General features: G+C 64.6%; 58 protein-coding genes (2 of these 58 cut by a window edge). 31 read left to right on the forward strand and 27 right to left on the reverse strand.

Annotation, left to right across the window (positions count from 1 at the left end):
* The 6 genes from B2W55_RS01980 to B2W55_RS02005 form a co-directional block, all read left to right on the forward strand.
* Nucleotides 1–1,825: the 3' portion of an AMP-binding protein gene (locus B2W55_RS01980; protein ID WP_024581677.1), read on the forward strand. It extends 41 nt beyond the left edge of the window; 1,825 of the gene's 1,866 nt are visible here — the last part of the coding sequence; its start codon lies beyond the left edge, outside the window; its stop codon occupies nt 1,823–1,825.
* Nucleotides 1,826–1,985: 160 nt separating this feature from the next.
* Nucleotides 1,986–3,113 (forward strand): acyl-CoA dehydrogenase family protein, encoded by a 1,128-nt coding sequence (locus B2W55_RS01985; RefSeq protein ID WP_024581678.1) that lies wholly within the window; start codon nt 1,986–1,988, stop codon nt 3,111–3,113.
* Nucleotides 3,114–3,125: 12 nt separating this feature from the next.
* Entirely contained in the window at nt 3,126–4,373 is a 1,248-nt protein-coding gene (locus B2W55_RS01990; protein ID WP_024581679.1) for an acyl-CoA dehydrogenase, read from the forward strand.
* A 29-nt stretch (nt 4,374–4,402) separates the two neighbouring features.
* Nucleotides 4,403–5,647 carry an acyl-CoA dehydrogenase gene (locus B2W55_RS01995; protein WP_024581680.1) on the forward strand — a complete coding sequence of 415 codons (1,245 nt, stop codon included), beginning with the start codon at nt 4,403–4,405 and terminating at the stop codon, nt 5,645–5,647.
* A 102-nt stretch (nt 5,648–5,749) separates the two neighbouring features.
* The gene (locus B2W55_RS02000) at nt 5,750–6,448 is read left to right on the forward strand and encodes a nitroreductase (protein ID WP_024581681.1); all 699 of its coding nucleotides are present in this window, start codon (nt 5,750–5,752) and stop codon (nt 6,446–6,448) included.
* Between the two features lie 71 nt (nt 6,449–6,519).
* Nucleotides 6,520–6,930: a hypothetical protein gene (locus B2W55_RS02005; protein WP_024581682.1), complete on the forward strand. Its 411-nt coding sequence runs from the start codon at nt 6,520–6,522 to the stop codon at nt 6,928–6,930.
* Here the strand turns inward: B2W55_RS02005 and B2W55_RS02010 are convergent.
* Nucleotides 6,927–7,928 (reverse strand): helix-turn-helix transcriptional regulator, encoded by a 1,002-nt coding sequence (locus B2W55_RS02010; RefSeq protein ID WP_024581683.1) that lies wholly within the window; start codon nt 7,926–7,928, stop codon nt 6,927–6,929. The genes B2W55_RS02005 and B2W55_RS02010 overlap by 4 nt on opposite strands.
* A gap of 84 nt (nt 7,929–8,012) precedes the next feature.
* On the opposite strand from B2W55_RS02010, the gene B2W55_RS02015 reads away from it, so the two are divergent.
* Both B2W55_RS02015 and B2W55_RS02020 read left to right on the forward strand, forming a co-directional pair.
* Nucleotides 8,013–8,657: a glutathione S-transferase family protein gene (locus B2W55_RS02015; protein ID WP_024581684.1), complete on the forward strand. Its 645-nt coding sequence runs from the start codon at nt 8,013–8,015 to the stop codon at nt 8,655–8,657.
* Between the two features lie 14 nt (nt 8,658–8,671).
* Complete coding sequence (locus tag B2W55_RS02020; protein ID WP_024581685.1) at nt 8,672–9,106, forward strand: DUF6157 family protein; 435 nt, start codon at nt 8,672–8,674, stop codon at nt 9,104–9,106.
* 133 nt (nt 9,107–9,239) lie between these two features.
* On the opposite strand, the gene B2W55_RS02025 is transcribed toward B2W55_RS02020, so the two are convergent.
* Together B2W55_RS02025 and B2W55_RS02030 are read right to left on the reverse strand one after the other, a co-directional pair.
* A complete protein-coding gene (locus tag B2W55_RS02025) occupies nt 9,240–10,025 on the reverse strand; it encodes an enoyl-CoA hydratase/isomerase family protein (RefSeq protein WP_024581686.1) in 786 nt (261 codons plus the stop codon).
* Nucleotides 10,026–10,036: 11 nt separating this feature from the next.
* Nucleotides 10,037–11,149 (reverse strand): cyclic nucleotide-gated ion channel, encoded by a 1,113-nt coding sequence (locus B2W55_RS02030; protein ID WP_024581687.1) that lies wholly within the window; start codon nt 11,147–11,149, stop codon nt 10,037–10,039.
* A gap of 312 nt (nt 11,150–11,461) precedes the next feature.
* Between B2W55_RS02030 and B2W55_RS02035 the strand changes: the two genes are divergently transcribed.
* On the forward strand, nt 11,462–12,130 hold the full coding sequence (locus B2W55_RS02035) for a Crp/Fnr family transcriptional regulator (protein ID WP_024581688.1): 669 nt from the start codon (nt 11,462–11,464) through the stop codon (nt 12,128–12,130).
* A gap of 7 nt (nt 12,131–12,137) precedes the next feature.
* The gene (locus tag B2W55_RS02040) at nt 12,138–13,037 is read left to right on the forward strand and encodes a DUF6537 domain-containing protein (protein WP_371412467.1); all 900 of its coding nucleotides are present in this window, start codon (nt 12,138–12,140) and stop codon (nt 13,035–13,037) included.
* Between the two features lie 45 nt (nt 13,038–13,082).
* Here the strand turns inward: B2W55_RS02040 and B2W55_RS02045 are convergent, their stop codons facing one another.
* The 3 genes from B2W55_RS02045 to B2W55_RS02055 form a co-directional block, all read right to left on the reverse strand.
* Entirely contained in the window at nt 13,083–13,301 is a 219-nt protein-coding gene (locus tag B2W55_RS02045) for a hypothetical protein (RefSeq protein ID WP_024581690.1), read from the reverse strand.
* Nucleotides 13,302–13,373: 72 nt separating this feature from the next.
* The gene (locus B2W55_RS02050) at nt 13,374–13,589 is read right to left on the reverse strand and encodes a hypothetical protein (protein WP_024581691.1); all 216 of its coding nucleotides are present in this window, start codon (nt 13,587–13,589) and stop codon (nt 13,374–13,376) included.
* Between the two features lie 24 nt (nt 13,590–13,613).
* Nucleotides 13,614–13,805, reverse strand: a complete 192-nt coding sequence (locus tag B2W55_RS02055; protein WP_029879187.1) for a hypothetical protein — start codon at nt 13,803–13,805, stop codon at nt 13,614–13,616.
* A 249-nt stretch (nt 13,806–14,054) separates the two neighbouring features.
* Between B2W55_RS02055 and B2W55_RS02060 the strand changes: the two genes are divergently transcribed.
* The 4 genes from B2W55_RS02060 (at nt 14,055) to B2W55_RS02075 (ending at nt 16,088) form a co-directional block, all read left to right on the forward strand.
* Nucleotides 14,055–14,261 (forward strand): hypothetical protein, encoded by a 207-nt coding sequence (locus tag B2W55_RS02060; protein ID WP_024581693.1) that lies wholly within the window; start codon nt 14,055–14,057, stop codon nt 14,259–14,261.
* Between the two features lie 91 nt (nt 14,262–14,352).
* Nucleotides 14,353–14,715: a PRC-barrel domain-containing protein gene (locus tag B2W55_RS02065; protein ID WP_024581694.1), complete on the forward strand. Its 363-nt coding sequence runs from the start codon at nt 14,353–14,355 to the stop codon at nt 14,713–14,715.
* A 194-nt stretch (nt 14,716–14,909) separates the two neighbouring features.
* Nucleotides 14,910–15,671: a Crp/Fnr family transcriptional regulator gene (locus B2W55_RS02070; protein ID WP_024581695.1), complete on the forward strand. Its 762-nt coding sequence runs from the start codon at nt 14,910–14,912 to the stop codon at nt 15,669–15,671.
* Between the two features lie 165 nt (nt 15,672–15,836).
* A complete protein-coding gene (locus B2W55_RS02075; RefSeq protein WP_024581696.1) occupies nt 15,837–16,088 on the forward strand; it encodes a DUF6894 family protein in 252 nt (83 codons plus the stop codon).
* A gap of 323 nt (nt 16,089–16,411) precedes the next feature.
* On the opposite strand, the gene B2W55_RS02080 is transcribed toward B2W55_RS02075, so the two are convergent.
* Both B2W55_RS02080 and B2W55_RS02085 read right to left on the reverse strand, forming a co-directional pair.
* Nucleotides 16,412–16,801: a PRC-barrel domain-containing protein gene (locus B2W55_RS02080; protein WP_024581697.1), complete on the reverse strand. Its 390-nt coding sequence runs from the start codon at nt 16,799–16,801 to the stop codon at nt 16,412–16,414.
* 168 nt (nt 16,802–16,969) lie between these two features.
* The gene (locus B2W55_RS02085) at nt 16,970–18,370 is read right to left on the reverse strand and encodes a TAXI family TRAP transporter solute-binding subunit (RefSeq protein WP_024581698.1); all 1,401 of its coding nucleotides are present in this window, start codon (nt 18,368–18,370) and stop codon (nt 16,970–16,972) included.
* Between the two features lie 404 nt (nt 18,371–18,774).
* On the opposite strand from B2W55_RS02085, the gene B2W55_RS02090 reads away from it, so the two are divergent.
* Both B2W55_RS02090 and B2W55_RS02095 read left to right on the forward strand, forming a co-directional pair.
* Nucleotides 18,775–19,128 (forward strand): DUF3307 domain-containing protein, encoded by a 354-nt coding sequence (locus tag B2W55_RS02090; RefSeq protein WP_080891015.1) that lies wholly within the window; start codon nt 18,775–18,777, stop codon nt 19,126–19,128.
* A 169-nt stretch (nt 19,129–19,297) separates the two neighbouring features.
* Complete coding sequence (locus tag B2W55_RS02095) at nt 19,298–19,699, forward strand: hypothetical protein (RefSeq protein ID WP_024581700.1); 402 nt, start codon at nt 19,298–19,300, stop codon at nt 19,697–19,699.
* A gap of 7 nt (nt 19,700–19,706) precedes the next feature.
* Here B2W55_RS02095 and B2W55_RS02100 read toward each other — a convergent pair whose 3' ends face one another.
* Nucleotides 19,707–20,042, reverse strand: a complete 336-nt coding sequence (locus B2W55_RS02100) for a YkgJ family cysteine cluster protein (protein WP_024581701.1) — start codon at nt 20,040–20,042, stop codon at nt 19,707–19,709.
* Nucleotides 20,042–20,740, reverse strand: a complete 699-nt coding sequence (locus B2W55_RS02105; protein ID WP_024581702.1) for a helix-turn-helix transcriptional regulator — start codon at nt 20,738–20,740, stop codon at nt 20,042–20,044. Before B2W55_RS02105 ends, B2W55_RS02100 begins: the two co-directional genes overlap by 1 nt.
* A gap of 169 nt (nt 20,741–20,909) precedes the next feature.
* On the opposite strand from B2W55_RS02105, the gene B2W55_RS02110 reads away from it, so the two are divergent.
* On the forward strand, nt 20,910–21,143 hold the full coding sequence (locus B2W55_RS02110) for a hypothetical protein (RefSeq protein WP_024581703.1): 234 nt from the start codon (nt 20,910–20,912) through the stop codon (nt 21,141–21,143).
* Between the two features lie 64 nt (nt 21,144–21,207).
* Complete coding sequence (locus B2W55_RS02115) at nt 21,208–21,939, forward strand: glutathione S-transferase family protein (RefSeq protein ID WP_024581704.1); 732 nt, start codon at nt 21,208–21,210, stop codon at nt 21,937–21,939.
* Here the strand turns inward: B2W55_RS02115 and B2W55_RS02120 are convergent.
* A complete protein-coding gene (locus B2W55_RS02120) occupies nt 21,936–22,571 on the reverse strand; it encodes a pyridoxamine 5'-phosphate oxidase family protein (RefSeq protein WP_024581705.1) in 636 nt (211 codons plus the stop codon). The genes B2W55_RS02115 and B2W55_RS02120 overlap by 4 nt on opposite strands.
* Before the next feature lie 118 nt (nt 22,572–22,689).
* Here B2W55_RS02120 and B2W55_RS02125 point away from each other — a divergent pair, with 118 nt between their 5' ends.
* A complete protein-coding gene (locus tag B2W55_RS02125; RefSeq protein ID WP_024581706.1) occupies nt 22,690–23,583 on the forward strand; it encodes a LysR family transcriptional regulator in 894 nt (297 codons plus the stop codon).
* A gap of 1 nt (nt 23,584) precedes the next feature.
* Here the strand turns inward: B2W55_RS02125 and B2W55_RS02130 are convergent, their stop codons facing one another.
* The gene (locus B2W55_RS02130) at nt 23,585–24,055 is read right to left on the reverse strand and encodes a PaaI family thioesterase (RefSeq protein ID WP_029879192.1); all 471 of its coding nucleotides are present in this window, start codon (nt 24,053–24,055) and stop codon (nt 23,585–23,587) included.
* 205 nt (nt 24,056–24,260) lie between these two features.
* Nucleotides 24,261–25,430 carry a 4-hydroxybenzoate 3-monooxygenase gene (gene pobA, locus B2W55_RS02135; RefSeq protein ID WP_024581708.1) on the reverse strand — a complete coding sequence of 390 codons (1,170 nt, stop codon included), beginning with the start codon at nt 25,428–25,430 and terminating at the stop codon, nt 24,261–24,263.
* Between the two features lie 271 nt (nt 25,431–25,701).
* Between pobA and B2W55_RS02140 the strand changes: the two genes are divergently transcribed.
* From B2W55_RS02140 to B2W55_RS02180, 9 genes are all read left to right on the forward strand, one after another.
* Complete coding sequence (locus B2W55_RS02140) at nt 25,702–26,736, forward strand: TRAP transporter substrate-binding protein (protein WP_024581709.1); 1,035 nt, start codon at nt 25,702–25,704, stop codon at nt 26,734–26,736.
* A 189-nt stretch (nt 26,737–26,925) separates the two neighbouring features.
* On the forward strand, nt 26,926–27,435 hold the full coding sequence (locus B2W55_RS02145) for a TRAP transporter small permease (RefSeq protein WP_024581710.1): 510 nt from the start codon (nt 26,926–26,928) through the stop codon (nt 27,433–27,435).
* A gap of 32 nt (nt 27,436–27,467) precedes the next feature.
* Complete coding sequence (locus B2W55_RS02150) at nt 27,468–28,772, forward strand: TRAP transporter large permease (protein ID WP_024581711.1); 1,305 nt, start codon at nt 27,468–27,470, stop codon at nt 28,770–28,772.
* Between the two features lie 66 nt (nt 28,773–28,838).
* On the forward strand, nt 28,839–29,300 hold the full coding sequence (locus B2W55_RS02155; RefSeq protein ID WP_024581712.1) for a DUF3237 domain-containing protein: 462 nt from the start codon (nt 28,839–28,841) through the stop codon (nt 29,298–29,300).
* A 235-nt stretch (nt 29,301–29,535) separates the two neighbouring features.
* Nucleotides 29,536–30,330 (forward strand): crotonase/enoyl-CoA hydratase family protein, encoded by a 795-nt coding sequence (locus B2W55_RS02160; protein WP_024581713.1) that lies wholly within the window; start codon nt 29,536–29,538, stop codon nt 30,328–30,330.
* Nucleotides 30,327–32,210, forward strand: a complete 1,884-nt coding sequence (locus B2W55_RS02165) for a feruloyl-CoA synthase (protein ID WP_024581714.1) — start codon at nt 30,327–30,329, stop codon at nt 32,208–32,210. Before B2W55_RS02160 ends, B2W55_RS02165 begins: the two co-directional genes overlap by 4 nt.
* A gap of 19 nt (nt 32,211–32,229) precedes the next feature.
* The gene (locus tag B2W55_RS02170) at nt 32,230–32,991 is read left to right on the forward strand and encodes an SDR family NAD(P)-dependent oxidoreductase (protein ID WP_024581715.1); all 762 of its coding nucleotides are present in this window, start codon (nt 32,230–32,232) and stop codon (nt 32,989–32,991) included.
* 64 nt (nt 32,992–33,055) lie between these two features.
* Nucleotides 33,056–33,475: an acyl-CoA thioesterase gene (locus tag B2W55_RS02175; RefSeq protein ID WP_024581716.1), complete on the forward strand. Its 420-nt coding sequence runs from the start codon at nt 33,056–33,058 to the stop codon at nt 33,473–33,475.
* Nucleotides 33,476–33,641: 166 nt separating this feature from the next.
* Nucleotides 33,642–34,793: an ABC transporter substrate-binding protein gene (locus B2W55_RS02180; protein ID WP_024581717.1), complete on the forward strand. Its 1,152-nt coding sequence runs from the start codon at nt 33,642–33,644 to the stop codon at nt 34,791–34,793.
* 340 nt (nt 34,794–35,133) lie between these two features.
* Here the strand turns inward: B2W55_RS02180 and B2W55_RS02185 are convergent, their stop codons facing one another.
* From B2W55_RS02185 to B2W55_RS02195, 3 genes are read right to left on the reverse strand one after another with little or no spacing between them, the layout of a single operon-like run.
* Nucleotides 35,134–35,865: an ABC transporter ATP-binding protein gene (locus tag B2W55_RS02185; RefSeq protein WP_024581718.1), complete on the reverse strand. Its 732-nt coding sequence runs from the start codon at nt 35,863–35,865 to the stop codon at nt 35,134–35,136.
* Nucleotides 35,862–37,631, reverse strand: a complete 1,770-nt coding sequence (locus tag B2W55_RS02190) for an ABC transporter permease subunit (protein WP_024581719.1) — start codon at nt 37,629–37,631, stop codon at nt 35,862–35,864. The genes B2W55_RS02185 and B2W55_RS02190 overlap by 4 nt, the downstream gene beginning before the upstream one ends.
* Nucleotides 37,632–37,636: 5 nt before the next feature.
* Nucleotides 37,637–38,677, reverse strand: coding sequence for a branched-chain amino acid ABC transporter permease (locus B2W55_RS02195; protein WP_024581720.1), 1,041 nt, complete (start codon nt 38,675–38,677; stop codon nt 37,637–37,639).
* 179 nt (nt 38,678–38,856) lie between these two features.
* Between B2W55_RS02195 and B2W55_RS02200 the strand changes: the two genes are divergently transcribed.
* A complete protein-coding gene (locus tag B2W55_RS02200) occupies nt 38,857–39,375 on the forward strand; it encodes a MarR family winged helix-turn-helix transcriptional regulator (protein ID WP_024581721.1) in 519 nt (172 codons plus the stop codon).
* A 117-nt stretch (nt 39,376–39,492) separates the two neighbouring features.
* Here B2W55_RS02200 and B2W55_RS02205 read toward each other — a convergent pair whose 3' ends face one another.
* From B2W55_RS02205 to B2W55_RS02255, 11 genes are all read right to left on the reverse strand, one after another.
* The gene (locus tag B2W55_RS02205) at nt 39,493–40,776 is read right to left on the reverse strand and encodes a glycerate kinase type-2 family protein (protein ID WP_024581722.1); all 1,284 of its coding nucleotides are present in this window, start codon (nt 40,774–40,776) and stop codon (nt 39,493–39,495) included.
* A 22-nt stretch (nt 40,777–40,798) separates the two neighbouring features.
* Nucleotides 40,799–42,031: an ABC transporter substrate-binding protein gene (locus B2W55_RS02210; RefSeq protein ID WP_029879197.1), complete on the reverse strand. Its 1,233-nt coding sequence runs from the start codon at nt 42,029–42,031 to the stop codon at nt 40,799–40,801.
* Nucleotides 42,032–42,219: 188 nt separating this feature from the next.
* Nucleotides 42,220–43,446, reverse strand: a complete 1,227-nt coding sequence (locus B2W55_RS02215) for an ABC transporter substrate-binding protein (protein ID WP_024581724.1) — start codon at nt 43,444–43,446, stop codon at nt 42,220–42,222.
* A 163-nt stretch (nt 43,447–43,609) separates the two neighbouring features.
* On the reverse strand, nt 43,610–44,836 hold the full coding sequence (locus B2W55_RS02220; protein ID WP_024581725.1) for an ABC transporter substrate-binding protein: 1,227 nt from the start codon (nt 44,834–44,836) through the stop codon (nt 43,610–43,612).
* 242 nt (nt 44,837–45,078) lie between these two features.
* Nucleotides 45,079–46,305, reverse strand: coding sequence for an ABC transporter substrate-binding protein (locus B2W55_RS02225; RefSeq protein ID WP_024581726.1), 1,227 nt, complete (start codon nt 46,303–46,305; stop codon nt 45,079–45,081).
* 120 nt (nt 46,306–46,425) lie between these two features.
* Nucleotides 46,426–47,649 carry an ABC transporter substrate-binding protein gene (locus tag B2W55_RS02230; protein ID WP_024581727.1) on the reverse strand — a complete coding sequence of 408 codons (1,224 nt, stop codon included), beginning with the start codon at nt 47,647–47,649 and terminating at the stop codon, nt 46,426–46,428.
* Between the two features lie 83 nt (nt 47,650–47,732).
* The gene (locus B2W55_RS02235) at nt 47,733–48,749 is read right to left on the reverse strand and encodes a branched-chain amino acid ABC transporter permease (protein ID WP_024581728.1); all 1,017 of its coding nucleotides are present in this window, start codon (nt 48,747–48,749) and stop codon (nt 47,733–47,735) included.
* 2 nt (nt 48,750–48,751) lie between these two features.
* On the reverse strand, nt 48,752–49,630 hold the full coding sequence (locus B2W55_RS02240; protein ID WP_024581729.1) for a branched-chain amino acid ABC transporter permease: 879 nt from the start codon (nt 49,628–49,630) through the stop codon (nt 48,752–48,754).
* A gap of 12 nt (nt 49,631–49,642) precedes the next feature.
* Nucleotides 49,643–50,356, reverse strand: a complete 714-nt coding sequence (locus B2W55_RS02245) for an ABC transporter ATP-binding protein (protein ID WP_024581730.1) — start codon at nt 50,354–50,356, stop codon at nt 49,643–49,645.
* Nucleotides 50,353–51,150: an ABC transporter ATP-binding protein gene (locus tag B2W55_RS02250; RefSeq protein ID WP_024581731.1), complete on the reverse strand. Its 798-nt coding sequence runs from the start codon at nt 51,148–51,150 to the stop codon at nt 50,353–50,355. The genes B2W55_RS02245 and B2W55_RS02250 overlap by 4 nt, the downstream gene beginning before the upstream one ends.
* 69 nt (nt 51,151–51,219) lie before the next feature.
* Nucleotides 51,220–52,086: an IclR family transcriptional regulator gene (locus B2W55_RS02255; RefSeq protein WP_024581732.1), complete on the reverse strand. Its 867-nt coding sequence runs from the start codon at nt 52,084–52,086 to the stop codon at nt 51,220–51,222.
* A gap of 181 nt (nt 52,087–52,267) precedes the next feature.
* Between B2W55_RS02255 and B2W55_RS02260 the strand changes: the two genes are divergently transcribed.
* Both B2W55_RS02260 and pimA read left to right on the forward strand, forming a co-directional pair.
* Nucleotides 52,268–54,364 (forward strand): 3-hydroxyacyl-CoA dehydrogenase NAD-binding domain-containing protein, encoded by a 2,097-nt coding sequence (locus B2W55_RS02260; RefSeq protein ID WP_024581733.1) that lies wholly within the window; start codon nt 52,268–52,270, stop codon nt 54,362–54,364.
* 175 nt (nt 54,365–54,539) lie between these two features.
* Nucleotides 54,540–55,326: the beginning of a dicarboxylate--CoA ligase PimA gene (gene pimA, locus B2W55_RS02265; RefSeq protein WP_024581734.1), read on the forward strand. Its footprint extends 899 nt past the window's final position; 787 of the gene's 1,686 nt are visible here — the first part of the coding sequence; the start codon lies at nt 54,540–54,542; the stop codon falls past the right edge of the window.

Consider the following 55,326-nt stretch of genomic DNA (forward strand, 5'->3'; position numbering starts at 1 on the left):
CAAGGTGGATTGGCTCGCGCGTGACATCGCGGTCGAACGGCGCGACGACGGCACTGTCGTCTTGAAGTCGCGGATTCCACTCCAGGCCTACGAAACGCACATCCCGGCGTACCTCGCCAAATGGGCGGCACAGGCGCCCGAGCGCATCTGGCTCGCGCAGCGCGGCGGCCCCGACCGGCAGTGGCGCAAGGTCTCCTACGGTGAAGCCAAGCGCACCGTCGATGCGCTGACCCAAAGCCTGCTCAATCTCGGTGTCGGCGAGGGCCGGCCCGTCGCGATCCTCTCGGGCAACTCGATCGAACACGCGCTGATGACGCAGGCCGCGATGCAGGCGCGGCTGCCGGCCGCGCCCGTATCGCCGGCCTATTCGCTGATGAGCCAGGATCATCTCAAGCTCAAATATCTCTTCAACCTGATCAAGCCTGCCGTCGTGATGGTGCAGGACGGACCTGCCTTCGAGAAGGCGCTGAAAGCGCTTGATCTCACGGGCATCACCGTCATTCACGTGCTGCGGCCCTGCGAGGGCATCAAGAGCACGGCCTTTGCCGATCTCGCGGCGACGCCGGTGACATCAGCGGTCGATGAGTCCATTGCCAAGATCACGCCCGACACCACCGGCAAGCTGCTATTCACCTCGGGCTCGACCGGCATGCCCAAGGCCGTCATCAACACCCAGCAGATGATGTGCGCCAACGCGGCGATGATGATGCAGGTGCGTCCGCGCGAAACGGCTGGACCGATCCCGACCGTGCTCGACTGGATGCCGTGGAATCACACCATGGGCGGCAACGCCGCGTTCAATCCGGTGCTGGTCGATGGCGGCACGCTCTATATCGACGACGGCCGGCCGATGCCGGGTCTTTTCGAGGAGACCATCAGGAACCTGCGCGAGGTGTCGCCGACCTACTACGCCAACGTGCCCGCCGGCTATGCCGCGCTTGCGGCCGCGATGGAGAAGGACGCGGCGCTGTGCGCGAGCTTCTTCAAGAACCTCTCGATCATGGCCTATGGCGGCGCGCGGTTGCCCGACGATCTCTACGACCGCATGCAGGCGCTGGCGGTGAAGACGTCAGGCGAGCGCATCGTGTTCTACACCGGCTGGGGCTCGACCGAGACCGCGCCGACCTCGACCGGCACCTATTGGGACACCGAGCGCGTCGGCCTGATCGGCCTGCCGTTCCCCGGCGTCGAGCTCAAGATGGTGCCGTGCGGCTCGAAGTACGAATTGCGGCTGCGCGGCGTCAACGTCACGCCGGGCTATTTCGGCCAGCCGGACCTCACCGCGAAGATGTTCGACGAGGAAGGCTTCTACTGCATCGGCGATGCCGGCGTGTTCGTCGATCCCCAGGACCCGCTGCAAGGCATCATCTTCGCCGGCCGTGTGGTCGAGGACTTCAAGCTGACCACCGGCACCTTCGTCCATGTCGGCTCGCTGCGCACCGATGCGATCTCGGCCGCGACGCCGGTCGTGCATGACGCGCTGGTTGCGGGACAGGATCGCGAGTTCATCGGCCTGCTGTGCTGGCCGAACCTGCATGCCTGCCGTCAGCTCGTCGGCAATGCGGATGCGAGCTATGAGGAGGTGATCCGGCACCCGGCCGTGATCGCCTGCCTCGAAAAGGGCTTGCAGGCCCACAACGCCTCCACCACCGGCAGCAGCATGCGGATCGCGCGCGCGATGCTGATGGTCGAGCCGCCATCGATCGACGGCAACGAGCTCACCGACAAGGGCTACATCAACCAGCGCGCGGGCCTCGAACGCCGGGCGGAGCTGGTCGACAAGCTCTATGCCGCGCAGCCCTGCGGCGAGGTGATCGTGCTGTGATGAGGCCCACGTTCTCTCCATTCGTCATTCCGGGGCGCGCGAAGCGCGAGCCCGGAATCCATTTTACAGCGAGTCCGGAGTCCGATGGATTCCGGGCTCGCGACTTCGTCGCGCCCCGGAATGACGAAGAACACGTGACAGCAAGAAAAAGGGTAACGCCATGAACTTCGATTTCTCCGACGAACAGAAGCAGATGCGCGACGAGGCGCGGAAATTCCTCAGCGAGCAATGCCCGCCGAAGGCCGTGCGCGAGGTGCTCGACGGCAAGGCGCCCTACGACAAGGCGCTGTGGAAGGGCCTCGCCGAGATGGGCTTCCTCGGTGTCGCGATCCCGGAACAGTTCGGCGGCGCGGGCGCCGGCCATCTGGAGCTTTGCGTGATCGCCGAGGAAATGGGCCGCGCGCTGGCGCCGGTGCCGTTCTCTTCCACGGTCTATCTCGCCGCCGAAGCGCTGCTGATCGCAGGCAGCGACGCGCAGAAGCAGAAGTGGCTGCCGAAGATCGCCTCGGGCGATGCCATCGGCACGCTGGCGCTGTTCGAGGGCAAGGGCAATCCGTCGCCGAAGGCGGTCAAGCTCACGGCCAATGGCGGCGTGCTCAACGGCGTCAAGAAGCCGGTCGCCGATGGCGCGATCGCCGACTTCGCCGTGGTCGCGGCGCGCACCGGCTCCAGCGGGCGCGAGTCCGATATCTCGCTGTTCATCGTCGACCTCAAGGCAGGCGGCGTCGAGATCAAGTCGCTGACCAATATCGATCTGACCCGTGGTCAGGCCGAGATCACCTTCAAGGACGCCAAGGCGGAGCCGCTCGGTGCCGCCGGCGAGGGCTGGGGCGTGATCGCCCAGGTGCTGGATCGCGCCGCCGTGCTGATGGCGTTCGAGCAGGTCGGCGGCGCCGACCGTGCGCTGGAAATGGGCCGCGACTACGCGCTCGACCGTATCGCGTTCGGCCGTCCGATCGGCTCGTTCCAGGCGGTCAAGCACATGCTGGCCGACATGTATGTCTCGGCGACGCTGGCGCGCTCGAACTGCTACTACGGCGCGTGGGCGCTCTCGACCAATGCCGGCGAGTTGCCGGAAGCCGCGGCCGCCGCGCGCATCAGCGCGACGCAGGCGTTCCAGCACTGCGCCAAGAACAACATCCAGGTCCATGGCGGCATGGGCTTCACCTGGGAGTTCGACTGCCACATGTACTATCGCCGCGCCAATGCGGTGGCGCTCGGTCTCGGCAGCCTGTCCTATTGGGAAGACGCGCTGATCGATCGCATGCGCAAGAAGAACGCGGCGTAAGCGGAGCCTGTCATGAATTTCGACGACACCCCGCAGGAGGCCGCATTCCGCGCCGAGGCGAAGGCCTGGATCGGAGCCAATGCGCCGAAGCAATATGAGGACGAGCTGCGCAAAGCCTCGCTCGGCCGCGTCGGGCTCAAGGGCGCCAACATTCTCGAGGTCGCCAAGGCCTGGCAGAAGAAGAAGGCCGATGCCGGCTGGGCCTGCCTGCACTGGCCGAAGGAGTATGGCGGCCGCGGCTCGTCGCCGATCGAGCGCGTGATCTGGCAGCAGGAGGAGGGCCCGTTCGGCCGTCTCAGCTCGATGTTCATCATCGGTCACGGCATGTGCGGGCCGACCATGATGGCGTTCGCCGGCGAGGAGCAGAAGCGCAAATACCTGCCGCCGCTGGCCTCCGGCGAGAAGATCTGGTGCCAGCTGTTCTCGGAGCCCGCCGGCGGCTCCGACGTCGCCGGCCTGCGCACCCGCGCCGAGAAGCAGGGCGACGAATGGGTCGTCAACGGCCAGAAGATCTGGACCTCGGGCGCGCATTATTCCGACTACGGCATCCTGTTGACCCGCACCGATCCCACGGTCGCCAAGCACAAGGGTCTCACCATGTTCTTCCTGGACATGAAGAGCCCGGGCGTCGAGGTCAGGCCGATCAAGCAGGCGAGCGGGGCGTCTGATTTCAACGAAGTCTATTTCACAGACGTGCGGATTCCGGACTCGCAGCGCTTGGGCCAAGTCAATGACGGCTGGAACGTGTCGCTGACCACGCTGATGAACGAGCGCATGTCGATCGGCGCCGGTGTCGCCACCGGCTTCCCCGAGCTGTTCGATTTCTGCAACAGCCTGATGCTTGATGATGGTCCGGCGATCGAGAACCGCGCGGTGCGTTCCAAGCTCGCCAACTGGGCGGTGAAGGCGAGCGGGCTGAAGTACACCAGCATGCGCGCGATCTCCGCGCTGTCGCGCGGCGAGCGTCCGGGACCGGAGAACTCGATCGGCAAGCTGGTCGCCGGTTCGATGATCCAGGACGTCGCGACCTACGCGCTCGACCTGCAAGGCGCCGCCGGCGCGCTGAACGGGCCGGAAGATGCCGAGGCCGCCGGCAAATTCCAGGCGATGCTGCTGCGTGCGCCGGGCACCCGTGTCGAGGGCGGCACCGACGAGATCATGCGCAACATCATCGCCGAACGCGTGCTGGGCCTGCCCGGCGATATCCGGGTCGACAAGGACGTTCCCTTCAACAAGATCCCGACCAAGGGCCGCGCGTAACGGCGCCGGAACAACGAGAGAGGTTCGCCATGAATTTCGATGACACGCCGCAGGAAGCCGAGTTCCGCGCCATCGCCCGCAAGTGGATCGCCGCCAACGCGCCGAAGGAGTTCGAAGAGGAGCTTTCGAAGTCGTCGCTCGGCCGCATCCGGCTCGCCAAGCACGACATGGTCGAGGTCGGCAAGGCCTGGCAGAAGAAGAAGGCGGAGGGCGGCTGGGCCTGCCTGCACTGGCCGAAGGAATATGGCGGTCGCGGCGCCACTCCGATCGAGCGCGTGATCTGGCAGCAGGAAGAGGGCGTTTACGGCAAGCTGACGCAGCCGTTCCAGATCGGCGAGGGCATGTGCGGCCCGACCGTGATGGCCTGGGGTAGTGAAGACGCCAAGCGCCGCTATCTGCCGAAGCTGGCTGCGGGCGAGGAGATCTGGTGCCAGCTGTTCTCCGAGCCGTCGGCCGGCTCCGACGTCGCGGGGCTGCGCACCCGCGCCGAGAAGAAGGGCGACAATTGGGTCGTCAACGGCCAAAAAATCTGGACTTCGGGCGCGCATTATTCCGACTACGGCCTGTTGATCGCGCGCACCGATCCGAATGTGCCCAAGCACAAGGGCCTCACGATGTTCTTCCTCGACATGAAGAGCCCGGGCGTCGAGGTGCGGCCGATCAAGCAGGCCAACGGCATGCAGGAGTTCAACGAGGTCTATTTCACCGACGTCGTGATCCCGGACAGCCAGCGGCTTGGCGCGGTCGGTGAGGGCTGGAGCGTGTCGCTGACCACGCTGATGAATGAGCGCATGTCGATCGGCGCGCGGCTCGCGACTGGCGTGCCCGAGATGTTCGAGTTCTGCTCCAACCTGATGCTGGAAGACGGGCTTGCGATCGACGATCCAGCGGTGCGCTCCAAGCTTGCGAGCTGGGCGGTTAAGGCGAGCGGGCTGAAATACACCAGCTACCGCGCCATCTCCGCGCTGTCGAAGGGCGAGCGGCCGGGTCCGGAAAACTCCATCGGCAAGCTCGTCTCCGGCCTGATGCTGCAAGACATCGCGACCTATGCGATGGACCTCGAGGGCGCTGCCGGCAGCCTCACCGGCACCGATGAGGAGCAGGCCAACGGCCAGTTCCAGCAGATGCTGCTGTCGTCGCCCTCGATGCGCATCGCCGGCGGCACCGACGAGATCCTGCGCAACATCATCGCCGAGCGCGTGCTGGGCCTGCCCGGCGACATCCGGGTCGACAAGGACGTGCCCTACAACAAGATCCCGACCAAGGGCAGATGATCGTAGGGTGGGTTAGCCGAAGGCGTAACCCACCATTTCACCCGATGCGCGAGAAGAGGTGGGTTACGCTTCGCTAACCCACCCTACGACAACGAGGACGCGATGGACGCCGCAGTAAAGCAAGAAGACCGCATCGGCGCGCTCGAGGAGCTGCTCAACGAGCGCTACTCGGTGCGCGCGTTCCTGCCGCGCGAAGTGCCGCGCGAGGTCATCGAACATATCCTCAGCGTCGCGCAGCGCACCGCGTCCTGGTGCAATAGCCAGCCCTGGCAGGTGTTGATCGCGAGCGGCGAGGCCAAGGAGCGCTTCCGCAAGGCGATCTACGCCGAGGCTGCATCGGGCGCCAAGGATGACCACGACTTCACGCCGCCGCGCGAATATGTCGGGGTCTATCTGGAACGCCGTCGTGAAAGCGGCTTCCAGCTCTACAACACACTCGGCATCGCGCGCGGCGACAAGGCCGCCTATGGCAGGCAGGCGCTGGAGAACTACAATTTCTTCGGCGCGCCGCATGTCGCCGTGATTCACACCAACGAGCCGCTCGGCATCTATGGCGCGATCGATTGTGGCGGTTATGTCTCGAACTTCATGCTGGCCGCGCAGGCGCTCGGGCTCGGTACCATCCCGCAGGCCGCGCTCGCCCGCCATTCCGGGCTGATCCGCCGCCATTTCAACCTGGCCGAGGACCGCCGGATCGTCTGCGGTATCTCGTTCGGCTATGCCGACAATGCCCACAAGGTGAACAGCTACCGCACGTCGCGCGCAACTGTGGCGGACACCGTCACATTCGTGGATGTATAATATCCTCAAGGCGGGACCTGTGTGCCCGCCGAGGATAAGAAGACGCGACAGTAAAAACCTCAAGAAGAACAATGGCGAACAGCGCCGCTCTGACGCCGGCAGAGATCAGCTGGCAGCTGCACCGTCTGCCTGCGCTCGAGCGCGATGCGTTCGTCGCCGCGCATTGTCTGGGACAGGGTGTCGCCTGGAAGACCCGCTTCTTCGATGCGATCGACTGGGGCGCGGGGTCGGTGCTGCAATTCAGTTTCCTGCAGCGCGGATGGCACCGCCATTCGCGGCTCGACAATCCGATCTATGCCTATATCGACATCGAGCAGCATCCGGAAACGCGCGGTCTGCGCCGCGGCCGGCGGATTGATCTTCAGGGGACGATCAAGGGCGTCGACTTCGTCACCGGGATTACGCTAACGCTCGACAAGTTCGAGATCCTGCCGGTCAATTTCCTCGACCGCTTTGTCATCAGCTCCGACAGCCGCTACTAGCCCTTGCGTCCCGCCACGCGGCGCGGCGGCGCATCGGCATAGCGCGCGGCCATCGCGCCGGTCAGTTCGGCCATCTTCTCGCGCAGCCCGTCGGGTGCGATCACCTCGACCTCGGCGCCGAGCCGCAGCAGTTCGCTTGCCGCATGCCATACCGTCTTGCCAACCGGGATGGCGGCGGCGCGCCAGCCGTCGGCATCGGTGCCATCGGCAAGCCGGATCCGGGCTTTCACGTAAGGATGTGCCAGCGCATCGAACAACTTCAGCCCGAGCGGCGACAGCCGCACCGTGGCCTGGTTCGGATGCAGCTCGGCCTCGAGCCGCTCGATCGACGTGCGCCAGTAGGCGGCGAGGTCGAAATCCGCCGGCCGCGCGAACGGCATCTCCAGGACTATGCAATCCAGCACGCGCGCGACGCGATAGGTGCGCACGGTGTCGTCGACCAAGCCTGCAACGTACCAGCTGCCGCCCTTCAGCACGAGGCCGAGTGGCGCGAGGCGCCGCCGTCTCTCGGACTTCCAGCTCTGGTAGCGAATCTCGATCAGGTTCTCGCGCAGCACCGCGCCAGCGATGGCGCGCAGATGCGTCGGCTCCTCGGTCTCGCCGAACCAGCCGGGCGCGTCGAGATGGAAGCGCTGCTGCATGCCCCGCGCATTGGGGCGCAGATTCTCCGGCAGCGCCGCCATCAGCTTGGTCTGCGCCGCCGCCATCGCCGCGTCGAGGCCGAGCGCGGCGGCAGGTCCGGGCAGGCCGGCCATGAACAGCGCCTCGGCCTCGCCCTGCGACAACCCGTTGAGCCGGACGCGATAGCCATCGAGCAGGCGGTAGCCGCCCTCGGCGCCGCGATCGGCATAGACAGGGACGCCGGCGGCGGCGAGTGCATCGATGTCGCGATAGATGGTGCGCACCGAGACCTCGCAGGCTTCCGCCAGTTCAGGCGCGGTGACCTGCCCCTTGGCCTGCAGGGTGGTGAGGATGGAAAACAGCCGGCTCGCGCGCATGGCGAAAATCATACCTGACACAGGATGTCAGGTATAGGCGGGCATAAGGAGTTCACGCCCCCGATGGCGCAAGGAGATCCGCCCATGACCACTACCGACCGTGTCACGCTGTTTTACTCGCCGCAAACCCGCGCCACCGGCGCCCGCGTGCTGCTGGAGGAGCTCGGCGCGCCCTACGATCTGCACGTCCTCAACATGAAGGCGGGCGAGCAGCGCAACGACGCCTATCTCGCCATCAATCCACTGGGCAAGGTGCCGGCGATCCGCCATGGCGATGCGCTCGTGACCGAGCAGGTCGCGATCTTCATCTATCTCGCCGATCTGTTTCCGCAGGCAGGCCTGACGCCGGCGCTGCACGACCCGCGCCGCGGCCCCTATCTGCGCTGGATCGCCTATTACGGCTCGTCGTTCGAGCCGGCGGTGATCGACCATTTCATGAAGCGCACGCCGGCGCCGATCACGCAATCGCCCTATGCCGATTACGATACCATGCTGGGTGCGTTGGAATCGCAGCTCGCGAAGGGACCGTACCTGCTCGGCGAACAGATCACGGCAGCCGACATCCTCTGGGGCATGGCGTTCAACTGGACCATGATGTTCGGCATCGTGCCGAAAAGGGACGTCTTCGTCCGCTATGCCGAACGCATCGCCGCGCGGCCGGCGTTCCAGCTGATATCGAAGGCTGACGACGAGATGGCGGCGCAGCATGCTGTGACCGCCGGAGTGTGATACGGATCGTGCCGATGGCGAAAGTCCAGCACAGCACCAACTGCTTCAACACGCTGATCCGCGTGGCGGAGGATTGTCCGGCGCAGCACGGCGAGGAGCCGCAGCTGCGCGGCGGCCAGCCGACGGTCGCCGTGCTGCAATACCGGATGCTGTCCGGCGCGCCCTATAAACACACCTCCGACGACGTGGTGTTCGCGACGTCGTCGGCCGGCCGCGCGCTTGATCCAAAGGCCACGAAGAAGGAACGCAACGCGGCACGCGAGACCTTCTTCTCGCGCGGCCAGGCCTGCATGCGCGCCTCGCCGCTCGGCAAGCGCTTCGGCTGGGGCGTGCATGCCGACGCCGATGGCCGCATCGCGATCTACGCCGTCGACAGCAAGCGCTACCAGGCGCTCGCCGGCGATCCCGAGGTCGCGCAGACCCGCGCGATGCGGAGCAAGCGAGGCTGAGGCGTTCTTCTCATCCTCCGCTGGAGGGCGAGCCTCGAAGGGTGCACGGCCACCAGCCGAGCCGTCGACCCTTCGAGACCCGCGCGAGAGCGCGCTCCTCGGGGTGACGGTGCTGATAGTATGGGACGCCGAACTAAAACCTCGGCGCCCTTTTCTCGGCGAACGCCTTGATGCCTTCCTTGATCTCGTCGCCGCGCATGCTGTCGCGGTGGCGCTGGTCGGCGGCGGCTTCGCCGAGCTGGCCGCGGGCGAATTCGTTGACGGCGCGTTTCATGCCGGCCATCGCCTTCGGCGCGTTGCCGGCCAGGATCGTCGCCAGCCGGTCGACCTCCTCGTCGAGCACATCGAGCGGCACCATCGCGGTGAGGTAACCGATCCGCAGCATTTCCGGCGCCGATATCTTCTGCGCGGTCAGGAACAGCATCTTGGCGTTGTCGACGCCGAGCCGCGTGACATAGCGCTTGATGCCGCTGGTGTAGTAGTGCAGCCCGAGCCGCGCCGCCGGCATGAACATTTCAGCGGTATCGACGCCGATGCGGAAGTCGCAGGCGAGCGCGAGGTCGGTGGAGCCGCCATAGACCCCGCCATTGAGCCGGCAGATCGTCGGCACGCTCAAATCCTCGAGACGGTTGACCACGACCTCGAACGCCGAGCCCGCGCTCTGCTGCTCGTTCGCGCTCGCGGCGCGCTCGGCCACCGAGTTGAGGTCGTAGCCGGCCGAGAAGGCGCGGCCGGTCCCGGTCAGCACCAGCACGCGGATCGCGGGATCGGCCTCGATCCGGTCGAACAGCGTGACCAGCGCGCCGAGATCCTCGGCCTGCAATCGGTTGAGGTGCTTCGGCCGGTTGAGACGGATCGTGGCGCGCGCGCCCGCGATCTCGAGCACGGGTCCGCTGGCGGTGTCGGCCGCGTCAGCCATCTTGGTCTCCATCATTGATTCTCACGTTCGCGCCGCTTCGCCTCGGCGTCGATGGTCTCGGCGAGATCGGGGTGCCTTGCCATCAACAGGCGGAAATCGACCAGGTCAAGCACCAACAGCCGCGTCACCTTGCTGGTCGAGACGCTGGCGCCGCGCTTGGCGTTGCCGAGCAGCGCCATCTCGCCGAAGAACGCACCTTCGCCGAGCTTGACCTTGCGCCCGGGCAGGTCGACCTCGACCTCGCCGGCGGCGACGAAATACATGCAGTCGCCATTGGTGTCCTTGCGGATGATCATGGTGCGTGGCGGCAGGTCCATGGTCCGCAGCACCTGGGTGACGTCGGCGATCGCGGCCGGGCCGAGATGCGCGAAGAACGGCACCTTGCTGACGGTCTCCCAGGTTTTCAGAAAATTGTCGCGGCGGGTTTCCGCGGCAAAGCCGGTCGCCAGGATACCGGTCCACAGCCCGAACACGCCGAGCCCGGAGATCATCACCATGGCGGCGACGATGCGGCCAAGCGGGGTGATCGGCACCACGTCGCCATAGCCGGTCGTGGTCAGCGTCACCACCGCCCACCACAGCGCCGCCGGCACGCTGCCGAAGGTTTGCGGCTGCACGTCCCGCTCCAGGAAATACTCCGCGACCGAGGCCAGGAACACCACCATCAGGAAGATCACGAGCACGCTGAGCAGCGGCCCGGACTCCACCACCAGCACGCGTCGGAGCTGGCGCAGGCCGGGAATGCCCGGCACCACCTTGAGCACCCAGAGCACGCCGAGCAGCCACGCGGTTTTCGGCTCGACGCCGGCGAGCAGCGCCAGCGGCACCGCCAGCGCCCCGATCGCATCGACCACGCCGGCGCTGGACAGCTGGTAGAACCACAGTTTGCCCTGCTGGCGCATATGGCGCAGCCGCACCAGCCATTCGAATACGAAATAGGCTAGGCAGGCCCACAGCAGCGCATCGACCCAGTTCGGGGCCGCGTCATAGGCCGGCGCCACCGTCAGCAGCGTCATCATGGCGACGCCGGCCGCGACCGCGACATAGGCCGCCGTGGTCATGTTGCGGCCGGCAGTGGCGGAGACGAAGCGCGTCAAAGCCGGGAGGACGAGCCGCTTGGACATCGGAACGAGGTTTGCCTGTCGATCAACTGCCAGGGTTGAGGCCTTGCCAAAGCCTGTGCCACAACGTGCCCGTCCCGGATGAGGCCGTCAACGCGCAGGCAGCGGGGGAATCAGCAGGATGGGACCGCCCGTCCATTGGACGAATGGCGCGGCCATCCTGCCCCGATTTTGCCTTCGCGGATGTGAGAAATCGGACAAATCGTCGCGTTTTCCCCGTATATCAGGGATGCTGGCCGCCCGATGCGACCTTGGCCGGAATGAAGCGACTAATAAGACGATCTTATTCACTTCTTGAGCATTGGCTGGTTTCCGATGGATACCTCACATCTCGCGCAGCACGCCGGCGCCGCCGGCAGTCTCTTCGCATCGATCTTCGTGGTCGCCACGCTGTCGATGCGGACCATGATCCCGTTGCGCGTCTTTGCCATCCTGACCAACATCATCCTGATCGCGACCGCGATCCCGACCCACAATTACGCGACGCTGATCCTGCATTCCGTGCTGCTGCCGATGAACACCTACCGCCTGCATCAGATGTTGCAGCTGGTCCGCAACGTGAAGAAGTCGGTCAGCAGCGACCTGTCGATGGACTGGCTGCGGCCGTTCACGACCGAGCGCAAATGCGCCGCCGGCGAAGTGCTGTTCTACAAGGACGAGAAGGCCGACAGCATGTTCTACATCACCAGCGGCCGCTTCCGCCTGGTCGAGTCGGGCATCGAGCTGCCGGTCGGCGCCATCGTCGGCGAATTCGGCATGCTGTCGCCGTCGAACACGCGAACCCAGACGCTGGAATGCGTCGAGGCCGGCATGGTGCTGTCGGTGACCTACGATCAGGTCGAGCAGCTCTATGTCCAGAACCCGGCGTTCGGCTTCTACTTCCTGCGGCTGGCCTCCGCGCGCCTGTTCCAGAACATCTCGACGCTCGAGCAGCGCCTCGCGCAGCACACCACACCCCAGGTTGCGGAGCCAAAACCTGCATGAGCCCGCCGTGACGAGTCCTGGAGGCGCTGCCGTGCCGGACGACGACAGCCTGCTGGCTTCGCTCCGCTACCTCTTTGCCGACATCATCGGCGATGAGGACGAGGGCCCGCCGGTGCTGCCCGAGGCCTGTCCGGACCATCTCGGGCCGGCGGTCACCGATGCCATCCATCTCCTGATCGCCTATCAGAGCACGAGCTACGCCCAGCTCTATATCGACCGGCTCGAGCGCTTCGTCGGTCGTCGCGGCGTCGACGATGCGCTGCTCGGCGAGATCGCGCGGCTGATGGCCGGACGCATGGCCTATGAGGACGCGATCCGCATCGCGCAGCTCAAGCTCGGCGAGGTCAATGCGGCCGGCGGCCTTGCGGCGCGCTCCGCCGACGACGTCAAGAAGCTGCGGCTCGACGAATTGATCGATGCCCTGCCGGCGGTGGTCGCCGACCCGGTGCTCGGCGTGCTCGATCAGTTCGGCTGGCGCCGCCGCCGCGTCTCGATCCGCTTCAGCGCCAACAACCGCTTCAGCGTTCGCCGGCTCAGGATCGAGGCGGGCCTGAAGCGCTGGCGGCTGTTCTCGGTGCGCTATGCCAAGGAGCGCATCTGGGTCGAGCGCTGGCTGCACATGATCGACCGCAGCCTCACCAAGCAGCCCGGCGCCACTGCTGCGATCGTGCAGACCGCGACCATGATCCGCGGCTACGGCGACCCCTATCGCCAGGGCCTTGCGGACTGGCATGCGATCATCGACGGGCTCGCCAAGCCGACCTTCGACGGCGCGCTGGCGCTCTCCGATCTCGCCGGCGCCATTGCGGAGGCCCGCGCCGCCATCATGCCCGATCCGCGACAGGCCGCGCTGAAGCGCAAGATCGCGGAGATTCGCGCACGGGCGCCGGCGTCCGTCGCGCAATGACGCGATTCCAAGATTGGTGAAGGGTCAAAAGCAAACCCTGCTGCGCTACCGCTCGATATGCGGCGGCTCGTCGTAGCCGCGGCGGCTGGAATAGAACAGCAGGCCGATCAGGCCGACGCCGACCACGGCGAGCAGCACTGCTCCGATCGTGAACACGATGACGGCGTAACTGGGTGCCGGCGCGTCGACGGTCAGTCCCTCATACGCGTAGGTTCCGACGGCAAGCAGGAGGGCCAGCAGGCCGATGCTGATCGCAATACGCATCCGTGTTTGCCTCCGCTGAAGGCCAAGAGCAAACGGCAGCGATGCGGATTGCGGCAATGCAGGTGGCGCTGGTTATCCCGCCGCGGAGACGACCTTGGCCAACGCCTGCTGTCCAGCTTCGGTCAGTTCCGGCAGCGTCGTCCGCCCACTTCTGGCGCACTTGATGATGTATTTGGCAACGTATTTGCGGGTCGCATGTTCCTCGCCATGAAGCGCATCGGCACAAACGCGATCGAGCGCGAAGTTCATCGCGGCGAGCGTACGTGAATCAAATCGTTCCTCGATCATCGCAGCTCTCCTTGTGGCTCGCGGCTATTTGCGGAGCGTCAGCCATTCGCTGACTTCCATCACCGTCTCGGTCTGTCTGGCCTTCTTCATCAGCGTCTCGCGTTCCCGTCCCGGCGGCAGCTTGCGTGCGGCGATGCGCGCATCCTCGGCGAATTTTTGCAGGCGGTCCTCGAACGATCCGGGAGGCCGCGACCTGTTGCGTTTCTTCTTGATCATGTCGCCTCCGCATTGGAACCAGCAATCATTGGCACGCTCGCCGGGGGGCGTCGTTAACCCATGACATCGGGTTGATCTGAAATTGTCGCAGGAACGATCTGCCGCGCCGCGCGTAAAACCCTGCGTCCGCAGCCTTGCTCCCCGAAGGCGGTGGACCACTCCGGTGACGGGCCTCGGCGAATTTCATCGCCGGGGCCCGCATGACTTTCGGGAAAATCGGTCGGGGATACCGGCGAGGGAGAGATGGCAATGGCGCATTCCAACCAGGGCATCGTGAAGGACGACAAGGGTCAGGAGCAGCCGGCCGACAAGGAGCGCGCGCAGGCCGCTCACAAGACCGATCCGCGCCATTCGAAGACACCCGAAGCGACGCGTGATCCGAAATTGAACGACGCGAGCAAGACGCCGGGCTCGGGCATGACGGCGGATGATCGTGGCGATGCCCCGACGGGTTGAACGGTGTTTCGCAGCGTAGGAGCTGCGGCAACGCGGCAGGAACGATGCTCCGGCTCGTCCGTTGGCCACGGGACACCAATGGAGATTCGATATGGCGATGGACGAGAAGGAGTTCGGAAACCTGATCGGCAGCGACAAGGTCGAGGGTACCGCGGTCTACGGATCCGACGAACGCAAGATCGGCTCGATCGAACGCGTGATGATCGACAAGACGAGCGGGCGGGTGTCCTATGCCGTGCTCGGCTTCGGCGGCATTCTCGGTCTCGGTAACGATCATTATCCGCTGCCTTGGCAATCCCTGAAATACGACACGAGGCTCGGCGGCTACGTCACCGGCGTGACCGAGAGCCAGCTGCGTGGCGCGCCAAAGTACGGCAGCGAGCGCGAGTGGAATTGGGCCGATATCGGCACCACCCGCGCGGTGAACGACTACTACGGTGTGCCGCTGGTTTGAGTAGCCGCGCTGGAAGTGCCGCGTTTCGGTGGCACCTCGGGCCAACATTCGTACGGCGCCTGGGGGACGCTACCGTCGCGTTCCTCCGGCGTCTGTACACTTGTGAACACACGGCAATAGCTGTGCAATGTAACATACGTTATTGAAAATGCCCCGGCGGTTACCCGATTAAACACGCGGGGAGACCAATGTCGTTGGCGTCGCTAGTCCGGAAATTGGAGCAGTTCGTACGGCTATCGCCGGCAGACCACGCCATTCTCAACCGTGCGTCGACCGAGCGCGTCCGTCATTTCGGCCCGCGCGTCGATATCGTCCGCGAAGGTGAGAAGCCCAAGGACGTCCATCTGATCCTGTCCGGTTGGGCCTATCGCTACAAGCAGCTCGAGGACGGCCGGCGTCAGGTGGTGTCGTTCTTCCTGCCCGGCGATATCTGCGATGTGAACGTCTTCATCCTGCGCGAAATGGATCATTCGATCGGCACCCTCACCGCGGTGTCGATCGCCGACCTCTCGCGCGAGTTCTTCGACAAGGTCGCGGCCGGGCATCCCCGGATCGTCACCGCGTTCTGGTGGGAGACGCTGGTCAATGCGGCGATTCAGCGTGAATGGACGATGAGCCTCGGCCAGCGCACCGCGCTTGAGCGGATGGCTCATCTGCTTTGCGAGATCTGGCTTCGACTTCGCCTCGCCGGCCTGACCCAGGGCGACAGCTGCGACTTCCCGCTGACCCAGGGCGATCTCGCCGATGCCACCGGCCTGTCCAAGGTCCACGTCAACCGGACCTTGCAGGAGTTGCGTGCCGGTGGCCTGATCGTGCTCAAGGGCAGGACCCTGGCCGTCCCCAATCTCGACCGGCTGATGCGCGCCGGCCTGTTCAATCCGAATTACCTGCATATGGATCACGAGGGACGGCAGCTCGACGCCGTCGGGACGCCATCCGACGCTTCGCTCGCTTAGAGCGCTTTTGAGCGAAGTGGATACCGGTTGGCGTGAAGAAAACGCGTCAAGACAAGGACCTGGAGCCCCCGTTCCGATTCCAACGGAACGGGAAAGGCTCTAGGAACGGCTTCCTTGCTCGTTTCGTTATTCAGCATTGTCGCCGATAACGGCCGAGGCGCGGGCATGGCACGCTTCTACTTCGACATCAGGGACGGCACCGGGCTCTATCCGGATGAAGAGGGGTTGGAGCTGGCCGATCAAAAGGCCGCCGAAAAAGAAGCAGCGCGCAGCCTCGGCGAACTGGCCAGGGATTTGGCGACCCTCGAAGAGCGGCACGATTTCGCGATCCATGATTTCGCAATCGAGGTGCGGACCGAAGCGGGGCCGGTGTTCAAGGTCGTCTTCATTTTCGAGACGGATCATCCAACGCAATGAGGCCAGCGCCGCTCGGCACCGGCGAGCCGAAATGCAGGGGGCGTGATTCTGGCGCGGATTGTCACGCCGATCGGCCAACCAGCGACCCAAGGCACCGGAGGTTTTACGGCACCAAGGGTCGCCACTCCCGATGTGCTTGGGGGCTATGATCGGGAGGCCTGAGTCGACTCCCATTGTTTCGCTTCGTTCCAAACGGCGTTCTGATTTCTGCTCTCATATCCGAGCCAACCGCTCCCGTTTCCGGGGCCGCGACCGCGCCGGACCCAAAATGAAGCGGGGCCGATCGACACGGCCCCGCTCTGTTGGATACGTGACCGGCTTCGTTACTTGCCTTCCGGTACCCAGGTCGTGCTTGCCTTGTCGTACTTGAAGCCTGGCGCCGACTTCAGGCCGTCCTTGGTCTCGTTCAAGGTGAGCCACCATTTGTTGTCCTTCTTCGCCGTCTTCACGGCGGTGAAGGGAACGATGACATCCTTCTCGCCAGCGCCGAGAAAGCCGCCGACGCCGATCACCAGGCCATTGACCTTGCCGGACTTGTCGACCAGCACATCGTCGATGTCGCCGATCTTGTTCTGCTGCGGATCATAGACCGACTGCTTGTAGTAGTTGGTGACGGTCCAGCTTTCGGCAGGTGCGGCCGACATCGTCTCCGCGGCATGCACCGCCGTCATCATCCCGGCCGCGATGGCACATCCTGCAATCAGCTTCTTCATGGTCTCTCCTCCATTTGAGGCAGTTGTAACATCTCGCCGATGGAGAAGTTCCTCGCCGCGTGGAGCACGACAGGAGCGAGTTTGCACATGTCTGCTCGTCGGCACCGCCTCGGGAATACTGGATCACCCGCATGCGCGGGTGACGACGCCGAACGAATGACTTGGGTCTCAGCCGTTCGCGCTCTTCACCACCGCGAGATTATCGTCCGGGGCCGCCGGGTGGCGCTTGAGATGGTCGCGGCGCAGCGCGATCTCGTCGCGCACCAGCTCGTAGCCGAGCTTGAATGTGTCGAGCCCGTCGCCGGAGACGGTGCCGTCGCGCAGGCCGATCACCGCGCCGCGCAGGATCGCCTCGAGCTCGTCCTGCAATTCGTCGAGATGATCGGCGCAGGTGGTGTGCTCGACGCGTTCGCCGATGTCGAGGATCCGCGCCGCCAGCTCGCTGGCCTTCTCCGGCGCGATGCGGGTGATCTTGGTGTAGATCCCGGCGAAGATCGAGCCGATGATGCTGAGCGCGGCGGCGCCGAGATACATCACGTCGCTGTAGCGGTCCATGAACGATTTGGTGTCGTCGTTGATGTATTCGGCGGCGCCCTGATGGGCGACGATGAAGGCGTCCTTGTCGGTCGCAGCCGGCTCGATCCTTGAGGCGAAGCCGTCGTCGAGCGCGAGCTCGGACTTGTTCTCGTAGACCAGGCGGGCGAGCTCGGCGGCCGTCGTGGTGGACATCGAGGACTGCGCGACCAGCAGCCATTCCAGCCCGATGGTGTCGACGTCGTCGTCGGGAATAACAGGCGAGGCCGACAGCATGCCGGTCGCGACGGTCTCCTCCGAGATCGCCGGGTATTTGCGCGCCAGCGCCTTGGCCGAGTCGATCGCGTTCAGCGTGAAGCCGCCGGTGCGCTTGGCATATTGCTCGTAGGTCTTGTCCTTGACGATCTTCGAGGCATGCTCGATCGCGACCACCGCGGCAAAGCCGGAGGCGAACAATTTGTCGAACGGCGTGTTCGGCGGTGCCTGCTGCACTCGCTGCGCCGCATCCGGGCTGTCGGATATCTCGAGCGCGCTGCGGACGAAATTGACGCTGTTCTCGCCGTCGCCGACCACCGCGATCTTCTTCTTCCTGAGCTCGGGCAGCGACTTGATCTTCTTGCCGCCGGGGCTGAGCACCAGCACCACGTCATGCTCCAGGATCGCGATGGCGCGGGCGCGCGGCGGCACCTTGGCGTCGGTGCGCAGGATCGCAAGCGAAGCGTCGCGGCGGTCGAACTGCGCCAGCGCCTTGGCATTGTCCGGGTACGGCGAAATCTTGAGCCGCAGCCGCGACGAGTTGGCCTTCAGCACCGTGGCGAGGCGGGCCGCGAATTTCGCCTCCGGACCCTTGGCGTCGCCGACCGCGAACACCAGCGTTTCGGAATTGCGCAGCCAGACCCGGCCGCCAGCCACGGTAATCGCGCTCAGCAGCAGCGTCAGCAGGGTGAAGATGATGATCTGTGCGCGGTTGCTCTTGGCGACCGGGGGACGCGGCCGCGGCAGCATCGACGAAGGTGAGAGGGCTTCGGCACTCATGGCTGATTACCCGTCCGGGACTTCGCCGCAACCGGATCGGCGCCGCCCGGCGAAACCGTAAATCACTATAAAAGAAAGAAAATTTCCTATGTGGCCGACGATATACCTCCCCGGGTTGAATGCAAACCGGCGGGCCTGCCGTAACCTTAACTTCGATCGATCCGTGCCGCGGTGCCGCATGACCATCGCCACTATCGACGCCAGAACCGGGATGTGATTTTCGAGGGAGCCGCAGGTGCATTCCGCCGCCGGAGATGTCATAAATGAGACACGCTTCGTTTTGCGGAATTGTGCTGACGGCCTGACCCGGATTTCTTGCAATCACATTCATCGAAGTAAAGGGCGTCAGCTTGTTGTTTCCTGCCATGTCATCGTCGGTGTCGGTTGGTGCCCTGGTGGGATGGATGTTGCTTCTCACGGCCAAGCACATCATTGCCGACTTCATGCTGCAGAACGCCTGGATGGCGATCGGCAAGGACCAGAAGACCGGCTGGGCGATGCCGTTGCTCGCGCATTGCCTGATCCACCTCGCGGTCGCGCTGGCGCTGATCCTGGTGGTGGCGCCGCGGTTCTGGTACGTCGCGTTCGTCGACTTCGTGATCCACATCATCGTCGATCGCTGCAAAGGCATCTGCGCGTCGCATTTCGGCGTCACCCTGGAATCCGGCCATCCCTGGTTCTGGACCCTGATCGGGGTCGACCAGGCGCTGCACCACCTCACCGGCTTCGCGCTGTCGATCTACATGGCCGCGAACTGAGCGGCCGGCCTACGCCGCTTCCCGCATTGCGAACAGCCGACCACCCGCCCGCAGCGGGCGGATGTGATTCGCGTGCAACGGGCAAGGGGCTTCGGAAGCGACCGGAGGCCGTGGTTAACCTTTCATTAGAGAATTGCGCGGCATCTTCCCGATTGAGGGGGATTTGCAAATGTTTTCAAGCCGCGACGCTTTCGAGAACGATGCCTGCCCAGTTGCGGACGACCTGCTCGGCCAGATGTACCGCGCCAATCCGAACGGGCTTTCGCTGCTGGTTGCCAATGTCGCGCCCGATGTCCGGGCGATGCTGGCGCTGTTCTGCTACCGGCGCAGCCATCTGCACACGCTCGCGGTGGCGATCGCGTCGAGTTGCAGCGAGTGGGAGCTGGTCAATTCCGGCGGCCGTGTCGGGTCGACGCTCTACGCGCTGTCGCGTGAGCCGGTCCGTGCCGCTGCCGTTTCGCATGGCGGCCGCAAGCCGATCACGCTGTCGACCAAGCCGCTGTCGACCTTCGCGCCCGTTGTCGATGACGAACTCGACGACGAGGACGTGAGCGACAGGGTCACGGCGTAACGTCCAGTCAGATTGGCTGCGCGCTCGCGATGAGCGGCAGCCCGTGCCGGCGCCGTGCCATCGCGCATTCCGCGTCGCCCGGCTGGCAGGTCCGGCACACCTCCGGCCGCACCGCATAGATTTCGCAGCGCGTCGCTTCCCCGATCCGGCCCGACAGCGCCGAGCAGCGGTCGCCCTCGCAACGCATGCCCGACTGTCGCGCATTGACGAATTGCGGTGGGATCAGGTCGAGCTCGGCGTCGTCCTCGATGGTGAAGCGCGGCCAGTTCTCCGAATAGCTACAGCAGGCGCCGCAGGACTGGCAGGGGCTGGTCTCCGCTGCTTCGATTTCGCTGTCGGCCATCAGGTGTCCCTCGGCGCTTCCCACACCAGGCTGCGCCGCCAGCGCGCCCTGAGCAGGTCGCGCCGCTCCGGATATTTCTCGTCGTGATAGACAGCCGTCACCACGCGGTCGGTGCGGAAGCTCCGGAAATCCTTGCGCAGCTCACACCAGGCGGCGAGCAGCCGTACCGCTTCGTGATAGCCGACCGCGATCGGCCAGACCGTTCGTTCAGAGTCGCGGCCGTGCTCGTCGCGATAGCTCAGCGTGATCTTCTTGCCTTCATGGATCTGGCTGCGGGTCCTGACCATGTCGATGCGGTCGGGCTCCCGGTTCCAGGCGGAGCGGGCCCGGCTCGCCGGCTCCAGCACGAACGGCCGCAGCCGGTCCGGCACGGTCTCGGCGATCTTGGCCATCAAATCCTCGGCCGCGCGCGCTAAAGCCGGATCGGCGTGGCCGACCACCCATTGCGCGCCGAGCACGCAGGCCTCGATCTCGTCGGGTGTCAGCATCAAAGGCGGCAGGTCGAACCCCTTCTCGAGGATGTAGCCCATGCCAGCCTCGCCGCGGATCGGCACCCGCTGCTCGATCAGGCTCGCGATGTCACGATAGATGGTCCGCTTCGATGTCTCGAGCTCGGCGGCGATCGCGTCCGCAGTCAAAGGCTTACGGGTGCGGCGGAGCACCTGGATGATCTGAAACAGCCGGTCGGCGCGTCTCATGGCAGTTCTCTCGGCAACTCTCTTGGCAGCAATCTTGACGAGTGTCTTGACGGATATCGCGATGTCCCGACGCTTCGCCTTTTCGCGCCCCTGTCACTGCTGCTGACAGCATGTTGGCAGCAGGTGGGGGCTATATCAGGACAACACCTCAAGTGAAGGGAATTTGTCCATGACGAATCTTGATGAACTCGGTTTCCGGCAAGCGCGGAGCTTTGCGCTGGAACAACTGGTCACGGTCTACTCCACCTCCGGCGATCTGCGCTGGGCCCTGGTGGCGCTGGTCGCACAGTCGATCAGCGCAGCCTGGTCCTACGGGCGGGAACGGCTGGTCAAGCGCGTTCGCGGGGCGGTTCGCCGCCTCGCACCCGCAGGCCCGCTCGGCAGTGAATGCCATTACTGCTGACACCATGCTGGCAGCAGGGGGCGGCTAGCTTCAATTCACGACCACAGGCGATCGGGAGCTTCATATGATTACGCTTTTTGGCTTTGGCGCGGGCTTCGGTCTGCCGGAAATCAGCCCCTTCGTGACCAAGACCGAGGTCCAGCTCAAGATGGCCGGGCTTGCCTACACCAAGGAAAAGGCGATGCCGCCGGCCTCTCCGAAGGGCCAGCTGCCGTTCATTTCCGATGACGGCGAGACGATCGCCGATTCGACCTTCATCCGCGCCCATATCGAGGGCAAATACGGCTTCGACTTCGATGCGCCGCTGAGCTTGCAGGCGCGCGCCCAGGCCTGGGCCTTCGAGCGCATGATCGAGCATCACATCTATTGGGCGCTGGTCGGCGCGCGCTGGGTCGACGACACCAATTTCGCCAAGGGGCCGGCGCATTTCTTCGACGGCGCGCCCGATCACATGCGCGACAAGATGCGCGAGGACGCCCAGTTTCGGGTTGCCGAGAACTATCTCTTGAGCGGGCTTGGCCGTCATGGCCCCGACGAGGACGTCGATGTCGCCATGCGTTCGCTGTTCGCACTGTCGGTGCAGCTCGGCGACAAGCCCTATCTGATGGGCAACGCACCCTGCGGTACCGATGCCACGGCGTTCGGCGCGCTGGCGGGAATCCTGACCCCGTTCTTCGATTCGCCGCTGCGCCAACGGACCAAGAAGTTCGACAATCTCACCGCCTATGTCGGCCGGATGATGCAGCAATACTATCCGGAATTCGCCTGGGAGCCGTTGCAGCAGCAGGCGGCTTAAGCCGACGCAACCGGTACGGGCTGGCCCTTCAACGCGGCCAGCTCCGCCTCCAGCTCGGCGATACGCTGATCGCGCGAGCTGAGCGCGGTGGCGACATCAGCGGCATCGAACTTCTGCGGGATGTGCTGCGGGCAGTTGGTGTCCCATGCCGCGACCTTGAACAGGATCACCTGCTCGGGCCGCGCGCGATAGCCCTGCGGCATCAGCGCGCGCGTCAGGGCCGGATCGTCCTCCACGACGCGCGCCTCGCCCCAGATCTTCACGCGCTGCCGATACGCATAATTCATCACGAAGATATAGGCCTTCGGGTTCTCCGAGAGATTGCCCTGGGTGATGAACTGCCGGTTGCCGCTGTAATCGGCGAACGCGATGGTGTGCTTGTCGAGCACCTTGACGAACCCCTTCGGCCCGCCACGATGCTGGATGTAGGGCTGCCCGTCCGCAGAGGCGGTCGCGAAATAGAAACTGTTGGTGTTGGCGAGGAACGCCGCGAGGTTCTCGTCGACTTCGGTCTGCCAGCCGCCATGAGCCTCGACCTCGGCATGGGTCGCCCGCGAACCCTTGCGGGTCTGGATTTCCTTCACCGCAGGGGTGAACCCGACATCGCTCGAATAGCTGCGAACCTCTGACATCTAAGCCTCCCGCCACGGGCGACAAAGCGGCCGTTCAAGAACCGTAACTTGGCTATTTCTGGTTTGTAGGCAATCTTGTGAATTGACACTTCACTGTTGCCGAATATGCAATAACGCCATGGACCGGATCGACGCCATGCAGGCCTTTGTCGCGGTGGCCGACCTGCAAGGGTTCGCCCCCGCCGCCCGCAAGCTCGGCCTGTCGCCATCTGGCATCACGCGGCTGATCGCGGCGCTGGAGGAGCGGCTTGGGGCGCGGCTGTTGCAGCGGACCACGCGGCAGGTGACGCTGACCGATGCCGGCGCGCGCTATCTGGAACGGGCGCGGCGGATCCTGGCCGATGTCGAGGAAGCCGAGGACGCGGTGGAGAGCGAGCGCACCCGCCCGGAAGGCCGGCTGGCGATCTCGGCGCCGTTCGGCTTCGGGCGGCTGCATGTCAGCCCGGTCGTCTCCGCCTACCTGAAGCGCTATCCGGACGTGGGCGTCGACCTGCGGCTGTCGGATCGCCGGATCAACCTGGTCGAGGACGGCGTCGACCTCGCGGTCAGGCTCGGGCACCTGCCGGATTCGACCCTGGTGGCACGGCATGTCGGCCAGATGCGTCGCATCGTGGTGGCGTCGCATGGCTATCTCAAGCGCCGCGGCGAGCCGAAGCGGCCGGCCGACTTGGCCTCCCATGACACCATCCAGTTCGGCGCCATGACCGCGACGCCGGACTGGCGCTTCATGGAGGACGGCCAGGAGATCCGCATCACCCCGACGCCGCGGTTCACCAGCAACAGTTCGGATGCCGCCATCCAGTTCGCCGAGCAGGACGGCGGACTGACCCGGGTGATGGCCTATCAGGCGGCCGAATCGCTGAAGGCGAAACGGGTCCGAATCGTGCTCGCCGCGTTCGAGCAGCCGCCGGTGCCGATCCATGTGGTCTACCCGACGTCCCGGCTGTTGTCGGCGAAGGTGCGGACCTTCATCGATCTCGTCACCGAGATCACCGACTGGCATTTCAGCTAGTTCAGCTCGAAGTCGCTTGGCTCACCGCCGGCTTCTTCGGCACCACGCGGAACGTGCCGCTGGCGCGCGCGATCGTTACGCCATCGGCCTTGATCAGGCTCTGTGCGAAGCAGATCGTGCTGCCGGTCTTGATCACATCGCTCTCGATCGAAAGCCATTGCCCGACATTGGCGGTGCCGACGAAATCGACCGTGAGCGAGATCGTTACATACGAGGTGGTCCAGCCAGTCGCCTGGCCGCAGCTGTAGCCCATCGCGTTGTCGGAAAGTGCCGCGATCAACCCGCCATGGATCAGGCCGCGGCCGTTGGTATGCGCCCGCGCCAGCCGCAGGCCGATGACGACGGACCGCTCGGTCTTCTTCTGGTAAAGCGGCTCCCAGGGCTCGGTGAGCGGGCTCTTGCGGAACAGCGGCTCGAAGCCTTCAGGGACGTCTTGGGAAATGTCAGGCGCGATTTGCGTGTCGGTGGTCATCTCAAGCTCGCATATGGCGATTGCGTTGACGCCATTGAACGCGATGTCGACGACGGTTTCACCGCCTACAAAGTTTTAAACGGGATTTGCGTGGGCGTTTGAAAGCACGAAGGGCTTGCTCCGGCGTACTGGATACCCCGCATGCGCGGGGTATGACGACTGATGTTGCAACAGCGCGGTTGCTCTACGAACGAAACGGCGCGCGCTAGAACGGCAGCCCCACATAATTCTCCGATAGCGAGGTCGACGCCGCCTTCGAACTGACGAGGTAGTCGAGCTCGGCGATCTGGATGCGCGCGGCGAATTCGCCCTCGTCGGGGAATCTGTGCAGCATCGAGGTCATCCACCAGGAGAAGCGCACCGCTTTCCAGACCCGCGCCAGCGCTCTGGCCGAATAGCCGTCGATGCCGGCTGAGGATTTCTCGTCGTAATATTCGCGCAGCGCCTGCGACAGATAATGCACGTCGCTGGCGGCGAGGTTGAGCCCCTTGGCGCCGGTAGGCGGCACGATGTGCGAGGCGTCGCCGGCCAGGAACATCCGGCCGAAGCGCATCGGTTCGGCGACGAAGCTGCGCAGCGGCGCGATGCTCTTCTCGATCGAGGGGCCGGTGACGATCTCGTCGGCGGCCTTCTGGTCGAGGCGGCGCTTCAATTCATCCCAGAACCGCTCGTCCGACCACTGGTCGACATGATCGTCGAGTGGGCACTGCACGTAATAGCGGCTGCGATGGGTCGAGCGCATCGTGCACAGCGCGAAGCCGCGTTCGTGGTTGTTGTAGATCAATTCCGGCGAGACCGGCGGCGTCTCCGAGAGGATGCCGAGCCAGCCGAACGGGTACACCCGCTCGTAGCTGGTGATCGCCGAGGTGGGAACGCTGGCGCGGCTGATGCCGTGGAAACCATCGCAGCCGGCGATGAAATCGCAGGTGATTTCGTGGCTGACGCCGTCCTTGACGTAGGTGACGCGCGGATGATCGGTGTCGAAGTCGTGCGGCTTGACGTCGGCGGCGGAGTAGACCGTGGTCAGGCCGGCCGCCTTGCGTGCGTTCATCAGATCGAGCGTGACCTCGGTCTGGCCGTAGATGGTCACGGTCTTGCCGGTCGCCGCGTGCATGTCGATGCGGTGCCGCGCGCCGCCAAAGGCCAGCTCGACGCCGTGATGGACCAGGCCCTCCTGGTGCAGCCGGGTGGCGGCGCCGACGCTCTCGAGCAGCGACACCGTGCCCTCCTCGAGCAGGCCGGCGCGAATCCGCCCCAGCACGTATTCCGGGGTCTGCCGTTCGAGAATGACGTTGTCCACGCCGAAAGTATGAAGTAGTTGCCCAAGCAACAGTCCGGCCGGACCTGCGCCTATGATTGCTACTTTTGTCCGCAATACCTGCTCCTCCCGATCGGATAGGCTTGAGCCGGGCGCCCGCGCCGGGCGGTCACCGTCAACTTGCCATGGCAACTATATCATATAACAGGTTTGGCAAGATCGATCTGCCGCGGGAGATGGCTTCGCCGCAGCGCAAGATGGCGGTGGACCCGGGTGCGACCAGGCGTCCGCCTCGCATATTCCGTCTTGAATATGCGGGCAAAATAGATAACATGTTAAGTAACGAGACCGGGCACGAAGCCCGCCGTCATGGAGAGGAGGAGGCGTGATGAGGAAAACAGTGCTGGCGCTGCTGATGGCAGCCGCCGTCATACCGGCCGCGGGTCCCGCCATTGGACCTGCGCTGGCGCAGGACAAGACCGTCAATCTCAAGGTGTCGCTGTGGGTGCCGCCGGCGCATCCGCTGGTGCCGGCGACGCAGGCCTGGGCCGCCGATATCGAGAAGGCATCGGGCGGCACCATCAAGGTCACCGTGTTTCCGTCCGAGCAGCTCGGCAAGGCATTCGACCACTACGACATGGCGCGCGACGGCATCGCCGACGTCACCTACGTCAATCCGGGCTATCAGCCCGGCCGTTTCCCGATCGCGGCCGCCGGCCAGCTGCCGTTCGTGTTCTCGGACGGCAAGAAGGGCACGTTGGCGCTGAACGAGTGGTATCACAAATATGCGCCGACCGAGATGAAGGACACCAAGCTCTGCTTCGCCTTCATCCATGATCCGGGCGCGCTGCACGGCAAGAAGAAGATCGTGCTGCCGAGCGATCTCAGCGGGGTCAAGGTGCGCCCGGCGCAGAGCACGATCGGCGAGATGGTGAAGATGTTCGGCGGCACCAATGTGCAGGCCTCCGCGCCGGAATCGCGCGACGCGATCGAGCGCGGCGTGGCCGACGAGATCACCTTCCCATGGGGCTCGATCTTCCTGTTCGGTATCGACAAGGTGGTGAAGTACCACATGGACGTGCCGCTCTACACGACGGTGTTCACCTACAACATGAACCTCGCCAAATACAATTCGATGTCGGATGCCCAGAAGAAGGTGATCGACGATCACTGCTCGCCGGAATGGGCCTCCAAGGTCACCGATCCCTGGACCGACTTCGAAGCCAACGGCCGCACCAAGATGAAGGCGCTGCCGGGGCATGAGGTCTATCCGCTGACGCCGGAGCAACTCGCGGAGTGGAAGAAGGCGGTCAAGCCGCTGCACGACAGTTGGGCCGAGGCGGTGAAGAAGGCCGGCGGCGATGCCGAGAAGATCGACGCCGATCTACAGGCCACGCTGAAGAAGTACGGGGCGGGGCTCTAGGCGAACTGCCGAGGCAAATGCGGTCGTCATGCCCGGGCTTGACCCGGGCATCCACGCCTTACTGATCAACGGAACGAAGACGTGGATGGCCGGGACGAGCCCGGCCATGACGTGGGGGTAGGATCTCGAGCCATGGCTGCAACCACCGAAATCTCCCAAGACGGTGCGATCACCGGTCCGCCCGAGCCGGTGCGCAAGAATGTCATGGACCGCTTCATCGATTCGATCGAATGGGTGGCGGCGTTCTTCGTCGGCGTCGTCGCGCTCAACACCTTCGTTGCGGTGTTCATGCGCAAATTCTTCGCGGTGACGATCCCGGACTACTACAATTTCGGCCAGTTCCTGCTCGGCATCCTGATCTTCTGGGGCATCGCGGCGACCAGCTATCGCGGCACCCACATCACGGTCGATCTGGTCTGGGCCAACGCCTCGCCGCGCTACCAGCGCTGGATCGACATCTTCGCCACCCTGGTGCTGCTGTTCGTGGTGAGCGTGCAGACCTACACGCTGGTCGACAAGGTGATCGACACCAGGAGCAGCCACATCGTCACCATGGATCTCGGCGTGCCGGTCTGGCCGTTCTTCCTGGTGTCGTGGATCGGCGACGTCTCCGCCGTGCTGCTGATCGCGATCCGCACCTACCGCCTGATCTTCCATCCGGAGGATATCCACGATGCCAAGATCAAGACCGCGGAGTAGACGGCCATGAGTCTGAAACCATGAGTCTTGATCTGAGTCCCGAGGCCGTCGCCGTCATCGGCTTCGTCTGCCTGTTCGCGCTGATGCTGTTGCGTGTGCCTGTCGGTATGGCAATGGGCCTCGTCGGCATCACAGGCTTCGGCTATCTCACCGGCTTTGCGCCGGCGCTGAAACTGGTCGGCCAGACCACGATGCGCACGGTGACGGATTATTCGTTCGGCGTGATCCCGATGTTCCTGCTGATGGGCGCCTTCGTCTCCGTCTCCGGCATCAGCCGCGAGCTGTTCCGGGCCGCCAATACCTTCGTCGGCCATTGGAAGGGCGGGCTCGGCATCGCGACCATCGCGGCCTGCGGCGGGTTCGCCGCGATCTCGGGCTCGTCGGTCGCAACGGCTGCGACCTTCTCGGCGGTGGCCTATCCGGAGATGCGCCGCTTCGGCTACCCGCAGTCGTTCTCGACCGGCGTGATCGCGGTCGGCGGCACGCTCGGCGCGATGCTGCCGCCGTCCACGGTGCTGGCGGTCTATGGCATCATCACCCAGCAGGACATCGGCAAGCTGTTCATCGCCGGCGTGATCCCCGGACTGCTCGCGATCCTGATGCACATGGTCACGATCGGCATCATCGGTGTCACCCGGCCCGGTTTCCTGCCGGCGGGAAAGAAGGCGTCGTGGCATGAGCGTCTTGTCGCGATGCGCGACGTCTGGTCGCCGCTGCTGCTGTTCCTGTTCGTGATCGGCGGCCTCTATGGCGGCTTCTTCGTGCCGACCGAAGCCGGCGCGGTCGGTGCGGTCGGCGCGTTCATCATCGGAATCCTCAGGGGCAAGCTGACCAAGGACGGCATCCTGCAATCGCTGTTGCAGGCGACCCGCACCGCCGCGGCGGTCTTCACCGTGCTGATCGGTGCGCTCTGCTTCGGCTATTTCCTCACCATCACCCAGACGCCGCAGAACGTGACCGAGTTCCTCACCGGTCTCGGGATCGGACCCTATGGCGTGCTGGCGCTGATCCTCCTGATGTATCTGGTGCTCGGCTGCCTGATGGACGCGATGGCGATGGTGATCCTCACCGTGCCGATCGTGTTCCCGGTGGTCACCGCGCTCGGCTTCGATCCGATCTGGTTCGGCATCATCATCGTCATGACGGTCGAGCTCGGCCTGATCCATCCGCCGGTCGGCATGAACGTGTTCGTGATCAAGAGCGTGATCAAGGACGTCAACATGTCGACGATTTTCGTCGGCGTGCTGCCCTTCGTGATCACCGACCTGATCCGGCTGGTGATCCTGATCCTGTTCCCGCTGCTCGCGACCTGGCTGCCGCAGCGCATGATAGGCTAGGCATGATCCCGGGAAAGTGGGGTCCGGTTTTCCGAAAGGGATCATGCCTCAATAAATAGGTTCCCTATGAATCCCGAACTCCAGACCAGATACGTCTTCACCATCACCGCCCGGATCGCCGAGGTGACATCCGCCGGCGATATCGGCACCGGCGTCCGCCGCATCATTCCGATCATCGGCGGCGAGGTGAAAGGCGAGGGGATCAACGGCAAGGTGTTGCCGTTCGGCGCCGACTTCCAGATCATCCGGCCCAACGAGCTGATCGACCTGGAAGCAAAATATGCTTTCGAAACCGACGACGGCGCGGTGGTCTATGTCGAGAACAAGGGCATCCGCTTCGGTCCGGTCGAGCTGCTCGAGAAGCTCAAGCGTGGCGAGCCGGTCGACCCCAAGCTGATCTATTTCCGCACCGTGCCGAAATTCGAGACCGGCGCCGAGAAGTACCGCTGGCTGATGGAGCACATCTTCATCGGCTCCGCCGCCCGCCACGCCGACCGTGTCGTGATCGACGTGCATCAGGTGTTGTGACCCACCCACGCTGTCGTCGCCCGGCTCGACCGGGCGATCCAGTACGCCGCGGCCTCTCGGCTCAAGCACTGCTGCCTCTGGAATACTGGATCACCCGCAGCGCGGGTGACGACACCGCGAGTGGGATGGAGATTTGCGCGTACCGGCGAACGCGCCAACCCGCAAAACGTCCCATATTGACTCCCGCCATTATAGTTATAAAACATAACTATTCTGAACAGGAAACAATAACGCCATGGGAAACGCTGCCGACACGGGCGACGCCTCGCTGCTCAGGATCGAGACGCAGGGGGCGGTGCTGACGGTCGGGCTCAATCGGCCCGCCAAGCGCAATGCGCTGAATGACGGCATCATCCTGGCGCTGCGGGATTGCTTTGCGGCGATCCCTGAGGACGTCGGCGCGGTCGTCATCCACGGTGTCGGCGATCATTTCTCGTCCGGCCTCGATCTTTCCGAACTCACCGAACGCGATGCTACCGAGGGCCTGGTGCATTCCCAGATGTGGCACCGGGTGTTCGACCGCATCCAGTATTGCCGGGTGCCCGTGATCGCCGCGCTGAAGGGCGCGGTGATCGGCGGCGGGCTGGAGCTGGCCTGCGCGGCGCATATCCGGGTCGCCGAGCCGTCCGCTTATTTCGCGCTGCCCGAGGGCCAGCGCGGCATCTTCGTCGGCGGCGGCGGATCGGTGCGGTTGCCGCGCCTGATCGGCGTGCCGCGGATGGCCGACATGATGCTGACCGGCCGGGTCTATTCGGCGACCGAGGGCGCCGCCTACGGCTTCTCGCAATATCTCACCGAGGCCGATGGTGCGCTGCCCAAGGCCCTCGAGCTCGCCGAGCGCGTCGCCGCCAACGCACCGCTGACCAATTTCGCCGTGTTGCAGGCACTGCCGATGATCGCGGAGGCCAATCCACAGACCGGCCTCTTGATGGAATCGCTGATGGCCACGGTGGCGCAGAGCGACAAGGAAGCCAAGAAGCGGATCCGCGCTTTCCTGGATCGCAAGACCGCCAAGGTGAAGCCAACATGACCGCCAAGGCTGACACATCGCCGTCTGCATCCACCGCGGCTGCGCACCCGCTACGCCCGATCTCGTTCGGCAATCCCGCCGTCACCGTCGAGCGCCGCGACGATGGCACGATCTATCTTCGCCCGAAACTCAAGCTCGCCGATTTTCCGGTTCGCCTGACCGACCGTCTGCATCACTGGACGGCGGTTGAGCCGAGCCGCGTGTTCATGGCCGAGCGCGCGGCCGGTGGGGGCTGGCGGCAGATCACCTACGCGCAATTGTATGACGCCACGCGCCGGATCGCTTCGTCATTGCTTGCGCGCGGGCTGTCCGCCGAGCGGCCGATCGTGATCCTGTCGGGCAATTCGATCGATCACGCACTGATCGCGCTCGGTGCGTTGTATGCCGGAATTCCGTTCTGCCCGGTGTCGCCGGCCTATTCGCTGGTGTCGCGCGACTACGGCAAGCTCGGCTACGTCATCAAGCTTCTGACACCCGGCCTGGTCTTCGTCGACGATGCCGACAAGTTCGCCGACGCGTTGCGCGCCAATGTCGGGGCCGACGTCGAGATCGCGGCAAGCCGCGGGGCGGTGCCCAGCCGCACGGTGACGGCGCTCGCCGATCTGATGGCAACGCCCGAGGATCCGCGCCTCGACGCGATCCATGCCGCCGTCGGTCCGGACACGATCGCGAAATTCCTGCTCACGTCGGGCTCGACCGGCAATCCCAAGGCCGTCATCAACACCCAGCGCATGATCTGCGCCAACCAGGTCATGCTGCGCGAGACGCTGGCATTCCTCAAGGACGAGCCGCCCGTGATCGTCGACTGGCTGCCGTGGAATCATACCTTCGGCGGCAATCACAATGTCGGGCTGACGCTCTACAATGGCGGCTCGATGTATCTCGATGACGGCAAGCCGGTGCCCGGCGGCATCGAGGAGACGGTGCGAAACCTGCGCGAGATCTCGCCGACGGTCTATTTCAACGTGCCGAAGGGCTATGAATCGCTGCTGCCCTACCTGCGCGACGACGAGGCCTTGAGGGAGAAATTCTTCCACCGGCTGCATGCGATGTTCTTTTCGGGCGCCGCGCTGTCGCCGTTCGTCTGGAACAGCCTCGATGCGCTCGCGGTGCAGGAGAAGGGCTATCGCGTACCGATGCTCACCGGGCTCGGCGCCACAGAGACCTCGCCGTTCTTCATGTCGGTGCGTCCCGATACCAGCCGCTCCGGCCATGTCGGCCTGCCGGTGTCAGGCAATGACGCGAAGCTGGTGCCCAACAACGGCAAGCTTGAGGTCCGCGCCAAGGGGCCGAACGTGACGCCGGGCTACTGGCGGCAGCCCGAGCTGACCGCGAAAGCCTTCGACGAGGAGGGGTTCTACAAGTTCGGCGATGCGCTGAAGCCCGCCGATCCCGCCAATCTCGATGCCGGGTTCGATTTCGACGGCCGCATCGCCGAGGATTTCAAGCTGGCGAGCGGCACCTGGGTCAGCGTCGGCCCGTTGCGGGCGCGCTTCGTCGGCGCTTGCGCGCCGCTGGTGCGCGACGTCGTGATCGCGGGAATCAACCGCGACGAGCTCGCGGCGATCGTGATCCTCGATCTCGATGGCTGCCGCCTGATCAATCCGGCGCTTGCCGCGAACGACGTCATGGCCGCGGCCAATGATCCGCTGGTGCGCGCCGCCTTCCGTGAACGTTTCGCGCGTGTGCTTGCGAGCGCAACCGGCTCGTCGAACCGGATCGCGCGGGCGATCCTGCTCGACGGCCCGCTGTCGATCGATCGCGGCGAGGTCACCGACAAGGGCTCGATCAACCAGCGCGCGGTGCTGGAGCATCGCACTGACATCATCGACGCGCTCTATGCGCCGGTGCCGCCGGCATCGGTGATCACGTCAGTCTAGTTTCGAACAGGAGAACGCCATGCAGTTGAAGGACCAGGCCGCCATCGTCACCGGCGGTGCATCGGGATTGGGTGCCGCGACCGCGCGCCGGCTGGCCGCGCAGGGTGCCAAGGTCGCGGTCTGCGACCTCAACGCCAAGCTCGCCGAGAGCGTCGCGGCGGAGATCGGCGGCATTGCCGTTGTCTGCGACGTTGCCGACGCCGCTGCCGCGGAGGCTGCGGTCGCTGCCGCCGCCAAGGCGCATGGCCCGGCGCGCGTGCTGGTGAACTGCGCCGGCATCGGCGTGGCAAAGCGCGTGATCGGCCGCGAAGGGCCGATGGCGCTGGCCGACTTCGACAAGGTGATCAAGGTCAATCTGCTCGGCTCCTTCAATATGCTGCGGCTTGCCACCGCCGAGATGTCGAAGCTCGAGCCGCAGGCGACCGGCGAGCGCGGCGTCGTGATCTCGACCGCCTCGGTCGCGGCCTACGACGGACAGATCGGGCAGGCGGCCTATTCGGCGTCCAAGGGCGGCATCGTCGCGATGACCTTGCCGATCGCGCGCGAACTCGCGCAGTTCGGTATCCGCGTGCTGACGATCGCGCCCGGCCTTTTCATGACGCCCTTGCTTGCCGGCCTACCGCAGGAGGCCCAGGACTCGCTCGCCGCCGCGATCCCGTTCCCGCGCCGGCTCGGCCAGGCCGACGAGTTCGCTTCGCTGGCGCTGCACATGATCGACAATCCCTATCTGAACGGCGAAGTGGTGCGGCTCGATGCCGCGCTCCGGATGGCCCCGCGCTGACGCATGATCCGGAACGGCGCGAAACGCCGTTCCGGATCGATCACGATCAATCGAGGGATAAACCATGTTCATCCACCGGCGCGACGTGCAGATCCAGTGGGGCGATTGCGACCCCGCCAACATCGTCTATTACCCGCGCTACTTCGCGATGTTCGACGACTCGACTTCGATCATGTTCGAAGCCGCCGGCTGCTCGAAGCAGGATCTGGTCCACAAATACGGCCTGGTCGGCATTCCCATGGTCGACACAAGGGCGAAATTCCACATCCCGTCGACCCATGGCGACTGGATTACCATCGAGACCCGGATCGAGAGCATCAAGCGCTCGAGCTTCGAGGTGGTGCACCGCGTGTTCAAGGGCGAGCAGCTTGCGATCGAGGCCTTCGAGACCAGGGTGCTGGTCGGCCGCCATCCGGACGATCCGGACAGGCTGAAATCGGCGCCATTTCCGCAGGAGATCATCGACCGCTTCATGAGCGGCTGAACTTGTTCATGAAAGGCTGACGTGCCGCCCTTCGTGACTCGACTTTTGGAGCATGACTCTCCTGGAAAACCGGTTTCCACTTTTCCGGATCATGCTCTAAAGAAGGGGCTGAATTGGCCCGCGAAACCGGTTTAAACCCAAAAAACATATCCGCAGGGAGGAATGAATGAGGAAGGCCACTCTCGCCGCCGCGGTGCTCGCAGCAGCTTTCGCGCTGCCGGGCATGTCCGCGCAGGCGCAGACCAATGAGATCACCATCGGCATTTCGATCTCGACCACGGGGCCGGCCGCGGCGCTCGGCATCCCCGAGCGCAACGCGCTCGATTTCGTGCCGAAGGAGATCGGCGGCGTGCCGCTGAAGCTGATCGTGCTCGATGACGGCGGCGATCCGACGGCCGCGACCACCAATGCGCGGCGCTTCGTCACCGAGTCCAAGGCCGACATCATCATGGGCTCCTGCACCACGCCGCCGACGATCGCGGTGTCGACGGTCGCCAACGAGGCCGGCATCCCGCATTTGGGTCTGGCGCCGTTCCCGATCAACGACGCCCGCGCCAAGTGGTCGGTCGACCTGCCGCAGTCGGCGTCGATCATGGCCAAGGCGCTCTACGAGCACATGAAGGCTCACAACATCAAGACCGTCGGCTATATCGGCTACTCGGATTCCTATGGCGATCTCTGGGTCACCGACTTCAAGGCCCACGCCGTACCGATGGGCCTGACCATGACCGACGAGGAGCGCTTCGCGCGTCCCGACACCTCGGTCGCCGGCCAGGTGCTGAAGCTCGTCGCCTCCAATCCGGACGCCATCCTGATCGGCGCCTCGGGCACCGCTGCCGCGCTGCCGCAAACCGCGCTGCGCGAGCGCGGTTACAAGGGCCTGATCTACCAGACCCACGGCGCAGCCACGATGGACTTCATCCGCATCGCGGGCGCTGCTGCTGAAGGCGTCATCATGGCGGCGGGACCGGTGATGTCGCCGGAGACCCAGCCAGACAGCGCGCTGACCAAGAAGCCCGGCCTTGCGCTCAACACCGCCTATGAAGCCAAGTACGGCGCCAACAGCCGCAGCCAGTTCGCCGGCCACTCCTACGACGCGTTCCAGGTGCTGAACCGCATCATCCCGACGGCGCTGAAGACCGCCAAGCCCGGCACGCCGGAATTCCGCGAGGCGATCCGTCAGGCGTTGATCTCCGAGAAGGAGATCGTCGCGAGCCAGGGCGTCTACAACTGGACTGAAAAGGACCGCTACGGCCTCGACGACCGCTCGCGCATCCTGCTGACGGTCAAGGACGGGAAGTACGTCCCGGCGATGTGAGCCAGTCACGGGTTTGGACGAAGCGAAGAAGCCGGTCCTGAAGCAGACCGGCTTTTTTTCTTAGCCTCGGCAGGAGAGGCGTTCACCCGAAATTGCGTAAGGTGGGCATGTTGCGCGGGCTTCCCCCCTTGCGGGGGAGGGGTAAGCCCCGGGCAAGATGATCGATGGGATTGTCGCTAGCGCAATCTCGGTCGCGCGTAGTTGAAGCGCGTACGGCAAGAGCATGCCGTGTGACACCCCTCTCCCTAACCCTCCCCCGCAAGGGGGGAGGGAACCCTACCGCCGGGAGCTCCCTCACATTGGCGCGCTTGGCGATCCATCCGCGTACGTACCCGCGTTCCTAAATCGCGCTGTCGCCCTCGTGCTGGAAGCCGAGATAGCTCGCGGCGACGCCCTTGTTGGCGGCGATGTCCTTGGCTGGGCCCGACAGCACGAATTCGCCGAGCTCCATCACATAGGCGCGGTCGGCGATCTGTAGTGCGGCCTGGGCATTCTGCTCGACCAGCAGCACCGAGACCCCGGCTGCGCGGAGCTCGCCGACGATGCGGAAGATGTCGGCGACGATGATCGGGGCGAGGCCGAGGCTCGGCTCGTCCAGCATCAGGAGTTTTGGCGCGCCCATCAGCGCGCGGCCCATCGCCAGCATCTGCTGCTCGCCGCCGGACAGCGTGCCGGCGAGCTGCTTGCGCCGCTCCCTGAGCCGCGGAAACAGGGTGTAGACCCGCTCCAGCGAGGTCGCGGCGACAGCCTTCGCGATCCGGAACGCGCCGAGCTCGAGATTGTCCTCGACATTCATGGTGCCGAACAATTCGCGATGCTCGGGCACCAGGCTCAAGCCCTTCGCGACGCGGTCCTCGATGTCGAGCGGCGCCATGTCGGCGCCAGCGAAGCTGGTGCGGCCCTTTAGCGGCAGCACGCCCATCATGGCGTTGAGCAGCGTGGTCTTGCCGGCGCCGTTGGCGCCGATGATGGTAACGATCTCGTTGTCGGCGACGTCGAGCGAGACGCCGCGTACCGCCTCGACCTTGCCGTAGGAAATGTGGACGTCGGCGACCGATAGCAGCGCAGTCATGCGGCGGCTCCGAGATAGGCCTTGATCACGTCGGGATTGCGCTTGATCGCGGCCGGCGTGCCCTCGGCGATCTTGGTGCCGAAATCGAGCACCACGATGCGGTCGGCGAGATCCATCACGAAGCCCATGTCGTGCTCGACCAGCAGCACCGACATGCCGCCGTCGCGCAATTGCCGCAGCAGCGCAGCCAGCCGCTGCTTCTCCATGTGGCGCAGGCCGGCGGCCGGCTCGTCGAGCAGCAGCAGCATCGGATCGACGCACAGCGCGCGCGCGATCTCGACGATGCGCTGCTGGCCGAGCGACAGCGAACCCGCGAGCTGGTCGATCTGGTCGGACAGGCCGACGCGTTCGATCTGCCGCGCGGCCTCCGCCAAAAGCCTCGCCTCGTCGGCGCGGTCGAGCCGCAGCATGCTGGAGATCGCGCCGGACGAGCCGCGCAGATGGGCGCCGATCGCGACGTTCTCCAGCACGGTCATGTCGGGCACCAGCTTGACGTGCTGGAAGGTCCTGGACACGCCGAGCTTGACCACCTCCTGGGGCGGGGCGTTGGCAACTTCCCTGCCGAGCACCGAGACCTTGCCGCCGGTCGTGGCCAGCACGCCGGTGATCAGGTTGAAGGTGGTGCTCTTGCCGGCGCCGTTCGGGCCGATCAGCGCGACGATCTCGCGGGCGTTGACGTCGAACGAGACGTCGTTCACCGCGACCACGCCGCCGAACTGCTTCCGTGCCTTCTCGACATGCAGCAGCACCGGCGACGAGCCGGCAGCGCGCTCGGGATGCTCCAGCTTCACCGACGTATCAGGCGTCTTGCGCGCGGGCTTGAACGGCAGCCGCGACATCAGCCAGGGCCAGACGCCCTGCGGCGCGAGCTGCAACAGCAGCACCAGCATGATGCCGAACACGATGGTCTCGAGCTGGCTCTGGCCGCCGAAGATGTAGGGCAGGTAGCTTTGCAGCACTTCCTTGAGGATCACGACGATGGCCGCGCCGAGCACGCCGCCCCAGACGTAGCCGGCACCGCCGACCACGGCGATGAACAGATATTCGATGCCGGCCTGCGCGCCGAACGGCGTCGGGTTTGCGGCGCGCTGGAAATGCGCATAGAGCCAACCGGACAGGCCGGCCAGAACGGCCGCATAGATGAACACCAGCAGTTTGGCGCGCGGCGTCTGCACGCCGAACGCTTCCGCCGCGACATGCCCGCGCCGCAGCGCGCGGATCGCACGCCCGGTGCGGGAATCCAGCAGGTTCATGGTCAAGAGCGCGGCGAGCAGCACCGCGACCCAGATCGCGTAATAGATCGCATCCGGGCTCAGCATCTTGAACGAGCCGATCGAGAGCGGCGGAATGCCCGAGATGCCGTCATTGCGGCCGAGGAATTCCAGCTTGCTGAACAGATAGAACAGGCCGATGCCCCAGGCGATGGTGCCGAGCGGCAGGTAATGGCCCGACAGCCGCACCGTGACGAGGCCGAGCAGCACCGCCGCGATGCCGCTGACCAGAAGCGATGCCGGCAAGGTCAGCCAGGGCGAGACGCCATAGGCTGTGGTCAGCACCGCCGTGGTGTAGGCGCCGAAGCCGCAGAACGCGGCCTGTCCGAACGAAGTGAGGCCGCCGACGCCGGTGAGCAGCACCAGCCCCATCGCCACCAGCGCGGCGAGGCCGATATTGTCGAGCAGCACGATCCAGAACGGCGGGACGCCCGGGAGCAGCGGGATCACCGCCATCGCGAGCGCGAAGATGATCAGAGGCAGCCGCTGCGTCATCGCGCTCAATCCTTCTCTTCTTCGACCTGGGGCGCTGCGAGCGAGCGCAGCACCAGGACGGGAAGGATCAGCGTGAACACGATGACTTCCTTGAAGTTGCTGGCGTAGAACGACGAGAAGGCCTCGACGATGCCGACCACGATGGCCGCGACCGCGGTCAGGGGATAGCTGACCAGGCCGCCGATGATGGCGGCAATGAAACCCTTCAGGCCGATCAGGAAGCCGGTGTCGTAGTAGAGCGTGGTGATCGGCACGATCAGGATGCCGGAGATCGCGCCGATCACGGATGCGAGCAGGAACGCGATCTGGCCCGACAGCGTGGTGCGGATGCCGACCAGGCGGGCGCCGAGCCGATTGACCGCGGTGGCGCGCAGCGCCTTGCCGGTCCTGGTGTAGCCGAAGAACAGCCAAAGGGCGGCGATGAAGCCGACCGTCAGGCCGTACACCGCGAGGCTCTGGCCGGTGAAACGCAGCGGGCCCGCGGTCACCGCGGCGTTCGACAGCGCCGGGCCGCGCAGGCCTTCGGCACCGAAGAACACCAGGCCGAGGCCCTGTAGCGCCAGATGGCAGCCGACCGAGGCGATCAACAGCACCAGCACGGAGGTGTGCGCGATCGGCTGGAACGCGATGCGGTAGAGGAACAGCCCGATCGCCGCCACGATCAGCAGCGCCAGCGCGATGTTGACGGCGATCGGCGTGTTGGGGCCGACCAGCGCATAGGTCAGGCCAAGCAGCGCGAACGGGAAGGCGATGTTGAGCGCGACGGAGCGCATCACCTTGCTGGCGTGCAGCGCCTTGCGCGCGAAGAACAGGTCGAGGGCGAAGGCGACGAGCCCCATCGCGACCGCGAGCCGCACGGTGCCGGGCACCTGGCCGGTCGCCAGCATGGCGTAGCTCAGCGCGCCATAGGTCACGAATTCGCCCTGCGGGATCAGGATCACCCGCGTCACCGCGAACACCAGCACCAGGGCCAGCCCAAGCAGTGCGTAGATCGCGCCATTGGTGATGCCGTCCTGCAGCAGGAACAGCATGATCGTTGTGTTCAAGGCCGAGCGCTCCCCCTTAAGCGTCGGGCCGTCGCAACCGGCTGTGCCGGTCGGGTCGGCCGATATCGGCTGTTGATAGCCGTCGATATTAGATATAGCGGATAACAATTATTGGATATAATCTCAAGATCCCCGAGCGTCCCGCGGGGTTTTTGTACCGGGATTGCGAGCCTGGAGCGATGACTGTTTCCAAGACCGCCTCCGATGTCGTCAGGTCTCCGCGCGCCACGCGTCGGGAACCGGTCGATCCTGCCGGGGACGACAGCATGCTGCAATTGGGCGAACTGTCAGGTTTGCTCGGCTATTCGTTGAAGCGGGCGCAGCTCAAGGTATTCGAGGACTTCCTGCGCTGCGTGGCGCCGCTGCAACTGACCCCGGCGCAGTTCTCGGTGCTGCTGCTGCTCGACAAGAACCCGGGTCGCAACCAGACCGAGATCGCCAACACGCTCGGCATCCTTCGGCCGAATTTCGTCGCGATGCTCGACGCGCTGGAGAGCCGCGACCTTTGCGCGCGGATGCGCTCCACCAATGACCGCCGCTCCCACATCCTGGTCCTCACCGACAAGGGCCGCGCCGTGCTGGCGCGCGCCAAGAAGCTCGTCGCCAACAAGCACGAGGCGCGGCTGATCGAGGTGCTCGGCCCGGCCAACCACGCCGCGCTGCTGGAAATGCTGGCGAAGCTCGCGCAGGAGTTTTGAGGGCTCGTCATTCCGAGGCTCGCGAAGCGAGAGCCCGGAATCCATTGCGCCGCAAGCTTCGCGGCTGAATGGATTCCGGGTTCAGCCCTGCGGGCTGCCCCGGAATGACAAGGCGCCTCAATCCACCAAAATCACCCTGACATCATTCACATTGGTCAGCGTCGGGCCGGTCAACAGCAGATCGCCGGTCTGCGCGAAAAAGCCGGTGGCGTCGTTGTTCTCGAGATAGGCCTTCGGATCGAGGCCGATCGATTTCATCTTGGCGAAGGTCGCCTGGTCGATCATGGCGCCGGCGGGGTCGGTCGCGCTGCCGGCACCGCCATCGGCGCCATCGGTGTCGGCGGCGAGCGCCGCGATGTCGGGCGTATCCTTGAGCAGGCCGGCGAGCGCCAGCGCATATTCCTGGTTGGGTCCGCCGCGGCCGTTGCCGCGCACCGTCACCGTAAGCTCGCCGCCGGAGACGATCGCGACGCGCTTGCCCTCGCTGCGCGCCTTCAGCGCCAACCGCGCATGCTCGGCCGCAACCTCGCGGGCCTCGCCTTCGAGATCGGCGCCGAGCGCGATGGTCTCGTAGCCGGCGTCCTGCGCGACCTTCACCGCGGCGTCGATCGAGGCTTTGGGTTTTGCCAGCAGCTCGAACGTGGCGCGTGCAAAGGCCGGATCGCCGGGCTTGCAGCTCTCATTGCTGGGATCGTCGAGCGCGCGGCGCACCGCGTCATCGACCGAGAGATTGTACTTGGCGACCAGCGCGCGGGCATCCGCCAGCGTGGTCGGATCCGGCACCGTCGGGCCCGAGGCGATCGCCGAGGGATCGTCATGCGGCACGTCCGAGATCGCCAGGGTGACGATCTCGGCGGCGTGCTGGCCGGCGCGCGCCAGCCGTCCGCCCTTGATCCGCGACAGATGCTTGCGGACGATGTTCATTTCGCCGATCGGCGCGCCGGAGCGCAGCAGCGCGCGGTTGACCTGCTGCTTTTGGGCAAAGCTGACGCCATCGACCGGCGCGATCCAGTTCGCCGAGCCGCCCCCGGTCAAGAGCACCAGCAGCAGGTCGTCGGGCGTCGCTTCCGCCGCCAGCCGCAGCGTATCGTCGGCGGCGCGCAGGCCGGCCTCGTCGGGCACCGGGTGGCCGGCCTCGACCACCTTGATGCGGCGGGTCGGCACGCCGTGGCCGTGGCGGGTGGTGGCGATGCCGACCAGCCGCTGTGGCTCGAGGCCGAGCGTGTCGAGATAGTGCCGTTCCGCCGCCGCCGCCATCGCGCCGGCGCCCTTGCCGGCGGCGAGGCAGATCACCCGTCCCTTCGGCACCGGCCGCAGCCGCGCCGCGAGCACGACGTCGGGATGCGCAGCCGCCACCGCGGCATCGAAGATCGAACGCAGGAAGGGACGACGGTCGGTCATGGCTGGGCCTCCGTATGACGGATCAGTTGCCGGCGATCTCGCCGCTGATGACGTCGCCGAACAACTGCCAGCGCTCGCCCTTGAACTGCATCAGCTGCAACTGCTCGATCGGCTGGAAGTCGGCAGGGCCGGTGGTGAGCGTCACGCCCGGCAGCAGGCCGCCTTGCGCGAACTGCTTCAGGCTCGCCGCCTGCTTCATGACGTTGGCGCGGGTGAGATCGTCGCCGCAGCGGCGCAGCACCTCGACCATGGTGGTCGCCATGTTGTAGCCGGTCATCGCCGAAGCATCGGCGCGGTTGGTGTCGGGCAAATATTTGGCGAGCAGATCGTCGAACGCCTTCATGCCGGCATCGTCCTTCCACTGCGGATCGCTGGCGTCCTTGGCGTAGGCCGCCGAGATCACGCCCTGCGCATTGTCGAGCCCGGCCGGACGCATCACCGTCGCGGTGGAGGCCGAGACGTTGGAGACGATCGTCACCGGCTTCCAGTTCATCTCGCCGAGCTTCTTGATCGCCTGGGCGCCGAATTTCGGCGTGGTGAAGAAGATGATGACGTCGGGATTGGCGGATTTCAGCCGCACCACATGGGAATCGATGGTGGGTTCGGCGACCTCGTAGCTCTCCTTGGCGACGACCGCTGCCGGATTGCCGGCGAAGCCGTCTTCCAGGCCCTTGAGGTAGTCCTTGCCCATGTCGTCGTTCTGGTAGAGCACCGCGACCTTGGCCGCGGGTTTCTCCTTGAGCAGATATTTCGCGTAGATCCGCGACTCGCTCTGGTAGCTCGGCAGCCAGCCCATGGTCCACGGGAAGGCCTTCGGGTCGTTCCACTTGGTGGCGCCGGTGGCGACGAACAGCTGCGGCACCTTCTTGGCGTTGAGATACTTCTGGATCGCGGTGTTGGAGGCGGTGCCGAGCGTGCCGAACAGGAACAGCACCTCGTCGCTCTCGACCAGCTTGCGCGCCTGCTCCACCGCCTTTGGCGGCGAATAGGCGTCGTCGTAGGAAATGAAATTGATCTTGCGGCCGTTGATGCCGCCGTCGTCGTTGACCTTCTTGAACACCGCGCCCATGGCCTTGCCGACCACGCCATAGGCCGACGCCGGGCCGCTATAGGGGACGATGTTGCCGATCTTGATCTCGGTATCGCTGGCGCCGGTGTCGTACTTCTTCTGCGCCCATGCGGCATGGCCGGTCGCGGCGGCGACGGTGAGGCCGAGCAGGGCGGTTGCGATACGGTGTCGGATCGGCATCGTCATGTCCCGAAAACTCCTTGTTGTTCCCGCGCCAGGGCGTCGGTTTCGTTTCGGATGATTGCCGGTTTTCCTAGCGCATTGCCGGGCAAAGTGTAAGCGGCATCGCCCCTGGAGCCGGCGCAATGGCTAATGAAAAAGCCTCCTGCGACGGTATCGCAGGAGGCCATTCAGTTTCGTCCGTTGATGGAAAATCAGCCGCCGACGTCGGCGCTGATGACGTCACCGAACAGTTCCCATTTCTCGCCCTTGAACTTCATCAGCTGCAACTGGCTGATCGGCGCGAAATCGTTCGGCGCGGTGTTGATCTTGATGCCGGGCAGCAGCACCTCGGTGCGGAAGTCCTGCAAGTTCGCCGCCTGCTTCATGATGTTCTCGCGCGTGAGGTTGTCGCCGCACTGCTTGAGCACCTGGACCAGGGTCTGCGCCACGCCGTAGCCGGTCACGGTGCCGCCGTCGAGCTTGTCGCCTTCCGGGAAGTCCTTGGCCATGAAGGCGTAGAATTCCTTCATGCCGGGATCATTGTCCCATTGCTTGTCGGAGGCGTCCTTCAGGTAGGCGGCGGAGATGATGCCCTGCGCGTTGTCGTAGCCTGCCGGCTTGATCACGCTGCCGACCGATGCCGACACGTTGTTGAGGAAGTGGGTCGGCTTCCAGCCGAGCTCGGCGACCTTCTTGATCGCCTGGGCGGCGAATTTCGGCGTTGCGATGTCGACGAAGACGTCGGCGTTGCTGGCTTTGAGCTTGACGATGTGATTGTCGATGCTCGGCTCCGAGGTCTCGAAACTGTCCTCGGCGACGATCATGCTGGCGGCCTTCTGGCCGAGACCATCCTTCAGACCCTTGAGATAGTCCTTGCCGTAATCGTCGTTCTGGTAGAGCACGGCGATCTTGGCGTTCGGCATGTTCTTCAGGATGTATTTGGCGTAGATCTGGGTCTCGCTCTGGTAGTTGGGCTGCCAGCCCATGGTCCACGGAAACTCCTTCGGATCGTTCCACTTGGTGGCGCCGGTGGCGACGAATAGCTGCGGCACCTTCTTGGAGTTCATGTACTTCTGGATCGCCGAGTTCGACGGCGTCCCGAGCGAGTTGAAGATCAGCAGCACTTCGTCGCTCTCGACCAGCTTGCGGGCCTGCTCCACGGCCTTCGGCGGCGAGTAGGCGTCATCGTAGGAGATGAAGTTGATTTTGCGGCCGTTGATGCCGCCGGCGTCGTTGATCTTCTTGAAATAGGCGGCCTCGGTGCGGCCGATGATGCCGTAAGCGGATGCGGGTCCGCTGTAAGGCATGATGTTGCCGATCTTGATCTCGGTGTCGCTGGCGCCGGTGTCGTATTTCTTCTGGGCAAGCGCCGAACCGCTTGAAGCTGCGGCGAGCGCAAGCGCGGCCGCAAGGACCGCCAGATGTCGAGGTGCGGACATTAACGTCTCTCTCCCTGTTGTCAGACTGATGTGTCGTGGCCCCCTGTTTCGAAGGCTCTGTTGTTGTTCGCTAGCAATATCATTCTGTCCCGACCGCCTCAACGACGGGCCCCTGCGACATTGCCGCAGGGGCCGCGTGTTGGTCGATCAGGCTTGCTCGTAATCAACCGCCGACGTCGCTGCTCAGGATGTCGCCAAAGCGCTCCCAGGTCTCGCCCTTGAAGCGCTCCAGCTGCAATTGCGAGAGCGGGGCGAAATCGGTCGCCGAGGTGTTGACCTTGATGCCGGGCAACAGGCCGCCCAGCTCGAGGTTCTGGATGCTCGCCGCCTGCTTCATGATGTTGGCGCGGGTCAGGTCGTCGCCGCAGGCCTTCAGCACATGCACCAGTCCCTGTGCCACGGTGTAGGCGTACATCACGGAGGCATCGGCGCGGTTGGCGTCCGGATAGTATTGATCGAGGAATTTGTTCCAGGCGATCATCGCAGGATCGGTCGTCCACTGCGGATCGGTCGGATCCTTCAGATAGGCCGAGGAGATGATGCCCTGGGCGTTCTCCTTGCCGGCGGGCGCAATCACGCTGCCGATCGAGGCCGAGACGTTGTTGAGGAAGTGCAGCGGCTTCCAGCCGAGCTCGGCGTTCTTCTTGATTGCCTGCGCGGCGAATTTCGGCGTGGTGATGTTCATGAAGACGTCGGCGCCCGAAGCCTTCAATGTCACGATATGCGAGTCGATGGTCGGCTCGGTGACCTCGTAGGTGTCTTCCGCGACGATCAGCGACGCGCCCTTGGCGCCGAGCCCGTCCTTGAAGCCCTTCAGGTAGTCCTTGCCGTAATCGTCGTTCTGGTAGAGCACGGCGATCTTGGCGTTCGGATGGTTCTTCAGGATGTACTTGGCGTAGATCTGGGTCTCGCTCTGGTAGTTGGGCTGCCAGCCCATGGTCCAGGGAAACTCCTTCGGATCGTTCCATTTGGTGGCGCCGGTGGCGACGAACAGCTGCGGCACCTTCTTGGTGTTCATGTATTTCTGGATCGCCGAGTTCGGCGGCGTGCCGAGCGGATTGAAGATCAGCAGCACCTCGTCGCTCTCGACCAGCTTGCGCGCCTGCTCGACGGTTTTCGGCGGCGTGTAGGCGTCGTCATAGCTGATGAAGGTGATCTTGCGGCCATTGATGCCGCCTTCGGCGTTGATCTTGCGGAAATAGGCCTCCTCGGTCTTGCCGATCACGCCATAGGCGGACGCAGGGCCGCTGTAGGGCATGATATTGCCGATCTTGATCTCGGTATCGCTCGCGCCGGTGTCGTATTTCTTCTGGGCCAGCGCTGTGCTGCAGGATGCGGAGACGAGCGCGAGCGCAACGGCAAATGCCGCCAGATGTCGTGTTGCAGACATGCGGTTTCTCTCCCTGATAGCAGATGATGTGTCGCGGTCCCCCTGTTTCGAGGGCTCATTGTTATGAGTGCAAACTATCATCTTACCCGGGACGTCTCAACGAAAAGCCCCCGCGGCGGTGCCACGGAGGCTGCGTCTTTAGTCGCGCTCACGGGATCGGTGCGAGACATCCGCACAGATTGCGGTTGCTTCGCGCGACGCTGTTGAGTTGAGCGTGCGGATCTGACGACGATCCGCGACGATCAGTTGCTGAGATTGCTCGAAATGATGTCGCCGAACAGCTCCCACTTCTCGCCCTTGAAGCGCATCAAGCGCAGTTGCTTGATCGGTGCGAAGTCGGTGGGCGAGGTGTTGATGCTGATGCCGGGCAGCAGCGTGTCCGGGACAAAGTCCTTCAGGCTCGCGGCCTGCTTCATGACATTGGCGCGGGTGAGATCGTCGCCGCACATCTCGAGCACCTTCACCAGGGTTTGCGCGGCGGCATAGCCGTAGGCGTTGGCGCCGTCGAGCTTGTTGGCGTCGGGATAGTCCTTCTTAAGGAAGGTAAGGAATTTCTCCATGCTGGGATCCTTGTCCCACTGCGGATCGGCGCCGTCCTTGAGATAGGATGCCGACAGGATGCCCTGCGAATTTTCGAAGCCGGCGGGCTGCATCACGCCGCCGACCGAGGCCGAGACGTTGGTGACGATCTGCAACGGCGTCCACGCGATCTCGGCGGCCTTCTTGATCGCCTGCGCCGCGAATTTCGGCGACGTGATGCTGATGAAAGTGTCGGCGCCGGCGGCTTTCAGCTTGACGATGTGGCTGTCGATGGTCGGCTCCGACGTATCGTAGGCCTCCTCGGCCACGATCATCGACGCCTTGTCGCCGAACGCGTCCTTCAGGCCCTTGATGTAGTCCTTGCCGAAATCGTCATTCTGGTAGAGCACGCCGACCTTGGCGTCGGCCTTGTGCTTCATGATGTATTTTGCGTAGACCCTCGCCTCGTCCTGGTAGGACGGCTGCCAACCCATGGTCCATGGATAGTTCTTCGGGTCGTTCCACTTGGAGGCGCCGGATGCGATGAACAACTGGGGCACCTGCTTCTCGTTCATGTATTTCCGGACCGCCGCGTTGCTTCCGGTGCCGACCGAGCCGAACACCAGCAGGACCTGGTCGTCCTCGACCAGCTTGCGCGTCTGCTCCACCGTCTTGGCCGGTGAGTAGCCATCGTCATAGGAGATGAATTTGATCTTGCGGCCGTGGATGCCGCCGGCATCGTTGATCATCCTGAAATAGGCCGCTTCGGCCTTGCCGATCACGCCAAAGGCCGAAGCCGGTCCCGAGTACGGCATGGTGTTGCCGATCTTGATCTCGGTGTCGCTGACGCCGGGGTCAAAGGCCTTCTGGGCCAGTGCGCCGTCGCAACACGTCATGATCAGGGCAAATGCGGACAAGAGCGCCGTCAGGGACGGACGTACGGCAGTCATGGTTTCCCCACCTGGAGTCTTTGTTGGAGCGTATTCAATACCATCGGCACCGGGCGTCAACAAAAAGCCCCCGCGACTGAAGTCGCGGAGGCCGGTTGATTTTGTTTCCGCAGTGCAATGTTACTCGGAAGGCACGTCGCCGGAAATGATGTCGCCGAACAGTTCCCATTTCTGACCCTTGAAGCGCTGCATCTGCAACTGGGCGATCGGGGCGAAGTCGGTGGCCGAGGTGTTGATCTTGACGCCGGGCAGCAGCGTGTCGGGCGTGAAGTCCTTCAGGCTGGCGGCCTGCTTCATGACATTGGCGCGGGTCAGATCGTCGCCGCACATCTCGAGCACCTTGGCGAGCGTCTGCGCGGCGCCATAGCCGTAGACATAGCCGCCGTCGGTGCGGTCGGCGCCGGGCATGTACTTGTCGAGGAAGGCCGACCATTTCTTCATGCCGGCATCGTTGGCCCACTGCGGATCGGCGCCGTCCTTGGCGTAGGCCGCCGACAGCACGCCCTGGGCGTTGTCGAAGCCGGCCGGCTGCATCACGCTGCCGACCGAGGCCGACACGTTGGTGATGATCTGCAACGGCTTCCAGCCGAGCTCGGCGGTCTTCTTGATGGTCTGGGCGCCGAACTTCGGCGTGGTGTAGATCAGCAGCACGTCCGGATTGGCGGCCTTGATCTTGACGATGTGGCTGTCGATCGATGGCTCGGAGATCTCGTAGCTCTCCTCCATGATGATGCTGGTGGCCGCCTTGGCGCCGAAGCCGTCCTTGGTGCCCTTGAGGTAGTCTTTGCCGAAATCGTCGTTCTGATAGAGGATCGCGACCTTGGCGTCGGGCTTCTCCTTCATCAGCCATTTGGCGTAGATCTGGGCTTCGCTCTGGTAGCTCGGCTGCCAGCCCATGGTCCACGGGAAGTTCTTCGGATCGTTCCACTTGGTGGCACCGGTGGCGACGAACAGCTGCGGGATCTTCTTGGAGTTCAGGTATTTCTGGATCGCGGTGTTCGACGGCGTGCCGAGCGGGTTGAACACCAGCAGCACCTCGTCGCTCTCGACCAGCTTGCGCACCTGTTCGACCGCCTTCGGCGGCGAGTAGGCATCGTCATAGGTGATGAAGTTGACCTTGCGGCCGTTGATGCCGCCCTGGTCGTTGATCATCTTGAAGTAGGCTTCTTCGGTCTTGCCGATCACGCCATAGGCGGAGGCGGGGCCGCTATAGGGAATGATGTTGCCGACCTTGATCTCGGTATCGGTGGCGCCGGTGTCGTATTTCTTCTGGGCGAATGCGGCAGTGGACGTCGCGGCAACGATCGCCGCGGAAATCGCGGCGATCCGAACGGTAGAAAGCATAATGTCTCCTGGTTTGGTTCTATAGGCTTTTAGTGAGCATGATCCCGTCCGGAAAACCGCGTCGCGGTTTTCCGGATCATGCTTCAGTTTTTCTTGAGCTTCGCGGCCAGCTGCTGGGCAACGATCGCAACCTGCCTGGCGCCGTGCGGCACGAGGAAGATGACGAGGAACAGCAGCACGCCGAACACAGCGCCGGAGAGGCCCTTGGAAATGCCTTCAGCGATGTTGGGCACGAAGATGATGAAGGCGGAACCTACGATCGAGCCCGGCAGCCAGCCGACGCCGCCGACCACCATACCGAGGAACAGCGAGATCGCGAGCTGGATGGTGTAGCCGTCGGGTGCCACGAACTGCACCGCGATGGCGCCGAGACCGCCGGCGACGCCGGTGATGCCGGCCGAGACGCCGAACGCCAGCGTCTTGTACAGCGCGACGTCGACACCCATCGCGGAGGCTGCGATCTCGTTGTCGCGGATCGCCATGAAGGCGCGGCCGGAGCGCGAGCGCAGCAGGTTCACCGAGGCGACATAGATTGCGATCGAGACCACCAGGGTGAAGTAGTAGAGCCACATGTCCTGCGACATCGGCAGGCCGAACGGGGCATCCGGCTTGGTGACGACGAGGCCTTGCACGCCGCCGGTCCAGTGCTCGAAATAGCCGAGCTTGAGCAGCTGCGGCATCGCGGTGGCAAGCGCGAAGGTCGCGAGCGCCAGATAGACGCCGGAAAGCCGCAGCGCCGGCTGGCCGAACAGGAAGCCGAAGCCGAAGCAGACGATGCCGGCGATCGGCAGCGTCAGGGCATAGTTCATGCCCGCATGCTCCATCAGGATCGCCGACGTATAGGCGCCGACGGCATAGAACGCGCTCTGACCGAGCGAGAACTGACCGCTGCCGCCGGTCAGGATGTTGAGGGCCATCACCGCGAGCGCGTAGATCAGAAGCATCGTCATCTGGAAGATGATGAAGTTCTTCACGAACAGCGGGATGATGATCAGCGCGGCCAGCACCACGAGCGAGGTGCCGTAACCGAGGGTCATCGCGCGCTTTGGCACGGCCTCGATGGCCGGGGCTTCTGTGACGATTTCTTCAGCGGCGCTCATGATCAAACTCGCTTGACGATGGCGCGGCCGAACAGGCCTGCCGGTTTCACGACCAGGACGACGATGATCAGCGCAAGCGCGATCGGAAGTTTCAGCTCATTGCCGACGCCGGGGATGTAGGTGCCGACCAGGTTCTCGAAGATGCCGACCAGGAAGCCGCCCATCACGGCGCCGAACGGCGAGCTCAGGCCGCCGAGCACGGCCGCGGCAAATCCGTAGATCAGCACGCCGAGCATCATGTTCGGCTCGAGGAACACCACCGGTGCGATCATCATGCCGGCGATCGAGCCGATCGCGGACGCCATGCCCCAACCGAGCGCGATCATCCACGAGGTGTTGATGCCGACCAGGCGGGCCGATTCCGGCAGCGAAGCCGCCGCCCGCATCGCAAGACCGACCCGGGTGAAGCGGAAGAAGAAGAACAGCAGGAGCAGCATCAGCAGCGTGATGCCGATCATGCCGGCCTGGTGGGTCGAGATCAGCTGGCTGCCGAGGAACGGCGAGGAGCCGAACGGCGTCGGATATTGCTTGATGGTGAAGTCCCAGATCAGGCCGGCGACCGAGTTGATGATCGCATAGAGCGCGATGAACCCGGCGACGTTGGTCAGGATCGGCGCCTTCGCCAGCGGCTTGAACAGCAGCCGCTCGATGACGATGCCGGCTGCGAACGAAAAGGCGACCGTGAGCACGAAGGCGCCCCAATATGGCACGCCCCATTGCATCAGCTGCCACGACACGAAGGTCGAGAACATCGCCATTTCGCCTTGGGCGAAATTCAGATGGTCGATGGCCTGGTAGATCATGACCACCGCGAGCGCCATACAAGCATAGATCGCGCCGGTGGCGATGCCGGCCAGGACCTGGTTGGCAAAAAGCTCCATTGTGCCAGCTCCTCAGTAGCCGAGATAGGATTTGCGGACGTCTTCATTGTTCGCGATGTCCTTGGCATTGCCCGACATCACGATCCGTCCGGTTTCGATCACATAGGCCTGGTCGGCGAGCTCGAGCGCGAGCTGCGCATTCTGCTCGACCACCAGGATGGTCACCTTCTCTTCGCGATTGATCTTGCCGAGGATCCGGAACAGGTCGCGCACGATCAGCGGCGCGAGGCCGAACGACGGTTCGTCGAGCAGCATCAGGCGCGGCCGCAGCATCAGCGCGCGCGCCACCGCGAGCATCTGCTGCTCGCCGCCGGACAGCGTGCCGGCCTGCTGGGTATAGCGCTGCTTGAGCACCGGGAAGTGCTCGTACATCCGCTCGATGTCGGTGCCGATCGCGCCCTTGTCGGAGCGGCTGATGGCGCCGAGTTGCAGATTTTCCTCCACCGTCATGTTGGTGAAGGTGCCGCGGCCCTGCGGCACATGGGCGATGCCGAGGCGGACCACGTTCTCGGTGGAACGGGTTCCGATCGGCTTGCCGTCGAACTCGATCGCGCCGGTCGAGCGCACCATGTTGCAGATCGCCCGCAGCGTGGTGGTCTTGCCGGCGCCGTTGGCGCCGAGCAGCGTGGTCAGCGAGCCTTCGTTGAGCGAAAAGGTGAGGCCGTGCAGGGCCTGGACCTGGCCGTAATAGGCGCGCAGGTCCTTGACGTTGAGCATCGTGGTCATTGGTCCTTGCTCCCCAGATAGGCCTTGATGACGTCGGGGTCGGCCTGGACCTGGGCCGGCGTGCCTTCGGCGAGCTTGCGGCCGAAATTGAGCGCGACGACGTGGTCTGCGATCGACATCACGAGACCCATGTGATGCTCGACCAGCAACACCGTAATTTTACGGTCATCGCGGATTTTGCGGATCAGGTCGCCGAGCACATAGACTTCCTCGTGATTGAGGCCGCCGGCCGGCTCGTCGAGCAGCAGGATCTTTGGGTCTGCGGCCAAAGCGCGCGCCAGCTCGACACGCTTCTGGGTGCCGAACGGGAGTCCCGAAACCACAGTGTGGGCGACGTCCTCGAGATCGAGATAGCCGAGGATGTCGTGCACCTTCTTGTTCATGTCGTTCTCGCCGCGGCGAACCCAGGCGAGGCGCAGCGAGTCGCTGACGATGTCGCTCGAGGTGCGCGCATGCGCGCCGACGCGGACGTTGTCGATCACGGAAAGATTGGGAAACAATGCGACGTTCTGGAAGGTGCGGCCGATGCCGATCTCGGCGATCCGGTGCGGCGGCCGTGTCAGGATGCTCTTGCCTTCCATCAGGATGTCGCCGGACGACGGCTGATAGAGCCGCGACAGGCAATTGAACAGCGTGGTCTTGCCGGCGCCGTTCGGGCCGATCAAGCCGAGGATCTGTCCACGGCGCATGTCGAACGACACGCCGTTCAATGCGATGATGCCGCCGAACACGACGCTGACGTCGCGAACCGCGAGCAGGGGATCGTTCCCCTGCGCGAGCTGTGCCTGCGTCATCTCGTCTCGCCCGCCGTCTTCGAGCGGTGCGAGCGGCCCTGCGATGGACTTCGCCGGACGTGATGGAGGCTATCTGATCCCCTCGGCCAAACGTGCAACTTTCCCTCCTACTCTGGTCTTTTTGCTTTGTTCTTTTTTGGATTGCGGCGCTATCCCACCGAGCGCCTGCTCGATGTTTCTTACCATCGCCACAAGACGAGGTCCAATGTCGTTGAGCAATCGGTCTTCCGTGAAGCGGAATGCCGGTGCGCCGCAATTGAAGGCATAGGGACCGGTCCCGTCATTCAGTCTCAACGCAACACCGACCGCGGCGACGTCGTTCTGCCAATCGCCGGTGGACATCGTGAAGCCATGCTTCGCAACCGTCTCGCCGGAACGCTCGATGCCATCACGCATCTTGGCCCAGCGGCTGCCATAGTGATCCCGCAGCTCGCGCAATAATGCCGCACGATCGTCGGGTGGCAATGCCCAAATATAGGCACGTCCCATCGCTGTGGTTGCGATCGGCACCCGCGAGCCGACGTCGAGTTGCACGCCGAGCGCCAGGCCGTTCCGGCTCTGCCCGAAATAGATCATGCTGTGGCGGTCGCGGCCGCCGACCGCGACGGCGCCGCCGGTCGCGCGCATCACTTCTTCTCGATACGGCTCGGACAAATGCCGAACGCCGAGATTGGCGAGCGCGGCGTAGCCGAGCGCCATCGCCGACGGCGCGAGCTGGTACTTCTCGAATTTCGGTACAGGTGTAAGGTATCCCAACTTGGTCAGTGTGTATGTCAGTCGGGAAATGGTCGGCTTCGGTAACTTGGTGCGGGCTGCAATCTCCTGATTGCCGAGCAGGCCGTCATTGGGTTGAAATGCGCGCAGAACGTCCAGTCCGCGGGAAAGCGCGACGACGAAATTGCGATCGGTCGCTACTTTCTTGCCGGCGCGCTTCATTGCCGATCCTTGTCCTACCCTTGTCATGCTCGTTGACAAGGCTCGTGCTTCAAAATAACCCTCCGTGTCAAGACGTGGAATTAAATTTCGCAGTGCGAAATTGGTCTAATCGCAGCGGTTCGACGCAGGTCGTGCAGCTACTCAACACAAGTTCAAGAACAAGCATCCAGGGAGAGTCCCGGTGAGTGAAGTCGTCAAGCTCGAACGTCATGACAATATTGCCGTCGTCACGGTTAACAGCCCGCCCGTGAATGCGCTCAGCGCCGCGGTGCGCGGCGGCATCTTCGAGTGCATGAAGAGCGCGATCGATGACGCGCAGGTGCAGGGCATCGTGCTGACCTGCGCCGGCCGTACCTTCATCGCCGGCGCCGACATCACCGAATTCGGCAAGCCGCCGAAGCCGCCCGGTCTCGCCGAAGTGCTGAGCCTGATGGAAAGCTCGCCGAAGCCGATCGTTGCCGCGATCCACGGCACGGCGCTCGGCGGCGGCCTCGAGGTTGCGCTGGCCTGCCACTATCGCGTCGCCACCAAGGACGCCAAGCTCGGCCTGCCCGAGGTGAAGCTCGGCCTGCTGCCGGGCGCCGGCGGCACCCAGCGCCTGCCGCGCGCGGTCGGCCCGGAGCTCGCGGTCAAGATGATCGTCGGCGGTGATCCGATCGGCGCCGATGCGGCGCTCAAGGCCGGCCTGATCGAGGAGATCGTCGAAGGTCCGGCGTCGGGCGGCGTGGCGTTCGCGCGCAAGGTGGTCGCCGAGAAGCGTCCGCTGCGCAAGCTGCGCGATGATGACTCCAAGCTCGCGGCGGCGAAGGCCGATCGTTCGATCTTCACCAATGCGGTCGCCGCGCTGACCAAGAAGTCGCGCGGCCTCGAAGCGCCGTTCGCCGCTGCCGACGCCGTCGGCGCCGCGATCGACCTGCCGTTCGACGAGGGCCTGAAGAAGGAGCGCGAAGGCTTCCTCAAGCTGATGAATGGCGATCAGTCGAAGGCGCAGCGCTACGCCTTCTTCGCCGAGCGCGAGGCGGCCAAGGTCGCCGGCGTTCCCGAGGGCACCAAGGGCCGCAACGTCGCGCGCGTCGCCATCCTCGGCGCCGGCACCATGGGCGGCGGCATCGCGATGTCGTTCGCCAATGCCGGCATTCCGGTCACGCTGATCGAGACCGGCGAGGAGCAGCTCAAGCGCGGCATGGGCATCATGCAGAAGAACTACGAGGCGACCGCCGCGCGCGGCGGCATCCCGGCGGACGCGCCCGCCAAGCGCATGGGGCTGATCAACGGCGTCGTCGGGATCGAGAACGTCGGTGACGCCGATCTGGTGATCGAGGCCGTGTTCGAGACCATGGCGGTCAAGAAGGAAGTGTTCGGCAAGCTCGATCAATACGCCAAGCCGGGCGCGGTGCTGGCCTCCAACACCTCCTATCTCAACATCGACGAGATCGCGCAGTCGACCAAGCGTCCGCAGGACGTGCTCGGCATGCACTTCTTCTCGCCGGCCAACGTGATGAAGCTGTGCGAGATCGTGCGCGCCGACAAGACCGCGCCCGATGCGCTGGTCACCGCCGTGTCGATCGCCCGCAAAATTGCAAAAGTGCCGGCCGTGGTCGGCGTCTGCGACGGCTTCGTCGGCAACCGCATGCTGGCGCAGCGCGGCAAGCAGGCCGAGAAGCTGTTGTTCGAAGGCGCGCTGCCGCAGCAGGTCGACGCCGTCGTCACCAAGTTCGGCATGCCGATGGGCCCGTTCGCGATGGGCGATCTCGCCGGCCTCGATATCGGCTGGCGCTCGCGCAAGGACCGCGGCATCAAGTCGGAGATCGCGGACGCGCTGTGCGAGGCCGGCCGCTTCGGCCAGAAGACCGGCAAGGGCTACTACAAGTATGAGCAGGGCTCGCGCGCGGCGTTGCCCGATCCGGAGGTCGAGAAGCTGATCGACGAGACGCTGGCGCGCCTCGGCCGCAAGAAGCGCGTCGTCAGCGACGACGAGATCCTCGAGCGCATGATGTACCCGATGATCAACGAGGGCGCGAAGATCCTCGCCGAGGGCATCGCGGCGCGTCCGTCCGACATCGACGTGGTCTGGCTCTATGGCTATGGCTGGCCGATCTATCGCGGCGGCCCGATGTTCTGGGCCGACAGCGTCGGCCTCAAGCACATCGCCGATCGCCTGGCCTTCTATGCCAAGGAGACCAACGATCCCTCGCTGGAGCCGGCGCCGTTGCTCCGGAAGCTCGCCGACGAAGGCAAGACCTTCGCCTCGCTCGCCGCGGCGTCGAAGGCGGCGTGATTGGCTTCCTGGCTACGGACTCGCTGGTAGGGTTCCCTCCCCCCTTGTGGGGGAGGGTGAGGGAGAGGGGTGGCCGCATCGGGACTGCCCGAGTGGTACCCCTTCCCCCAACCCCTCCCCGCAAGGGGGAGGGGAGCCCGCGCAGCGGGGTCACCTCACGGATGCAAGACCTTTCATGACCTATCCCGGCGAACAATATTATCCACCCGGCGTGAAGTGGAGCGACGAGATCACGCGCGGCACGCTGCCGGATCTGCTCGCGACCGCGGCCGCAGAATTCGGCACCCGCCCGGTGCTCGAATTCCGCGACCGGCCGATCAGCTACGGCGAGCTGGAAGCCCTGGTCGAGACCGCTGCCGCCGCCTTCATGCGGGCCGGCTACGGCAAGGGCACGTCGGTTGCGCTGTTCCTCGGCAATTCGCCTGACCATCCGATCAATTTCTTCGGCGCGTTGAAGGCCGGCGCCCGCGTCGTGCATCTGTCGCCGCTCGACGGCGAGATCGCGCTGTCGCACAAGCTGTCCGATTCCGGCGCGCGCGTGCTGGTCACCAGCAATCTCTCGGCGCTGCTGCCGACCGCGCTGAAGTTTCTCGACAAGGGTCTGCTCGACCGTCTGATCGTTTGCGAGGACGACAATTGGGGCAAGGTCGGCACGCCGCAGACCGCGCTGCCCGACAATCCCGGGATCATCACGCACCGGCAGTTCATCGAGGGCGTGACCAAGCCGTCGCAATGGCCGGCCGTCGACGTCGAGGACGTCGCGCTGCTGCAATACACCGGCGGCACCACCGGCCTGCCCAAGGGCGCGATGCTCAGCCACGGCAATCTCACCGCGGCGGTGTCGATCTACGACGTCTGGGGCAAGCCCGGGCGGCTCGAACGCAACGCGATCGAGCGCGTGATCTGCGTGCTGCCGCTGTTTCACATCTACGCGCTGACCGTCGTGCTGCTGTCGGTGATCC

This window comes from Bradyrhizobium sp. UBA2491 (assembly GCF_002341725.1).
In the GTDB taxonomy this organism is placed as follows: domain Bacteria; phylum Pseudomonadota; class Alphaproteobacteria; order Rhizobiales; family Xanthobacteraceae; genus Bradyrhizobium.

Bases quoted from the DNA above. Each gene is read 5' to 3' on its own strand.
- B2W55_RS01985 (WP_024581678.1), top strand. From the start codon at position 1,986: ATGAACTTCGATTTCTCCGACGAACAGAAGCAGATGCGCGACGAGGCG.
- B2W55_RS01990 (WP_024581679.1), top strand. From the start codon at position 3,126: ATGAATTTCGACGACACCCCGCAGGAGGCCGCATTCCGCGCCGAGGCG.
- B2W55_RS01995 (WP_024581680.1), top strand. From the start codon at position 4,403: ATGAATTTCGATGACACGCCGCAGGAAGCCGAGTTCCGCGCCATCGCC.
- B2W55_RS02000 (WP_024581681.1), top strand. From the start codon at position 5,750: ATGGACGCCGCAGTAAAGCAAGAAGACCGCATCGGCGCGCTCGAGGAG.
- B2W55_RS02005 (WP_024581682.1), top strand. From the start codon at position 6,520: ATGGCGAACAGCGCCGCTCTGACGCCGGCAGAGATCAGCTGGCAGCTG.
- B2W55_RS02010 (WP_024581683.1), bottom strand. From the start codon at position 7,928: ATGCGCGCGAGCCGGCTGTTTTCCATCCTCACCACCCTGCAGGCCAAG.
- B2W55_RS02015 (WP_024581684.1), top strand. From the start codon at position 8,013: ATGACCACTACCGACCGTGTCACGCTGTTTTACTCGCCGCAAACCCGC.
- B2W55_RS02020 (WP_024581685.1), top strand. From the start codon at position 8,672: ATGGCGAAAGTCCAGCACAGCACCAACTGCTTCAACACGCTGATCCGC.
- B2W55_RS02025 (WP_024581686.1), bottom strand. From the start codon at position 10,025: ATGGCTGACGCGGCCGACACCGCCAGCGGACCCGTGCTCGAGATCGCG.
- B2W55_RS02030 (WP_024581687.1), bottom strand. From the start codon at position 11,149: ATGTCCAAGCGGCTCGTCCTCCCGGCTTTGACGCGCTTCGTCTCCGCC.
- B2W55_RS02035 (WP_024581688.1), top strand. From the start codon at position 11,462: ATGGATACCTCACATCTCGCGCAGCACGCCGGCGCCGCCGGCAGTCTC.
- B2W55_RS02045 (WP_024581690.1), bottom strand. From the start codon at position 13,301: ATGCGTATTGCGATCAGCATCGGCCTGCTGGCCCTCCTGCTTGCCGTC.
- B2W55_RS02050 (WP_024581691.1), bottom strand. From the start codon at position 13,589: ATGATCGAGGAACGATTTGATTCACGTACGCTCGCCGCGATGAACTTC.
- B2W55_RS02055 (WP_029879187.1), bottom strand. From the start codon at position 13,805: ATGATCAAGAAGAAACGCAACAGGTCGCGGCCTCCCGGATCGTTCGAG.
- B2W55_RS02060 (WP_024581693.1), top strand. From the start codon at position 14,055: ATGGCGCATTCCAACCAGGGCATCGTGAAGGACGACAAGGGTCAGGAG.
- B2W55_RS02065 (WP_024581694.1), top strand. From the start codon at position 14,353: ATGGCGATGGACGAGAAGGAGTTCGGAAACCTGATCGGCAGCGACAAG.
- B2W55_RS02075 (WP_024581696.1), top strand. From the start codon at position 15,837: ATGGCACGCTTCTACTTCGACATCAGGGACGGCACCGGGCTCTATCCG.
- B2W55_RS02080 (WP_024581697.1), bottom strand. From the start codon at position 16,801: ATGAAGAAGCTGATTGCAGGATGTGCCATCGCGGCCGGGATGATGACG.
- B2W55_RS02085 (WP_024581698.1), bottom strand. From the start codon at position 18,370: ATGAGTGCCGAAGCCCTCTCACCTTCGTCGATGCTGCCGCGGCCGCGT.
- B2W55_RS02090 (WP_080891015.1), top strand. From the start codon at position 18,775: ATGTTGCTTCTCACGGCCAAGCACATCATTGCCGACTTCATGCTGCAG.
- B2W55_RS02095 (WP_024581700.1), top strand. From the start codon at position 19,298: ATGTTTTCAAGCCGCGACGCTTTCGAGAACGATGCCTGCCCAGTTGCG.
- B2W55_RS02100 (WP_024581701.1), bottom strand. From the start codon at position 20,042: ATGGCCGACAGCGAAATCGAAGCAGCGGAGACCAGCCCCTGCCAGTCC.
- B2W55_RS02105 (WP_024581702.1), bottom strand. From the start codon at position 20,740: ATGAGACGCGCCGACCGGCTGTTTCAGATCATCCAGGTGCTCCGCCGC.
- B2W55_RS02110 (WP_024581703.1), top strand. From the start codon at position 20,910: ATGACGAATCTTGATGAACTCGGTTTCCGGCAAGCGCGGAGCTTTGCG.
- B2W55_RS02115 (WP_024581704.1), top strand. From the start codon at position 21,208: ATGATTACGCTTTTTGGCTTTGGCGCGGGCTTCGGTCTGCCGGAAATC.
- B2W55_RS02120 (WP_024581705.1), bottom strand. From the start codon at position 22,571: ATGTCAGAGGTTCGCAGCTATTCGAGCGATGTCGGGTTCACCCCTGCG.
- B2W55_RS02125 (WP_024581706.1), top strand. From the start codon at position 22,690: ATGGACCGGATCGACGCCATGCAGGCCTTTGTCGCGGTGGCCGACCTG.
- B2W55_RS02130 (WP_029879192.1), bottom strand. From the start codon at position 24,055: ATGACCACCGACACGCAAATCGCGCCTGACATTTCCCAAGACGTCCCT.
- B2W55_RS02140 (WP_024581709.1), top strand. From the start codon at position 25,702: ATGAGGAAAACAGTGCTGGCGCTGCTGATGGCAGCCGCCGTCATACCG.
- B2W55_RS02155 (WP_024581712.1), top strand. From the start codon at position 28,839: ATGAATCCCGAACTCCAGACCAGATACGTCTTCACCATCACCGCCCGG.
- B2W55_RS02160 (WP_024581713.1), top strand. From the start codon at position 29,536: ATGGGAAACGCTGCCGACACGGGCGACGCCTCGCTGCTCAGGATCGAG.
- B2W55_RS02165 (WP_024581714.1), top strand. From the start codon at position 30,327: ATGACCGCCAAGGCTGACACATCGCCGTCTGCATCCACCGCGGCTGCG.
- B2W55_RS02170 (WP_024581715.1), top strand. From the start codon at position 32,230: ATGCAGTTGAAGGACCAGGCCGCCATCGTCACCGGCGGTGCATCGGGA.
- B2W55_RS02175 (WP_024581716.1), top strand. From the start codon at position 33,056: ATGTTCATCCACCGGCGCGACGTGCAGATCCAGTGGGGCGATTGCGAC.
- B2W55_RS02180 (WP_024581717.1), top strand. From the start codon at position 33,642: ATGAGGAAGGCCACTCTCGCCGCCGCGGTGCTCGCAGCAGCTTTCGCG.
- B2W55_RS02185 (WP_024581718.1), bottom strand. From the start codon at position 35,865: ATGACTGCGCTGCTATCGGTCGCCGACGTCCACATTTCCTACGGCAAG.
- B2W55_RS02190 (WP_024581719.1), bottom strand. From the start codon at position 37,631: ATGACGCAGCGGCTGCCTCTGATCATCTTCGCGCTCGCGATGGCGGTG.
- B2W55_RS02200 (WP_024581721.1), top strand. From the start codon at position 38,857: ATGACTGTTTCCAAGACCGCCTCCGATGTCGTCAGGTCTCCGCGCGCC.
- B2W55_RS02205 (WP_024581722.1), bottom strand. From the start codon at position 40,776: ATGACCGACCGTCGTCCCTTCCTGCGTTCGATCTTCGATGCCGCGGTG.
- B2W55_RS02210 (WP_029879197.1), bottom strand. From the start codon at position 42,031: ATGACGATGCCGATCCGACACCGTATCGCAACCGCCCTGCTCGGCCTC.
- B2W55_RS02215 (WP_024581724.1), bottom strand. From the start codon at position 43,446: ATGTCCGCACCTCGACATCTGGCGGTCCTTGCGGCCGCGCTTGCGCTC.
- B2W55_RS02220 (WP_024581725.1), bottom strand. From the start codon at position 44,836: ATGTCTGCAACACGACATCTGGCGGCATTTGCCGTTGCGCTCGCGCTC.
- B2W55_RS02225 (WP_024581726.1), bottom strand. From the start codon at position 46,305: ATGACTGCCGTACGTCCGTCCCTGACGGCGCTCTTGTCCGCATTTGCC.
- B2W55_RS02230 (WP_024581727.1), bottom strand. From the start codon at position 47,649: ATGCTTTCTACCGTTCGGATCGCCGCGATTTCCGCGGCGATCGTTGCC.
- B2W55_RS02235 (WP_024581728.1), bottom strand. From the start codon at position 48,749: ATGAGCGCCGCTGAAGAAATCGTCACAGAAGCCCCGGCCATCGAGGCC.
- B2W55_RS02240 (WP_024581729.1), bottom strand. From the start codon at position 49,630: ATGGAGCTTTTTGCCAACCAGGTCCTGGCCGGCATCGCCACCGGCGCG.
- B2W55_RS02245 (WP_024581730.1), bottom strand. From the start codon at position 50,356: ATGACCACGATGCTCAACGTCAAGGACCTGCGCGCCTATTACGGCCAG.
- B2W55_RS02250 (WP_024581731.1), bottom strand. From the start codon at position 51,150: ATGACGCAGGCACAGCTCGCGCAGGGGAACGATCCCCTGCTCGCGGTT.
- B2W55_RS02255 (WP_024581732.1), bottom strand. From the start codon at position 52,086: ATGAAGCGCGCCGGCAAGAAAGTAGCGACCGATCGCAATTTCGTCGTC.